Origin of the sequence: Variovorax paradoxus (assembly GCF_022009635.1) — a bacterium.
Taxonomy (GTDB): Bacteria; Pseudomonadota; Gammaproteobacteria; order Burkholderiales; family Burkholderiaceae_C; genus Variovorax.
Genome location: NZ_CP091716.1, coordinates 6,772,403 through 6,826,907 on the forward strand (window position 1 = coordinate 6,772,403; position 54,505 = coordinate 6,826,907).

At 67.3% G+C, this 54,505-nt stretch carries 62 protein-coding genes and 1 tRNA gene (2 of these 63 cut by a window edge); 18 read left to right on the top strand and 45 right to left on the bottom strand.

Features of this window, described 5'->3' with window-relative positions; all coding sequences use genetic code 11:
* Positions 1-479, top strand: partial view of a tripartite tricarboxylate transporter substrate-binding protein gene (locus L3V85_RS31740; RefSeq protein WP_237676570.1) — the end only. It extends 496 nt beyond the left edge of the window; the window shows 479 of its 975 coding nt (coding positions 497-975); the start codon falls outside the window, past its left edge; its stop codon occupies positions 477-479.
* A gap of 82 nt (positions 480-561) precedes the next feature.
* Here L3V85_RS31740 and L3V85_RS31745 read toward each other — a convergent pair whose 3' ends face one another.
* A complete protein-coding gene (locus L3V85_RS31745) occupies positions 562-2,682 on the bottom strand; it encodes a carboxypeptidase regulatory-like domain-containing protein (protein ID WP_237676571.1) in 2,121 nt (706 codons plus the stop codon).
* Between the two features lie 192 nt (positions 2,683-2,874).
* Here L3V85_RS31745 and L3V85_RS31750 point away from each other — a divergent pair, with 192 nt between their 5' ends.
* Positions 2,875-3,855 carry a helix-turn-helix transcriptional regulator gene (locus L3V85_RS31750; RefSeq protein ID WP_237676572.1) on the top strand — a complete coding sequence of 327 codons (981 nt, stop codon included), beginning with the start codon at positions 2,875-2,877 and terminating at the stop codon, positions 3,853-3,855.
* A gap of 9 nt (positions 3,856-3,864) precedes the next feature.
* Here L3V85_RS31750 and L3V85_RS31755 read toward each other — a convergent pair whose 3' ends face one another.
* Positions 3,865-5,979 (bottom strand): PQQ-dependent dehydrogenase, methanol/ethanol family, encoded by a 2,115-nt coding sequence (locus L3V85_RS31755; RefSeq protein WP_237676573.1) that lies wholly within the window; start codon positions 5,977-5,979, stop codon positions 3,865-3,867.
* 136 nt (positions 5,980-6,115) lie between these two features.
* Here L3V85_RS31755 and L3V85_RS31760 point away from each other — a divergent pair, with 136 nt between their 5' ends.
* Positions 6,116-7,396 (top strand): helix-turn-helix domain-containing protein, encoded by a 1,281-nt coding sequence (locus L3V85_RS31760; protein ID WP_237676574.1) that lies wholly within the window; start codon positions 6,116-6,118, stop codon positions 7,394-7,396.
* Positions 7,397-7,400: 4 nt separating this feature from the next.
* On the opposite strand, the gene L3V85_RS31765 is transcribed toward L3V85_RS31760, so the two are convergent.
* The 6 genes from L3V85_RS31765 to L3V85_RS31790 all read right to left on the bottom strand — a co-directional run bounded on the left by L3V85_RS31765 (position 7,401) and on the right by L3V85_RS31790 (position 13,206).
* Entirely contained in the window at positions 7,401-8,564 is a 1,164-nt protein-coding gene (locus tag L3V85_RS31765) for an ROK family transcriptional regulator (protein ID WP_237676575.1), read from the bottom strand.
* A 1-nt stretch (position 8,565) separates the two neighbouring features.
* Positions 8,566-9,363, bottom strand: a complete 798-nt coding sequence (locus L3V85_RS31770) for an ATP-binding cassette domain-containing protein (RefSeq protein WP_237676576.1) — start codon at positions 9,361-9,363, stop codon at positions 8,566-8,568.
* Position 9,364: 1 nt separating this feature from the next.
* Positions 9,365-10,555 carry a sugar ABC transporter permease gene (locus L3V85_RS31775; RefSeq protein WP_237676577.1) on the bottom strand — a complete coding sequence of 397 codons (1,191 nt, stop codon included), beginning with the start codon at positions 10,553-10,555 and terminating at the stop codon, positions 9,365-9,367.
* A 116-nt stretch (positions 10,556-10,671) separates the two neighbouring features.
* Positions 10,672-11,694: a D-xylose ABC transporter substrate-binding protein gene (gene xylF, locus L3V85_RS31780; protein WP_237676578.1), complete on the bottom strand. Its 1,023-nt coding sequence runs from the start codon at positions 11,692-11,694 to the stop codon at positions 10,672-10,674.
* 186 nt (positions 11,695-11,880) lie between these two features.
* A complete protein-coding gene (locus L3V85_RS31785) occupies positions 11,881-12,387 on the bottom strand; it encodes a ferritin-like domain-containing protein (protein ID WP_237676579.1) in 507 nt (168 codons plus the stop codon).
* A gap of 132 nt (positions 12,388-12,519) precedes the next feature.
* The gene (locus L3V85_RS31790) at positions 12,520-13,206 is read right to left on the bottom strand and encodes an alpha/beta family hydrolase (protein WP_237676580.1); all 687 of its coding nucleotides are present in this window, start codon (positions 13,204-13,206) and stop codon (positions 12,520-12,522) included.
* A 146-nt stretch (positions 13,207-13,352) separates the two neighbouring features.
* Between L3V85_RS31790 and L3V85_RS31795 the strand changes: the two genes are divergently transcribed.
* Positions 13,353-13,784, top strand: coding sequence for a surface-adhesin E family protein (locus L3V85_RS31795; RefSeq protein WP_237676581.1), 432 nt, complete (start codon positions 13,353-13,355; stop codon positions 13,782-13,784).
* On the opposite strand, the gene L3V85_RS31800 is transcribed toward L3V85_RS31795, so the two are convergent.
* The 11 genes from L3V85_RS31800 to L3V85_RS31850 form a co-directional block, all read right to left on the bottom strand.
* A complete protein-coding gene (locus tag L3V85_RS31800) occupies positions 13,781-15,061 on the bottom strand; it encodes a phospholipase D-like domain-containing protein (protein ID WP_237676582.1) in 1,281 nt (426 codons plus the stop codon). The two genes, L3V85_RS31795 and L3V85_RS31800, sit on opposite strands and share 4 nt — an antisense overlap.
* Before the next feature lie 33 nt (positions 15,062-15,094).
* Positions 15,095-15,727, bottom strand: a complete 633-nt coding sequence (locus L3V85_RS31805; RefSeq protein WP_237676583.1) for a response regulator — start codon at positions 15,725-15,727, stop codon at positions 15,095-15,097.
* A gap of 166 nt (positions 15,728-15,893) precedes the next feature.
* Complete coding sequence (locus L3V85_RS31810) at positions 15,894-16,727, bottom strand: ABC transporter permease (RefSeq protein ID WP_237676584.1); 834 nt, start codon at positions 16,725-16,727, stop codon at positions 15,894-15,896.
* 3 nt (positions 16,728-16,730) lie between these two features.
* Complete coding sequence (locus tag L3V85_RS31815; protein ID WP_237676585.1) at positions 16,731-17,768, bottom strand: extracellular solute-binding protein; 1,038 nt, start codon at positions 17,766-17,768, stop codon at positions 16,731-16,733.
* A 31-nt stretch (positions 17,769-17,799) separates the two neighbouring features.
* Positions 17,800-18,876 carry an ABC transporter ATP-binding protein gene (locus tag L3V85_RS31820; RefSeq protein WP_237676586.1) on the bottom strand — a complete coding sequence of 359 codons (1,077 nt, stop codon included), beginning with the start codon at positions 18,874-18,876 and terminating at the stop codon, positions 17,800-17,802.
* A complete protein-coding gene (locus L3V85_RS31825) occupies positions 18,873-19,676 on the bottom strand; it encodes an ABC transporter permease (protein WP_237676587.1) in 804 nt (267 codons plus the stop codon). The genes L3V85_RS31820 and L3V85_RS31825 overlap by 4 nt, the downstream gene beginning before the upstream one ends.
* Entirely contained in the window at positions 19,673-20,731 is a 1,059-nt protein-coding gene (locus L3V85_RS31830) for a CobW family GTP-binding protein (protein WP_237676588.1), read from the bottom strand. Before L3V85_RS31830 ends, L3V85_RS31825 begins: the two co-directional genes overlap by 4 nt.
* Positions 20,728-22,350, bottom strand: a complete 1,623-nt coding sequence (locus L3V85_RS31835) for an amidohydrolase family protein (RefSeq protein WP_337250099.1) — start codon at positions 22,348-22,350, stop codon at positions 20,728-20,730. The genes L3V85_RS31830 and L3V85_RS31835 overlap by 4 nt, the downstream gene beginning before the upstream one ends.
* 138 nt (positions 22,351-22,488) lie before the next feature.
* Positions 22,489-23,385 (bottom strand): helix-turn-helix domain-containing protein, encoded by an 897-nt coding sequence (locus L3V85_RS31840; protein WP_237676589.1) that lies wholly within the window; start codon positions 23,383-23,385, stop codon positions 22,489-22,491.
* A 135-nt stretch (positions 23,386-23,520) separates the two neighbouring features.
* Complete coding sequence (gene map, locus L3V85_RS31845; RefSeq protein ID WP_237676590.1) at positions 23,521-24,318, bottom strand: type I methionyl aminopeptidase; 798 nt, start codon at positions 24,316-24,318, stop codon at positions 23,521-23,523.
* Positions 24,315-24,596, bottom strand: a complete 282-nt coding sequence (locus L3V85_RS31850) for a ParD-like family protein (protein ID WP_237676591.1) — start codon at positions 24,594-24,596, stop codon at positions 24,315-24,317. Before L3V85_RS31850 ends, map begins: the two co-directional genes overlap by 4 nt.
* 150 nt (positions 24,597-24,746) lie before the next feature.
* On the opposite strand from L3V85_RS31850, the gene L3V85_RS31855 reads away from it, so the two are divergent.
* From L3V85_RS31855 to L3V85_RS31865, 3 genes are read left to right on the top strand one after another with little or no spacing between them, the layout of a single operon-like run.
* A complete protein-coding gene (locus L3V85_RS31855; protein WP_237676592.1) occupies positions 24,747-25,763 on the top strand; it encodes a thiamine pyrophosphate-dependent dehydrogenase E1 component subunit alpha in 1,017 nt (338 codons plus the stop codon).
* Positions 25,754-26,722, top strand: a complete 969-nt coding sequence (locus L3V85_RS31860) for an alpha-ketoacid dehydrogenase subunit beta (protein WP_237676593.1) — start codon at positions 25,754-25,756, stop codon at positions 26,720-26,722. Before L3V85_RS31855 ends, L3V85_RS31860 begins: the two co-directional genes overlap by 10 nt.
* Positions 26,723-26,745: 23 nt before the next feature.
* On the top strand, positions 26,746-27,168 hold the full coding sequence (locus L3V85_RS31865; protein ID WP_237676594.1) for a MarR family winged helix-turn-helix transcriptional regulator: 423 nt from the start codon (positions 26,746-26,748) through the stop codon (positions 27,166-27,168).
* A 129-nt stretch (positions 27,169-27,297) separates the two neighbouring features.
* Here L3V85_RS31865 and L3V85_RS31870 read toward each other — a convergent pair whose 3' ends face one another.
* Complete coding sequence (locus L3V85_RS31870) at positions 27,298-28,071, bottom strand: SDR family oxidoreductase (RefSeq protein ID WP_237676595.1); 774 nt, start codon at positions 28,069-28,071, stop codon at positions 27,298-27,300.
* Between the two features lie 123 nt (positions 28,072-28,194).
* Here L3V85_RS31870 and L3V85_RS31875 point away from each other — a divergent pair, with 123 nt between their 5' ends.
* Positions 28,195-29,145 (top strand): LysR family transcriptional regulator, encoded by a 951-nt coding sequence (locus L3V85_RS31875; RefSeq protein WP_237676596.1) that lies wholly within the window; start codon positions 28,195-28,197, stop codon positions 29,143-29,145.
* Positions 29,146-29,208: 63 nt separating this feature from the next.
* A complete protein-coding gene (locus tag L3V85_RS31880) occupies positions 29,209-30,237 on the top strand; it encodes a Bug family tripartite tricarboxylate transporter substrate binding protein (RefSeq protein WP_237676597.1) in 1,029 nt (342 codons plus the stop codon).
* A gap of 124 nt (positions 30,238-30,361) precedes the next feature.
* On the opposite strand, the gene L3V85_RS31885 is transcribed toward L3V85_RS31880, so the two are convergent.
* The gene (locus L3V85_RS31885; RefSeq protein WP_237676598.1) at positions 30,362-30,685 is read right to left on the bottom strand and encodes a DUF1840 domain-containing protein; all 324 of its coding nucleotides are present in this window, start codon (positions 30,683-30,685) and stop codon (positions 30,362-30,364) included.
* 11 nt (positions 30,686-30,696) lie between these two features.
* On the bottom strand, positions 30,697-31,968 hold the full coding sequence (locus L3V85_RS31890; RefSeq protein WP_237676599.1) for a class I SAM-dependent methyltransferase: 1,272 nt from the start codon (positions 31,966-31,968) through the stop codon (positions 30,697-30,699).
* A gap of 133 nt (positions 31,969-32,101) precedes the next feature.
* Here L3V85_RS31890 and L3V85_RS31895 point away from each other — a divergent pair, with 133 nt between their 5' ends.
* Genes L3V85_RS31895 through L3V85_RS31920 form a run of 6 tightly spaced genes read left to right on the top strand, consistent with a single transcriptional unit; the run spans position 32,102 to position 39,036 of the window.
* Complete coding sequence (locus L3V85_RS31895) at positions 32,102-34,480, top strand: bifunctional salicylyl-CoA 5-hydroxylase/oxidoreductase (RefSeq protein WP_237676600.1); 2,379 nt, start codon at positions 32,102-32,104, stop codon at positions 34,478-34,480.
* Position 34,481: 1 nt separating this feature from the next.
* Positions 34,482-34,961, top strand: coding sequence for a MarR family winged helix-turn-helix transcriptional regulator (locus L3V85_RS31900; protein WP_237676601.1), 480 nt, complete (start codon positions 34,482-34,484; stop codon positions 34,959-34,961).
* Positions 34,958-35,812, top strand: a complete 855-nt coding sequence (locus L3V85_RS31905; RefSeq protein ID WP_237676602.1) for an enoyl-CoA hydratase family protein — start codon at positions 34,958-34,960, stop codon at positions 35,810-35,812. Before L3V85_RS31900 ends, L3V85_RS31905 begins: the two co-directional genes overlap by 4 nt.
* Positions 35,813-35,816: 4 nt before the next feature.
* Positions 35,817-37,010: an acyl-CoA dehydrogenase family protein gene (locus L3V85_RS31910; protein ID WP_237676603.1), complete on the top strand. Its 1,194-nt coding sequence runs from the start codon at positions 35,817-35,819 to the stop codon at positions 37,008-37,010.
* 5 nt (positions 37,011-37,015) lie between these two features.
* On the top strand, positions 37,016-38,638 hold the full coding sequence (locus L3V85_RS31915; protein ID WP_237676604.1) for an AMP-binding protein: 1,623 nt from the start codon (positions 37,016-37,018) through the stop codon (positions 38,636-38,638).
* A complete protein-coding gene (locus tag L3V85_RS31920; RefSeq protein WP_081267432.1) occupies positions 38,638-39,036 on the top strand; it encodes a RidA family protein in 399 nt (132 codons plus the stop codon). The genes L3V85_RS31915 and L3V85_RS31920 overlap by 1 nt, the downstream gene beginning before the upstream one ends.
* A gap of 30 nt (positions 39,037-39,066) precedes the next feature.
* On the opposite strand, the gene L3V85_RS31925 is transcribed toward L3V85_RS31920, so the two are convergent.
* Complete coding sequence (locus L3V85_RS31925; protein WP_237676605.1) at positions 39,067-40,041, bottom strand: GlxA family transcriptional regulator; 975 nt, start codon at positions 40,039-40,041, stop codon at positions 39,067-39,069.
* Positions 40,042-40,151: 110 nt separating this feature from the next.
* Between L3V85_RS31925 and L3V85_RS31930 the strand changes: the two genes are divergently transcribed.
* Entirely contained in the window at positions 40,152-40,802 is a 651-nt protein-coding gene (locus L3V85_RS31930; protein WP_237676606.1) for an HD domain-containing protein, read from the top strand.
* 123 nt (positions 40,803-40,925) lie between these two features.
* Here L3V85_RS31930 and L3V85_RS31935 read toward each other — a convergent pair.
* The 18 genes from L3V85_RS31935 to rplN form a co-directional block, all read right to left on the bottom strand.
* Positions 40,926-41,002: transfer RNA gene (locus tag L3V85_RS31935), tRNA-Met, on the bottom strand.
* A gap of 18 nt (positions 41,003-41,020) precedes the next feature.
* Positions 41,021-41,419, bottom strand: coding sequence for a 50S ribosomal protein L17 (gene rplQ, locus L3V85_RS31940; protein ID WP_081267431.1), 399 nt, complete (start codon positions 41,417-41,419; stop codon positions 41,021-41,023).
* Between the two features lie 92 nt (positions 41,420-41,511).
* On the bottom strand, positions 41,512-42,501 hold the full coding sequence (locus L3V85_RS31945; protein WP_237676607.1) for a DNA-directed RNA polymerase subunit alpha: 990 nt from the start codon (positions 42,499-42,501) through the stop codon (positions 41,512-41,514).
* A gap of 142 nt (positions 42,502-42,643) precedes the next feature.
* Positions 42,644-43,267 (bottom strand): 30S ribosomal protein S4, encoded by a 624-nt coding sequence (gene rpsD, locus L3V85_RS31950; RefSeq protein WP_009124826.1) that lies wholly within the window; start codon positions 43,265-43,267, stop codon positions 42,644-42,646.
* Between the two features lie 132 nt (positions 43,268-43,399).
* Positions 43,400-43,804, bottom strand: a complete 405-nt coding sequence (gene rpsK, locus L3V85_RS31955) for a 30S ribosomal protein S11 (RefSeq protein WP_009124825.1) — start codon at positions 43,802-43,804, stop codon at positions 43,400-43,402.
* 12 nt (positions 43,805-43,816) lie between these two features.
* Positions 43,817-44,182, bottom strand: a complete 366-nt coding sequence (gene rpsM / locus L3V85_RS31960; protein WP_013544105.1) for a 30S ribosomal protein S13 — start codon at positions 44,180-44,182, stop codon at positions 43,817-43,819.
* Positions 44,183-44,205: 23 nt separating this feature from the next.
* Positions 44,206-44,319 carry a 50S ribosomal protein L36 gene (gene rpmJ, locus L3V85_RS31965; RefSeq protein WP_013544106.1) on the bottom strand — a complete coding sequence of 38 codons (114 nt, stop codon included), beginning with the start codon at positions 44,317-44,319 and terminating at the stop codon, positions 44,206-44,208.
* Between the two features lie 77 nt (positions 44,320-44,396).
* Positions 44,397-45,710, bottom strand: a complete 1,314-nt coding sequence (secY, locus tag L3V85_RS31970) for a preprotein translocase subunit SecY (protein ID WP_009124822.1) — start codon at positions 45,708-45,710, stop codon at positions 44,397-44,399.
* Positions 45,711-45,737: 27 nt separating this feature from the next.
* Positions 45,738-46,169 carry a 50S ribosomal protein L15 gene (gene rplO, locus L3V85_RS31975; protein ID WP_108138726.1) on the bottom strand — a complete coding sequence of 144 codons (432 nt, stop codon included), beginning with the start codon at positions 46,167-46,169 and terminating at the stop codon, positions 45,738-45,740.
* A gap of 11 nt (positions 46,170-46,180) precedes the next feature.
* A complete protein-coding gene (rpmD, locus tag L3V85_RS31980; protein WP_019653974.1) occupies positions 46,181-46,363 on the bottom strand; it encodes a 50S ribosomal protein L30 in 183 nt (60 codons plus the stop codon).
* A 24-nt stretch (positions 46,364-46,387) separates the two neighbouring features.
* A complete protein-coding gene (gene rpsE, locus L3V85_RS31985) occupies positions 46,388-46,906 on the bottom strand; it encodes a 30S ribosomal protein S5 (RefSeq protein WP_081267430.1) in 519 nt (172 codons plus the stop codon).
* 18 nt (positions 46,907-46,924) lie between these two features.
* Entirely contained in the window at positions 46,925-47,290 is a 366-nt protein-coding gene (gene rplR, locus L3V85_RS31990; RefSeq protein WP_081267539.1) for a 50S ribosomal protein L18, read from the bottom strand.
* A gap of 14 nt (positions 47,291-47,304) precedes the next feature.
* Positions 47,305-47,838 (bottom strand): 50S ribosomal protein L6, encoded by a 534-nt coding sequence (rplF, locus tag L3V85_RS31995; RefSeq protein ID WP_237676608.1) that lies wholly within the window; start codon positions 47,836-47,838, stop codon positions 47,305-47,307.
* Positions 47,839-47,862: 24 nt separating this feature from the next.
* Positions 47,863-48,258: a 30S ribosomal protein S8 gene (gene rpsH / locus L3V85_RS32000; protein WP_081267428.1), complete on the bottom strand. Its 396-nt coding sequence runs from the start codon at positions 48,256-48,258 to the stop codon at positions 47,863-47,865.
* A 20-nt stretch (positions 48,259-48,278) separates the two neighbouring features.
* Complete coding sequence (rpsN, locus tag L3V85_RS32005; protein ID WP_237676609.1) at positions 48,279-48,584, bottom strand: 30S ribosomal protein S14; 306 nt, start codon at positions 48,582-48,584, stop codon at positions 48,279-48,281.
* 8 nt (positions 48,585-48,592) lie between these two features.
* Complete coding sequence (gene rplE, locus L3V85_RS32010) at positions 48,593-49,132, bottom strand: 50S ribosomal protein L5 (RefSeq protein ID WP_013544114.1); 540 nt, start codon at positions 49,130-49,132, stop codon at positions 48,593-48,595.
* Between the two features lie 11 nt (positions 49,133-49,143).
* Positions 49,144-49,476: a 50S ribosomal protein L24 gene (rplX, locus tag L3V85_RS32015; RefSeq protein WP_130427180.1), complete on the bottom strand. Its 333-nt coding sequence runs from the start codon at positions 49,474-49,476 to the stop codon at positions 49,144-49,146.
* A gap of 13 nt (positions 49,477-49,489) precedes the next feature.
* The gene (gene rplN, locus L3V85_RS32020) at positions 49,490-49,858 is read right to left on the bottom strand and encodes a 50S ribosomal protein L14 (RefSeq protein WP_009124801.1); all 369 of its coding nucleotides are present in this window, start codon (positions 49,856-49,858) and stop codon (positions 49,490-49,492) included.
* Between the two features lie 251 nt (positions 49,859-50,109).
* Between rplN and L3V85_RS32025 the strand changes: the two genes are divergently transcribed.
* On the top strand, positions 50,110-51,234 hold the full coding sequence (locus L3V85_RS32025; RefSeq protein WP_237676610.1) for an esterase-like activity of phytase family protein: 1,125 nt from the start codon (positions 50,110-50,112) through the stop codon (positions 51,232-51,234).
* Between the two features lie 12 nt (positions 51,235-51,246).
* Positions 51,247-52,104, top strand: a complete 858-nt coding sequence (gene proC, locus L3V85_RS32030; RefSeq protein ID WP_237676611.1) for a pyrroline-5-carboxylate reductase — start codon at positions 51,247-51,249, stop codon at positions 52,102-52,104.
* A gap of 2 nt (positions 52,105-52,106) precedes the next feature.
* On the opposite strand, the gene L3V85_RS32035 is transcribed toward proC, so the two are convergent.
* The 4 genes from L3V85_RS32035 to L3V85_RS32050 all read right to left on the bottom strand — a co-directional run.
* The gene (locus L3V85_RS32035) at positions 52,107-52,592 is read right to left on the bottom strand and encodes a MaoC/PaaZ C-terminal domain-containing protein (RefSeq protein WP_237676612.1); all 486 of its coding nucleotides are present in this window, start codon (positions 52,590-52,592) and stop codon (positions 52,107-52,109) included.
* Positions 52,593-52,594: 2 nt separating this feature from the next.
* Positions 52,595-53,455, bottom strand: a complete 861-nt coding sequence (ubiA, locus tag L3V85_RS32040) for a 4-hydroxybenzoate octaprenyltransferase (RefSeq protein WP_237676613.1) — start codon at positions 53,453-53,455, stop codon at positions 52,595-52,597.
* Positions 53,456-53,529: 74 nt separating this feature from the next.
* The gene (locus L3V85_RS32045; protein WP_272934412.1) at positions 53,530-54,105 is read right to left on the bottom strand and encodes a Dps family protein; all 576 of its coding nucleotides are present in this window, start codon (positions 54,103-54,105) and stop codon (positions 53,530-53,532) included.
* Positions 54,106-54,245: 140 nt separating this feature from the next.
* Positions 54,246-54,505: the 3' end of a LysR substrate-binding domain-containing protein gene (locus L3V85_RS32050; protein WP_237676614.1), read on the bottom strand. The gene runs 706 nt beyond the window's last position; the window shows 260 of its 966 coding nt (coding positions 707-966); its start codon lies beyond the right edge, outside the window — the gene reads right to left on this strand; it ends in the stop codon at positions 54,246-54,248.

The window sequence follows — 54,505 nt, forward strand, 5'->3', positions numbered from 1 at the left end:
TGTTCCAGAGCGCGATCAAGGTCGAGATGACGCCCGTGCCGTACAAAGGCACCGCCCCGGCCATCGCCGACCTGCTGGGCGGCCAGATCGACCTGCTGTGCGACCAGACGACCAACACCACCTCGCAGATCGAGGCCAAGAAGGTCAAGGCCTATGCGGTGACCACGGCCAAGCGCCTGACCACGCCCGCGCTGAAGGACCTGCCGACGCTGGACGAGTCGGGCCTCAAGGGCTTCGAAGTGACGATCTGGCACGGCGTGTACGCCCCCAAGGGCACGCCCGCGCCGGTGCTGAAGAAGCTCAACGACGCCGTCAAGGCGGCCATGAAGGACCCGGGCTTCATCAAGCGTGAAGAAGCGCTGGGCGCGGTGATCACCACCGACAACCGCACCGAGCCGGCCGAGCACAAGAAGTTCGTCTCGGCCGAAATCGCCAAGTGGGGCCCGATCATCAAGGCCGCCGGCGTGTACGCCGACTGATCCTCCTTCGGCTTCCAGAGCCAATGAAAAAGCCGCCGGCCCTTCGGGTCCGGCGGCTTTTTTCATGGCGCGGACCGCGGGATCAGGGCGCGACGCGCCACACCTCGAAGCTCTTGCGCTGGTCGACCTGGCGCGCGGTGCGCGCCGTGAAGATGAAAGTGCTGACCGAGCTGCCCTGCGCGTACTGGTAGGCGTTCGGGCCCACCTGCGTGCAGTGGTTGTCGGACGGCGTGTTCACCGGCTGGCAATAGATGATGGCCTTGCGCGCCGTGGTGCGCAGCGTCACCGAGTCGTTGAAGCGGTTGGTGTTGGGACCGCGGCCGCTGGCGATGAACGTGGTGGGCGCGAGCGCGCCGTTGGGCACGACCCAGCCGTCGAGATTGCCTTCGGCGCTGAAGTCGATGTTGTTGGCATCGGGGTCCGAGGGAATCGGCGCCGGGAAGACGATGCCGCGATCCACGCCCTGCGTTTCCTGGAGCAGCTCGGCGCGCAGCGCGGGCGCCAGTTCCACCAGCGGCACCTGCACGGCTTCCGCCATGCTCGGCGCGCGCGCGAAGGTGCGCACGTACTGCACCACGTTGCTGCCGCCGGCGGCATGGAAGAACTCCAGGCGCCAGACCGTCTGGTCGGGAATCGCGCGCAACTGCGTGTCGGTGAACTGCGGCGAGGCGAACAGGTTGCCCGTCTCGAAGCTGCTCGGGTCGCCCTGCTGCGCCGGGTCGGCAAAGCGCGTGGCCATGCGCCAGGCGGAAGAACTGAGCGGCGAGCCGCCGGCGGTGCCGTCCGAGGTGAGGACCAGCGTGGACAAGCCTGCGCGCGGCACCAGCACCAGCTCGCGGTCGCCCAGCGCGTTGCTGGTCACCACCACCTTCGAGAACTTCGAGTTGCCCTGCTCGAGCACGTTGTCCACGTTCAGCGCGTAGCCGGTCGAACGGTAAATGAGGTTCGGGTGCTTCAGGTAGTCCTTCATCTCCAGCTGCGGCCGCACGGAGACGCGATAGGCGTTGCTGTTGCCGCTGAGCTTGAGCGCGCCGCCCACGATCCTCGCGTTGAAGACGTCGTTGTCGGTGTTGCCCACGACGTCGGTCCAGCGGTAGGTCAGCGCGATGTCGCCGTTGGGATAGAAGTATTCGAAGTTGCCGCGGTCGTGCTTCAGGTTGGTGGGGCCGGCGCGGAACAGGCTCTCGAACGAGCGGCGCGCGCCGCCGCTGTCGCGGCCGATGGGCGCGCCGGACGAGACGAAGTTCTCCGGGCTGTCGTCCACGAACAGGGTGCGGCAGGCCGGCGCGACCACGTTGGCCGCCGTGCCGAAGGCGTTGCCGTCGCCGTTGACGGTGCTGTTCACGCGCTGCGCGAGCGGCAGCGCATAGCAGGCGTTGAGGCGGTCGAGCAGGTCCTGCACCATGGCCGGCGTGGGCGGCTGCACGAGCGCGGCGGCATCGACCGCGGGCAGCGGCGCGATGGTGGCGTCGCCGCTGCGAAACACGATGGACACCGGCGGGCTGTCTTCGCCGGCCGGCTGCGCCTTGACGGTGATCTCGATGCTGGCGGCCGCGCCGTCGGGGCGCACCGACACGTTGATGGTGTCGAGCACGCGGTCCTGGCCGGTGCCGTTGGCCTTGAACTCGCCGCTCATCGGGTCGATGCTCATGTTCAGGGCGTCCAGCAGCGGCTGCAGCGCGGACACGAGCTTCTTCACCTGGTCGGTGATCGCCCCCGCGGTCACGGCGCCGGCGTTGGCCTGGATGGCGGCCGCCAGCTTCGACGGGTCACCGTTGGGCGCGAGTTGCGCCACCACGATGGTGGTCAGCGGCGTCACGTTGGTCGTGCCGGTGGCGGTGCTGGCGGTGGTGCTGTAGAGCGTGAGGTCGTCGCGCACGGCCTGGATCACCAGCGGCGCCTTGGTGCCGGCGGGCAGCGTGCAGTTGTAGGTGCCATCGGCCGAGACCTTCACTTCGCAGACCTTGGCGCCGGTCTGGTCGAACACCGTGAGCGCGGCGTCGGCAAAGGCGGCACCGGTGGCGACCGTGCCGCTCAGCGTGGTGGAACTGGTGGCCGCGGGAGCGGCAGGCTGCTGGCCGCCGCCGAGCGAGATCGGCAAGCCGGCGCCGCCGCCGCCTCCCCCACCACCGCCGCAGGCGCCGAGCAGCGCGAGCGTGACAACGGACAGGGCACCGGGAATTTTCTGGATGAATGCGGGCATATCTGTTTCTTCTTTAAAGGTTGACCCCCCCCAACCGGAGGTGCTGCAAACCATAGCTTTCACTTTCATCGAAAAAAATGATGCAAATGCACCATTCTTGAAACGCCGCGACGGGGTAACTTCCGAGCGGCCCACGGAAATCACCGGAACATGGGATGGCGCATTGCGCACGGGCGAGGGAAAAGGGGCCTGATGAAAAAACCGGTCGCACTGCAGGACTTCAGCACGCTGCTGTTGCAGCTCTATCGGCTATCGCACGAGCTGCCGATCGACGCCTTCCAGGACGCGGCGCTCGACCTCATCAAGCCGGTGCTGCCCTTCGATTCGTCGATGTGGGGCACGGCCACCAGCACCGCCAGCGGCATCGACATCCACACCATCCACCTGCACAACCAGCCGGCGGAAATGATCACGGCCTATGAAGAGGTCAAGCACCTCGACACCGCCGCGGTGGAAGTGGGCAAGCGGCCGACCTCGACGCTCGCTTTCAACGCAGACACCTGGTTCCACCGGCCCGACCAGTCGCAGCTGCGCGACTACGGCCGGCGGTTCGAGCAGGCCAACTTCTTCATCAGCTCCGACGTCAACCGGCAGACCAACTTCGTGCACTGGCTCAGCCTGTTCCGGGCGGACCCGGACGCCCAGGGCACGGAAGACGAACGCCAGCTGCTCGCCAGCCTGATGCCGCACGTGATGCAGGCGCTGGCGCTCAACCGCATCGTGCACCTGGACCGGCTGGAGCCCGGCGGCGCGCCGGCGTGCGGCTCGGCCATCGGCGACCTGCGCGGCGTGCTGTACCACGCCGACGGCCTGTTCGAGAACGCGCTGAGGACGGAGTGGCCCGCGTGGCACGGCCGCACGCTGCCCGGGCCGCTGCTCAAGCACTTCCTGGAAGGGCACGCGCGCTACGGCGGCCACGGGATCGTGGTGACGCACCACGTCCAGCAGCGCCTGCTGTTCCTCAAGAGCCGGCGCCGCTGCCGCGCCGACAGCCTTTCGCCGCGCGAGCGCACCATCGCCGAACTGCTGGCGCGCGGCGACACGCACAAGGACATCGCCACCATCCTGAGCCGCTCGCCGGCCACCGTCCGCAACCACATCCAGTCGATCTACGACAAGCTGCAGGTGAGCAACGTGGCCGGGCTGATCCAGGAGCTGCGGCTCGCGGGCTGAGCCTTGGCGCTACTTGGGCCGGATCGCGTCCGCCGTGCCCTGGATGAAGGCCTTGATGCTCTCGATGTCGTCGCCCGAGAGCTTGCCGGTGAAATCGGGCATGCCGCGCGACATGGCCGGGCCCTTGAGCACGAACTTGTCGAGGTTCTCGATGTAGGCGGCGTCCATGTAGCCGAGGTTGGGAATGTTGCCGCCGCGGTCCACGCCCGGCACGCCGTGGCAGAAGACGCAGTTGCTCACGTAAAGCATGGTGCCGGCCTGGACCTTGGCGGGGTCGTACTTCACGCCCTGCACCAGCTTGTCCATGCGGTACTGCACGAAGTCCGGCATCTTGGCCGTGCCCCCCACCGCGAAGGTGTAGACCGTGCCCGGCCCCTGCCGCTCGGTGGCGCGCTGCGCGAGGCCGTACACGCCGCCCCAGCCCACGGCCACCGAGACGTACTGCTTGCCGTCCACCATGTAGGTCGACGGCGCCGCCACCACGCCGGTGCCGGTGGGCGTTTCCCAGAGCTTCTCGCCGGTCCTGGCGTCGTAGGCCAGCAGGCGGCCGTCGGCCGTGCCCTGGAACACCAGGTTGCCGGCGGTGGTGAGCGTGCCGCCGTTCCAGGGCGACACATAGTCCACGCCCCAGGCTTCCTTCTGCGCCACCGGGTCCCAGGCCACGAGGCGGCCGAAGGGCTTGCTCTTGGGCGGCTCCACGTTGGCGAACTTGGCCAGGTTCCAGCCCAGGCCGGCGTGCGGGCGGCCCGGCACGTCTTCGTTGAACTTCCAGTCCTTGTCGTCCATCAGGTTGATCGGCACATGCTGCGAAGGCAGGTAGGCCAGGCCGGTCTGCGGGTTGAACGACATCGGGTGCCAGTTGTGCGCGCCGAAGGGGCCGGGAATGGCGTCGTTGGGCTTGGTGCCGTCGCGCGCGGAGGCGATGCCGATGGGGCGGCCGTTCTTGTCGTAGCCGGTGGCCCAGTTCACTTCGGTGAAGTTCTTGGCCGAGATGAACTTGCCGTTGGTGCGGTCGATGACGAAGAAGAAGCCGTTCTTGGGCGCATGCAGCAGCACCTTGCGCGGCTTGCCGCCGACCTTCATGTCGGCCAGGATCATCGACTGGGTGGAGGTGTAGTCCCAGTTGTCGCCGGGCGTCTCCTGGTAGTGCCACTTGTACTTGCCGGTGTCGGGGTCCAGCGCCACCACCGAGCCCAGGTAGAGGTTGTCGCCGCCCTTGGGGCTGCGCGCCTTGTGCGACCAGGGCGAGCCGTTGCCGGTGCCCACGTACATCAGGTTGAGCTCGGGGTCGAAGGCGAAGCTGTCCCAGGCGGTGCCCCCGCCGCCGGCTTCCCAGTACTTGCCGCTCGGGTCCCAGGTCTTCGCGGCCTTGGCCATCGAGGCGTCTTCGAAGGGCTTGCTCGGGTCGCCCGGCACCACGAACCAGCGCCATTTCTGCTCGCCCGTCTTCGCGTCGTAGGCGGTGACGAAGCCGCGCACGCCGTATTCGGCGCCGCCGTTGCCGATGATGACCTTGCCCTTGAACACGCGCGGCGCGCCGGTGATGGTGTAGCTGCCCTTCTGGCCTTCGAGCGTGTCTTTCTCCCAGACCTTCTGGCCGGTGGCGGCGTCCAGCGCAATCAGGCGGCCGTCGAAGGCGGCCACGTAGACCTTGCCCTCGTGAATGGCCACGCCGCGGTTCACCACGTCGCAGCAACCCTTGAAGCCCTTTGAGCGGTCGACCTGCGGATCGAAGGTCCACAGCTTCTGCCCCGTGCGCGTGTCGATGGCGTGCACCACGCTCCACGAGGCGGTGACGTACATGATGCCGTCCACCACCAGCGGCGTGGCCTCCACGCCGCGCGTCGACTCCAGGTCGTACGACCAGACCAGCCCCAGGTCTTTCACGTTGCCGGTGTTCACCTGGTCGAGCCTGCTGAAGCGCGACTCCGAGTAGTCCAGGCCGACGCTGGGCCAGTCGGGGGTTTTCTTCTGCGCCGCGTTGGCGCGTATGAAGTTGCCGTCGACGCGGCCTGTGGCGGCCGCGGCGCGGTCCTGTGCGTTCTGGGCCGTGGCCGCCGTCGATGCGCCCAGGCATAGCAATGCGCCGGCGAGCGTCAGCAGCCCGGAGTGTGTTTTTTTCATCGCAGGTCTCCTTCGTGCCGCAAGGATCGTTCGCGGCGGCCTTGCGTTCACCTTCGGGATTTCCCCAATCCGGCGCTGTTCCATTGCGGAACACATTCGCTGCTGGTCCTGAAGAATCCAGGGAGGCGGCGAACCCATGTCCCCAGGCAAGTTCGACAGCAGGCTCGGCACGGCGGATGCGCCGCGCCAGCTCTTTGCCAGCACGCCGGCGCAGCGCGTGGCGCTCGCGCGGCGGCAGTTCTTCGAGGAAGGCGTGCGGCCCTCGGGCCTCGTCGGCGAGGCGGTGATCCAGTCGTGGCTGCGCTGCAGCCGCACGCATGCCGACCGCCAGCGCATCGTGCCCTTCGACGCGGTCACGCCGAGCCGGCTGCACGCCACGCTCGCGCGCAACCGCGAGTTGCTGGAGGTGGCCCGGCAAGAGCTGGCGCAGATGGAGAACATGCTGGCCGGCACCGACTGCCGCGTGATCCTGACCGACCGCGACGGCGTGGTGGTGCACGTCAGCGACCAGCCCGCCGCCGCGCACCAGCCGGTGCTGCGCAAGACCGCGCGGGTGGGCGTGAACATTTCGGAGCGCGTGGTCGGCACCACCGCGCCGGGCATCGTGGCCAGCACCGGGCAGGCCTGCACGGTCGACGGCGCGGAGCATTACTTCGACGTGCTCGGCCACATGCAGTGCGCGGCGGCGCCGATCCGCGACGTGACGGGCCGGCTGGCCGGCGTGCTCGACCTCACGGCGGAGGCGCGGCGCTTCGGCTTCGATGCGGCGTCGATGGTGGCGCTCTACGCCACCGCCATCGAGAACCGGCTGCTGCAGGCGCAGTCGAGCGACCACCTGATATTGCGCTTCCAGGCGAGCCCCACGCTGCTGGGCACGCCGCTGGAGGCGCTGGCCGGCATCGCGCCCGACGGCACCATCGCCTGGCTCAACAACGCCGGCTCACGGCTGCTCGGGCGCCTGCCCGAGGCGGCGGACGAGCGCGATGTCGAATGCCTGCTGGGGCACGACCTCGCGAGCCTGATGCGGCTGGGCCGGCGCGAGGCGGCGCAGCCGCTGCGCCTGGCGAGCGGGCTCGGCGTGTGGGTGCAGGCGCGCCTGCGGGGCCCGGACGGCGCGGACTTCCGGCATGCGGTGGCGATGCCCGGCGAGGCTGCGCCGGTGGCCATCGAACGCGATGCGGTGGCGGCCATTGCCACAGCCGTCGGCACCACCGAAGGCCCGGCGGACACAGATACCGGCGAGGCCGCATCGCCCGCCGGCACGCTGCGCGAGCACAGCCGCAAGCTGATCGAGGACACGCTCGCCGCGCACGGCGGCAATGTGTCGCAGGCGGCGCGGCAGTTGCGCGTGTCGCGCGGCACGCTGTACCGGCGGCTGCGCGGCTGGTGCGACGACGCCGCGCCCACCGACGATTGACAGCTCAGACCGCGGCGCGGGCCAGCGCGCGGGCGCGGCGCGCCTTCGCGTCGGGCTGCAACGGCCGCAGGTATTCGTGCAGCGCCAGCGCGGCGGCGCCGACCGCCGGCGCGAGTGCGTCGTAGCGCGCGGTGCGCAGGTCGGGCGCGGGCATGCCGGCGCGGTCGGCATGCCGGTGCACGCTTTCGAACGCCGCCTGCACGAAGTCGCGATGGTCGGTGCAGACCTTGCCGCCCAGCACGATCGCGCGCGGGTTGAAGGTGACCCACAGGTTCTGCAGCATCACGCCGAAGAAGGCGGCGGCGCGCTGCATGTCGCGGCCTTCGCGCCGCAGCACGCGCGAGCCGAAGAAGGCCTCGGCGCAGCCGCGCCGCCCGCAGGAGCACTCCGGACCGTCTAGCTCGAGGATGGTGTGGCCGATCTCGCCGGCCATGCCCTGCGCGCCGGTGAAGAGCCGGTCGTTCAGCACCACGCCCGCGCCCACGCCCACGTCGCAGTTGACGAAGATCAGCGGGTCTTCGCCCTCCTGGCCCACGCTGGCCGCGAACTCGTATTCGCCGAGCACGGCGGCATCGGCATCGTTCTGCAGCTGCACCGTGACGCGCGGCAGGCCCACCGCGCCGAAGGCTTTCTCCAGCGCGGGCAGCAGGCTCACGTTGCGCCAGCCGAGGTTGGGCGCGAAGCGGACCACGCCGGTGCAGTCGTCCACCGCGCCGGGCACGCACACGCCGATGCTCGACAGGCGAAGGCCGAGCTGCTCGAGCCGCGCTTGCGCCACCGACGCCATGCGCGCGACCTGCGCGCAGGCGCCGGCCGGCGCGCTGTCGGCCAGCGCCTGGGTGTCCGAATACAGCACCTCGCCCTGCAGCGACATGCACACGAGGCGCACCGTCTCCACGGCGATCTCCACGCCCATGAGCGCGCGCACGCCCACGTTGATGCGCAGCGGCGTCGAAGGCCGCCCCAGGCCGTCGGCCACGGCCGCGCCCGATTCGCTGAGCCAGTCTTCGTCGATCAGTTCGCGCACCAGCAGGCTCACGGTCGACTTGGTGAGGCCGCTCTCGCCGGCCAGCCGCGCGCGCGAAAGGCCGGGCTGCGCGCGCAGCAGCCGCAGCAGCACGCTGCGGTTCATGCGCTTGACGAGCTGCTGGTCGCCGATGGTGGTCACGTCAGGCGGCCGCGGTGTCGGCGTGGTGGGCCTGCTCTTTGCCCTCCGGGCGCTTGCCGGCAATGATCATGCCGAGCACTTCGTCCTCGGTGACGTCGGCGGTGCGGTAGGTGCCCACGAGCTTGCCGTTCTTCATCACCGCGACGCGGTCGCTCAGCGAGAACACGTCGGGCATGTCGTGCGTGATGAGGAAGATGCCCACGCCGTCGGCCTTGAGCTGCTTCACGAGGCCGCCGACCATCGCTGTCTCTTCCGGGCCGAGCGCGGCGCAGGGCTCGTCCATGATGAGGATGCGCGCATTGAAGTACAGCGCGCGCGAGATCGCCACCACCTGCCGCTGCCCGCCCGAGAGGCGCCGCACCGGCACGCGGATGTTGGTGAAATTCTTGTTGAGCCGGTGGAACACCTTGCGCGCCTGCACTTCCATGAAGTGGTCGTCGAGCGTGTTCCAGCGCGTCATCTTCTCGCGGCCGAGGAACAGGTTCGACACGGAGTCGAGGTTGTCGGCCAATGCAAGGGTCTGGTAGATGGTCTCGATGCCTTGCGCCTGCGCTTCGGCGGGCGTGCGGATGTTGACCTTCTGGCCGGCGATGAGGGTGTCGCCGGAGTCGATGGGGTAGGCGCCCGCGAGCATCTTCATGAGCGTGGACTTGCCCGCGCCGTTGTGGCCCAGCAGCGCGACCACTTCGCCGGGGTAGAGGTTGACGCTCACGCCGTCCACGGCCTTCACGCCGCCGAAGGCCTTGCGGATCTCGCGCAGTTCGACGAGGGGTCTGGAGGTGTCGATGTTCGTGTCCATCTCAGTTCTCCCCGAACTTGCGCCGGTACAGCACGTCGAACACCACCGCCACGATCAGCACCTGGCCGATGATGACCATGCGCTTGCCGATGGGCACGTCGAGCAGCAGCATGCCGCTGTCGAGCGACTGCATGATGAGCGCGCCCAGCACCGAGCCGAAGATCGAGCCGCTGCCGCCCGCCAGCGCCGTACCGCCGATGACCGCCGCCGCGATCACGTACAGCTCCATGCCCGTGCCCAGTGAATTGGTGCCCGCGTTGAGCCGGGCGATCGACACGATGGCCGCGATGGTCACCAGCACCGCCAGCAGCGCGAACAGCATCAGCGTGACGCGCTTGACCGGAATGCCCACCAGCGCCGCCGCGTCGGGGTTGCCACCCATCGCGAACACATAGCGGCCGAAGCGCGTGCGGTGCACGATGAACGACAGCACGATGGCCACCACCGCCCAGATCAGCACCGGAATCGGAATGCCCTGGGGCGCGTCCTTCGAGTCGATCTTGTAGTGGTTCATGACCGCCGCGAAGCCGATCACCACCGCCGCCGGCACCGCCGTGAGCAGCAGCTCCAGCCACAGCGGCTCGTTGGGCATCTCGTGGCGCGCGCGCGCCGCGCGCTTCTGGAACATGCGCGCGAACAGCACCGCCGCCACCAGCCCCGCGATCACCCAGCTCGCGGTGACGCCGATGCCGCCGTCGTAGCCGCCGCCCAGGCGCTGGAAGAATTCGTCGTTCACCGGCTGCGTCTTGCCCTCGGCCACGAGGAAGGCCGCGCCGCGGAACGACATCAGCCCGCCCAGCGTGACCACGAACGAAGGCACGCCCAGCACCGCCGTGAGCCAGCCCTGGTAGATGGACACCAGCAGCGCCACCGCCAGCCCCGCCAGGCACGCCGTGGGCCACGACCAGCCCGAGGTGTATTGCAGGTACGCGATGAGCACGCCGACGAAGCCCATCACCGAGCCGACCGACAGGTCGATGTGGCGCGCCACGATGATCAGCACCATGACGGTCGACACGATGCCCACCACCGCCGTCTGCTGCGCGACGTTGTAGAGGTTCTCGGGCGACAGGAACACGCCGCCCGACATGACGCTGAACGCCACGGCCATGACGGCCAGCAGCACGCACATCAGGACGAGGCGCAGGTCGATGCCCGTGCGGCGCCACCAGCCCGGTGTTGGATTGCTCATTTTTCAGACCTCTTGGAACGTGGGACAGGAGCGCAGCCGCCCGCCGGCCGGGCCCACGGGTGGGCCGGCCGGTGACCGCGACGCGCGGTTGATCCGTGTGTTGCCTGCTTGCCTGCTTACTTGCAGGCCGCGGGCGCGCTGGCGCCCGTCACGCCCTTGCAGAGCTCGTCCTTCTTGATCCAGCCGGCCTTGACCACGACGTCGAGGTTGTCGCGCGTCACGGGCACCGGCGTCAGCAGGCGCGATTGCAGCGAGACCTTCTTCGGCCCCGAGTTCCAGGTGGCGGCCTTGTCGACCGGCTTGCCCTGCGACAGCGCGATGGCCGCGATGGCGGCTTCGCGGCCAAGCTCGCGCGAGTCCTTGAAGATGGTCGCGGTCTGGGTGCCCAGCGCGATGCGGTTGAGCGCCGCAAAGTCCGCGTCCTGGCCCGACACCGGAATGCCGCGCAGGCCCTTGGCCGTGAGCGCCGCCACCGCGCCGCCCGCCGTGCCGTCGTTGGCCGCCACCACCGCGTCGACCTTGTTGCCGTTCTTGGTGAGGATCTGCTCCATGTTCTTCTGCGCGACTTCGGGCTTCCAGCCTTCGGTGTATTCGTCGCCGACGATCTTGATGTCGCCCTTCTTGATGGAGGCGTCGAGCACTTCCTGCTGGCCCGCGCGCAGGAAGTCGGCGTTCGGGTCGCTCGGCGAGCCCTTGATGATCACGTAGTTGCCCTTGGGCTTGACCTTCAGGACCTCGCGCGCTTCCATGCGGCCGACCTCGACGTTGTCGAAGGTGATGTAGAAGACGCCAGGCGCCTCGATCAGCCGGTCGTAGGCCACCACGGGCACCTTCTGGCGCGTGGCCTTGGTCACGGCCGGCAGGATGGCGTCCTTGTCCATGGCCAGCACGATGAGCGCCTTGGCGCCCTTGGACATCAGGCCCTCGATGTCGCCCAGCTGCTTCTCGGGCGAGCCGCCCGCGTCGGCGCTGATGTACTTGGCGCCGAGCTTCTCGAGTTCGGCCTTGATGGCGGCCTCGTCGGTCTTCCAGCGCTCTTCCTGAAAGTTGGACCAGCTCACGCCGACCACGGTCTGCGCCATCGCGCCCACGGCCGTGAGACCGAAAGCCATGGCGGCCAGGGTGTGTTTGAGTTGCATCGATGTCTCTCCAGAGTTGGTGCGCCCCACAGGGATCAGCCGTGTAAGAAATTAGTTAGTTTGAAGGGCGAACTAACTATCCCATCGCGGCAAGCCGCTGGGCATCCGGGAATTCCCGGAGCGTGCGGCGGCCATGAAAAAGGCCGGGCAAGCCCGGCCTTCATTGGTCACGATGCGTCGTGCCGATCAGTCGCGAGCGCGTGCGGCGTTGCGCAGGTCGCGGATCTGGTCGTGGTTGCGCTGCGCGCCTTCGGCCTGCGCAGCCACCACGCTGCGCACGTCGGCGGGCAGGTTCTGCTTCAGCGCCTTGCGGTAGCGTGCGACGCCGGTGTCTTCGCCGCGCTCGCACGATTCGAGGATCGAGAGTTCGCTGTTGGCGCCCAGCGAGCCCTTCACGTGGACCCAGCCGCGATGCAACGCGCCGCTGGCGGTGCCGCCGTCGGCCGGCTTGCCGCCGTAGGCCGCGATGAGCGCCATCAGCTCGCTGCCGGCCTTGCGGCATTGTTCGGCGCGTGCGGTGAATAGCAGCTTCGCCTCGGGGCTCTTCACTTCGTCGGCGCAGGCGCGGAAGCCGTATTCGCCGTCGCGCGAGTTCTCGAGCAGGTCGTTGAGCACGTCCACCACTTCGTCGTTGGCCAGCACGGGGCCGGTGGCCTGCAGGGTGGTGTCGATGGGTGCGTCGGTGTATGCCATGTCGGGAGTCCTTTCAGTTGATGATCTGTTTGCCGTCTGTCGAACATTCATCGTTGAAAGATCCGCGGCGCCGCGGCGTCGTCCCATCGGGCGACACGGCGTAGGCGAAGGATGACCCGCGCGGCGCCGGCTTCAGCCGATGCGCCAGGCCTGCGTCCACACGGCGATGCCGTCGAGCAGCTCTTCCAGCGCCTGCTCGTCGGTACGGCCGGTGCGCTTGAGCACGCCGAACGAATGGTCGGCGCCGTCAATCTCCAGCACGGTGGCGATCGGACCCAGCGCCTGCACCGTGTCGTCGAAAGGCCCGGGCTCGGCCAGCGTGTCGCGCGGGCCGTGCGCGAAGAGCATGGGCAGGTCCACATCCCGCAGGTGCGCCGCGCGCTCGGCCGCCTTCGCGGGCGCGCCCGAGGGGTGCAGCGGAAAGCCCAGGAAGACCAGCCCCTCGACGCCGGGCAGCGGCTCCAGCGCCTGGGCCTGCGACGTCATGCGGCCGCCGAACGACTTGCCGCCCGCGAAAAGACGCACGCCCGCAAAACGCGTCGACGCGCAGGCCACTGCCGCGCGCACCGTGGCATGCGCCAGCGGTGGTGCGTCGGTGCGCTTGCTGCCCTGTTCCATGTAGGGGAACTGGTAACGCAGCGTGGCGATGCGCCGCTCGGCGAGGCCCTCGGCCACGGCCTGCATGAACGGATGCCTCATGCCCGCGCCGGCACCGTGCGCGAGCACCAGGCATGCCTCGGCCGAGGGAGGCGACATCGCAAGGGCCGACACCGCAATGCCGGGCGTCACGTCGATGGAAAGTTCGTGCAGCGTAGTCATCGCGCGAGTGTGCCTGCCACGCACGACACGCGCCTTCGGCGTCGTCCGACACGGGTAAAGATCGGGGCCAATGTAAATTCATGTTTCATTGGCGGCGCCCATTCCCGCGCTCCTTTCTTCGTCTTCTTTTTCCTGGAGTTTCCGTCGTGAGGCACTGGTTGTTGGCTATCGGCATGGTCGGCTGCGTGGCGCACGCGCAGCCCGGCTGGTTCACGGTGGTGGGAGATCCGCAGGACAAGCTGGCCGACACGGTGCAGGTCGACCCCGACCGGGTGACGCTCCCCGACACGCCGGCCGACGCCTCGAAGACCATGAACCTGCGCGTGAGCCGCGCGACGCCTCGCTTCAACTGGGACGGCATCCCTTACCGTTCGTACGAGTCGCGCGTGGTGTTCGACTGCCAGGCGCGCCGCGCCAGCTACGTGGCCGCGCGCTTCTATGCCCAGCCGCTGTGGCAGGGCGAGCCGCACCACACCGCGGACTACGGCGACGCCCCCAAGCCGGTGCGCTTCCTGGACATGAAACCCAACCCGACGGCGCGCATCGTGCGCGCGGCCTGCCGCCCGCGCAGCAGCTAGAGCTGCGACGACAGCAGCGCCGCCAGGTGTTCCATCGCCTTCTCGTGCAGCGGGCGGTCTTTCCAGGCCTCGTACGTCAGGCGCTTCGACCGGCGCAGGTCGGCCTCGAACTGCGCGGTCTGCCCGGCGGCGAAGGTCTCGTCGTAGATGTTGAGGTTGGCCTCGTCGTTCAGGCGGAACGAGCGGTTGTCGAAGTTGGTGGAGCCAACCGACACCAGCAGGCCGTCGACCGTGAAGACCTTGCAATGGAACATGGTCGGCTGGTATTCGCTGATCTCGGCGCCCGCCTTCAGCAGCGGCCCCCACGCCGCGCGCGAGGCGCCGCGCACCGTCTGTGAATCGATGATCGGGCCCGGCGTGATGATGCGCAGCCGCACGCCGCGCTGCATGGCCGCCACCAGCGCGCCCACGGTCAGGTCGTCGGGCACGAAGTAGGCGCTCGACAGGTCGATGGACCTGGTGGCCGCGGCGATCGACAGCAGGTACATGAGATGCATGCTCTCGCTGCCGCCCGAAGGCGAACTGCTGAACACCTGGGCGCGCCCCTCGCCCATCGAGGGAATCGGTGGAAAGTAGGTTTCGCCGTGCAGCACGTCGCCCGACACCTTCACCCAGTTGTCCATGAACACGGCCTGCATCTGCGCCACCACCGGCCCCTCGACCTTGTAGTGCGAGTCGCGCCAATGCCCCGCGTCCTGTGCGTCGCCGGTCCATTCAGGGGCAATGCCCACGCCGCCGGTGAAGCCGGTGCGACCGTCGACCACCAGCAGCTTGCGGTGGGTGCGATTGTTCATGCGCGCGATGTCGTACCAGCCCGGCTTGTGGAACTTGCGGATCTGCACGCCGGCGCTTTCCATCTCGCGGACGAAGTCGCCGTCGACCTTGGCGCTGCCCACCCAGTCGAGCAGCACGTGCACCTTCACGCCCGCGCGGGCGCGCTCGGAAAGCGCGTCGGCGAACTCGCGCCCGATGTCGCCCGACCAGTAGATGTAGGTCTCGAAAGTGATGCTCTTCCTGGCGCCGCGGATGGCGGCCAGCATCGGCGGAAAGATCCTGTCGCCGTTCTGGAAAGCCTCGAAGCGGTTGCCGCCGGTGATGGGCGGCCCGAGCATCACGCCCAGCGCGCGCTGGTATTGCGCGTCGTCCAGCGCGTACTCGCGCTTGACCTGCTCGTCGAGCTTCTTCTCGCCGCTGGTGAAGTTGAGCACCAGCAGCGTGGCGGCCAGTGTCAGGACGAAAGTCCAGACAACGGCCTTGAGCGTCCCTCGGCGGCGCACGTCAGGACGCGGAGCCCATATCGCTCAAGCGGATCAGTCGATCAGCTGCGTCTTGATCGCGTAGTAGGTCAGGTCGCTGTTGGTGGAGAGGTTCATCTTCTCCATGAGGCGCGTGCGGTAGGTGCTGATGGTCTTCACCGACAGCGACAGCGCCTCGCCGATGCTGCCCACCGACTCACCCTTGGCGAGCTTGAGGAACACCTGGAACTCGCGTTCCGACAGGTGCTTGTGCGGCGGCGCGTTGTCCTTGCGCTCGAGCTGCCCGGCCAGCAGCTCGGCCACCGAGGGCGAGATGTAGCGGCGGCCCAGCGCCACCGTGCGGATCGCCCGCGCGATTTCCTCGGGCTCGCATTCCTTGTTGAGATAGCCCGACGCGCCCTGGCGGATCAGGTTCACCGCGTAGTGCTCCTCGGGGTAGCCGCTCAGAATGAGCACGCCCAGGTCGGGCGCCTTGGCGCGCACCATGGCGAGCGCGTCGATGCCGCTCTGGCCGGGCATCGAGAGGTCCATCACGAGCACGTCGATGTCGGCGGTGCGCACGAGGTCGATGGCCTCTCGGCCCGAGCCGGCCTCGCCGACCACGCGGAAGTCGACGAAGGTGGAGAAGAACGCCTTGAGGCCTGTGCGGACGACGGCGTGGTCGTCGACGATGCCGATCTTGATCATGGTGTTGTTCCTGCTTGAAGCGATGCGCGCCAGGATGCGGCGCGACAGGGGAACGAAGATGCCACAGGCATCGGCCCGCAAAACGCCCGAAATGCAGGACGCGGCGTTGTCCTGCACGGCAATGCAGGATCGGCTGTCGCCCGCGTCGGACGGAAGCGACGCGGCGTCAGGTCCGGGGCGGCCGCCTGCCCTGCAGCAAGGCGCCGATGCCCAGCACGACCGCGAGCGTCACCGCCAGCAGCATGAAGGCCAGCGCGGCGCCGAATGGCCAGTTGTTCAGGCCGACGAACTGCTGGTAGATCTCCGGCGTCATCATCCTGAAGCGCGGGCCGCCGATCAGCACCGGCGTCGCATAGGCGTTCATGCACAGGATGAAGACCAACGACATGCCCGCGATCACGCCCGGCATGGCCTGCGGCAGCACCACGCGGCGAAACACGGTGAAGGGCCGCGCGCCCAGGTTGGCGGCCGCTTCTTCCACGTTGCGCGGAATGCCCTCGATGACGCTGGCCAGCGTCATCACCATCAGCGGCAGCACGATGGTGACCATCACGCCCACCACGGCCGGCCGGTTGAACATGAGCTGCATGGGCTCGCGCACGAGCCCGCTCCACTGCGCCACCGCGTTGAACAGGCCGCTGTTGCCCAGCAGCGCCAGCCAGCCGGCCGAGCGCACCACGTTGCCCACCATCAGCGGCAGGATGGTGGCGAGCGTGAGCCACATCTTCCAGCGCCGCGGCATGCGCGCCAGCGTGTAGCCGGCGGGCAGCCCCACCAGCAGCGCGATCAGCGTGGTCACGGCGGCGACCTGCAGGGTCGTCGACAGTACCTCGCGGAAGTACGGGTCGGCGAACACCTGCACGTAGTTGCGCGGCGTGAACGCCTCGACCATCAGTTCGGTGGGCGTGTAGATGTTGAGCGAGTAGCGCAGCAGCATCGCCATGGGGGCCACCATCAGCGCCAGCACGATGGCAATGGCCGGAAGGGTCAGCAGGCGCATCGCTCAGGCCTTGAAGTCGCGCGACCAGTACTGCTGCAGCGCCGGCATGGCCTGGGCGAAGTAGCCGAAGTCGGGCACCTTGAAGCGCGACTGCTCCTCGGGCGTGAACGCGATCTGCGCGGCCAGCTCGGCCGGCAGGCGGGCATTGGTGACGGTGGGCACGTAGCCCATGCGCTCGGCGAACGCGGCCTGCGCGCGCGCGTCGAGCATGGCGTCCAGGTAGGCGAAGGCGTTGTCCTTCTGCTGGCTGTTCTTGGGCACCACGGCGCTGAAGGTGGTGGGCATGATGCCCTCGGCCGGCACCGCCGCGGCCACGCTCACGCCGGCGCGGCGCCACTGGTACACGCGGGCGCGCCAGGCCAGCGTGATCCAGATGTCCTCCGACTTGAGCGCCTGCGCCACCGCCTCGTTGGTGGCGAAGATCTTGGGCGACAGCGCCTTCATCTCGCCGAGCTTCTTCATGCCCGGCGCCAGGTCCGACAGCGTGCCGCCGGCCGCCAGCGAGGCAGCGGCGATGTTGTACGGGAACAGGATCTCGGCCAGGCCGACGCGGCCCTTGTACTTCGGGTCCCAGAGGTCGTTGAACGACTTCGGCGGCGTCCTGATCTTGTCGGGGTTGTAGGCGATGACCAGGCCCGAGTAGACGTGCGGCACCGCCTGCGGCTGGCGCAGCGCGGCGATGGCGTTCCTGGCGTTCGGCACGTTGGCGTCGGTCAGCGTCTCGAACAGGCCCATCTGCGCGAGGCCGCTGGCCTCGAAGTCGACCAGCGACACCACGTCGAGGCTGCCGCGCCGGCTGTTGCGCTCGGCCAGCAGCTTGGCCTTGCGCGGCGGGCCGTCGTCGGTGCTCTGCACCGCCTCGATGCCGCGCGGCTTGAGCAGCGGCTGCTCGACGTTCTTGCCGAGCAGGTCGCCGTAGTCGCCGCCCCAGGTGGCGATGACGACGCGCCCGCCGACGGCGGCGAACGCGGGCGCGGAAGCGGCCAGCGGCAGCGAGGCGGCGGCCAGCAGCAGGGAACGGCGTGTGGAGTGTGAGGACATGGCGGTTGTTGGAGAGAGTGGAAAGGAAGGTTCAGGCGCTGGTGGCGTCCGCCGGCAGCGCCAGCGCATGCTCCGGCGACCACTGCAGCGACACCCGTTCGCCCTCGGCCGGCCCGCGCGCGCCGGTGCCGTGCGCGAGCGTGCTGGGCTGGGCGACGGCGATCGGGCCGACGTCGGTCTCGAAGTTCCATTCGGTGGTGCCGCCCAGGTAGGTGCTCAGGCGCACCCGCGCGGGCAGGCCCTGCTCGCCCGCGTTGGCAATGCGGATGCGGTCGGGCCGCACCATCAGCGCCAGGTCGTTCTTCGTGCTCTGGAGGCCTTCGAACGGCGCGCACGGCAGCGCATGCGCGCCGGCGCGGAACACGCCCGGCGCATCGAGCCGCCCCGGCACCAGGTTGCAGCGCCCGATGAAGTTGGCGACGAACTGGTCGACCGGCTGCTCGTACACCTGGCGCGGCGTGCCGACCTGCCGCACGCGGCCGTGGTCCATCACGGCCAGGCGGTCGGCGGTGGTCAGGGCCTCTTCCTGGTCGTGCGTGACCAGCAGCGTGGTCAGGCCCAGCCGCTGCTGCAGCGCGCGGATCTCCAGCCGCACTTCGGTGCGCAGGCGCGCGTCGAGGTTGGACATGGGCTCGTCGAGCAGGAACACCGCTGGCTGCACCACCAGCGCGCGCGCCAGCGCCACGCGCTGCTGCTGGCCGCCCGACAGCGCCGCGGGCCGGCGGTCGGCCAGGTGGTCGAGCCGCACCAGACGCAGCGCCTCTTTCACGCGCGCGGCCTGCTCGGCGCGCGGCACCTTGCGCATCTGCAGCCCGAAGGCCACGTTCTCGGCCACGCTCATGTGCATGAAGAGCGCATAGCCCTGGAACACCATGCCGGTGTCGCGCGCATGGGGCGGCGCATGCGTCACCTCGCGTTCGCCGAAGAAGATGCGGCCCGCGCTCGGCTGCACGAAGCCGGCCACCATGCGCAGCGTGGTGCTCTTGCCGCAGCCGGAGGGCCCGAGCAGCGCGAGCAGCTCGCCCTGCGCCACGTCGAGGTTCAGGTTGCGCACCGCGACCGTGCGGTCGTAGGTGCACTGGAGGTTGTCGAGACGCAGATAGCTCACGTGGTCACCCGGGACAGACTGACGAAACGATCCGCCACCAGCAGGAGCACGGCGATGAGCACGGTCTGCACCGTGCCGACCGCGGCCAGTGTCGGGTCCATGTTGAAGTTGAGGTAGCTCAGCATTTCGACCGGCAAGGTCGCGTACCCGGGGCCGGTGAGCATCATGGTCATCTCCAGGTTCTCGAAGCTCGCGATGAAGCTGAAGACGGCCGCGGCCACGATGCCGGCCCGCATGGAAGGCAGCGTGACGCGCAGGAACACCGTGGCCGGCCGCGCGCCCAGGTTGGCGGCGGCTTCCTCCGGCGCGCGGCCCAGCCCCTGCAGGCTGGCCGACACGAGCCGCACCGTCCACGGAATGGCCAGCAGCGCATGCGCGGCGATCAGGCCCGGCAGCGTGGCGACGATCCGCAGGTCGACGGCGTTGTCGATCTGCACGAAGAACACGTAGATGCCGGTGCCCAGCACCACGCCCGGAAAGGCCAGCGGCGACAGCAGCAGCGCGGCCAGCGCGCGCCGCCCGCGAAAGCTGCCGCGCTCGATGGCGTAGGCCGCCACGGTGCCGGTGCTCACGCCGAGCAGCGCGGAGACGGCCGCCAGCTGCAGCGACAGCATGAAGCTGCCCGCGAACTGCGGCTTGCTCCATGCATTGGCGTACCAGTGCAGCGAGTAGCCCTCGGGCGGAAAGCTCATGATCGGCTGCCTGAAGAAGCTGAGCCAGGCCACGGTGACGAGCGGCAGCAGCATGACCGCGTATGCGGCGGCCACGGCCAGCCGGCGGGCGGCGGTGGCGGGCCTCATGCGCGGGCCTCCTCGAGCACGGCCGCGAGCGGGCGGCCCATGACCGGTCTCGCGGACAGCGCGGCCGCCTTCAGCACGAAGGGCAAGGGCGGCTGCACGCCGCGCAGTTCATCGACATGCATGCCGCGCACGATGACGACGAGGAACGAATCCGGCGCCTCCACCGCGAGCGGCACGACGGGGCTGAAGAGCGTGCCCACGCACTGCACCAGCAGCGGCCATCGCTCGCCGCGCACGCTGACCAGTCCCTTGACGCGCAGCAGGCGTTCGCCGCACAGGCCCGCGAGGTTGTCCAGCCATTCGCCGAGTTCGTCGCGCAAAACCGGCGCGGTGAAGCGGCACAGCGCCGTGCGGATGTCGCTGTGCGGCGGTTGCGCGTCGTCGTCCACCGGCGCGAGCGAAAGGCAAGAGAGCGAAGAGCGCGCCGGCGGCGGCGCCAGCGCGGCCCGCGCGCGCGGCCCCGCTTCGGCATCGGCCACCAGCTCGGCGAGCGGATTGACGCGCGCCAGCAGCGTGCGCGCCGCATCCACCGCGCCGACTGGCGCGATGTCCTGCCGGGCCAGCACGATGCGCTGCGCGCCGGCGATCTGCGCGGCGGCTTCGGGCAGCGCCAGCGTGGCGGCGCCGCGCTCGCAGTCGAAGGTGCTCACGACATGCGCGCGCAGGTGCCCGGCCAGCGGCCCGAGGCTGCGCAGCACCGGCCCGGGGCGCGCGAGGCCGGTGGTCTCCAGCACGATGCGCGCGAGCGGCGGCAAGCCCTGTTCGGCGCGCGCCTCGATCAGCGCGGCGATGGTGCCCGGCAGGTCGCCACCCATCGCGCAGCAGACGCAGCCGTTGCTCAGCAGCGCCATCGGCACCTTGGCGGCGGTGGCGGAAATGACGGCGCCGTCGAGGTCGACCTCGCCGACTTCGTTGACGATCACTGCGGTGTCTGCAGCCTCCGGCTGGCGCAGGTAGGCCGACAGCAGCGTGGTCTTGCCGCTGCCGAGGAAGCCGGTGAGCACGACCAGCTCGACCGGCGCCGGCATCGCGGGCGAAGCGCTGTCCGGGCTCATGCGGCGGGCGCCTGCGCCGCGGCGGCTTCGGCATGGCTGGCCGCCACCATCGCGCGCACGTCGGCCAGCAGCTCGGCGGTGTCGTAGCAGATGCCTGCGGCAATGGTGCGGCTCAGGCCGCGCTGCCATTCGACGCGCCGGGTGTCGTCGTTCAGCCGCATGGCGCCGGTGCCGTAGAGCAGCTTGAAGTCTTCCAGCGGGTTCTGGTCGTGCACCAGCAGGTCGGCGCGCTTGCCTACTTCCAGGCTGCCGCAGTCGGCCTCGACGCCCAGCAGATGCGCGCCCTCGATGGTGGCGGCGCGCAGCACTTCCAGCGGATGGAAGCCGGCCTCCTGCAGCATTTCGAGCTCGCGCACGAAGCCGAAGCCGAACACCTGGAAGATGAAGCCGGAGTCGCTGCCCGCGCAGACGCGCCCGCCGCGGTTCTTGTATTCGTTGATGAAACGCATCCAGAGCCGGTAGTTCTCCTTCCACTCGATCTCGTTCTTCGTCGACCAGCGGTACCAGTAGGAGCCGTGGCCGCCGCGGTAGGGCTGGAAGTTGTCCCAGTAGCTCTTCCAGGTGTATTCGTCGTGCCAGTCGGCGCGGCGGGTGCGCATGAGGTCGCGGTTGGCGTCGTAGATGCCGAAGGTCGGCACGAAGGTGAAGCCGAGTTCGAGAAAGCGGTCCATCGCGTTGCGCCAGGTGGCGCTGCCGGGCTGCGCGGCCTGGCCGAAGCCCTGGCCGGCGACGGAGAAGCGGAAGTACTCGTCGCCGTAGTTGTAGTCGGCCGGGTAGTCCTGCACCACGCGATGCTCGAACAGGGCCTCGGGCAGGCCGTAGTAGTGCTCGGCACTGGTCAGGCCCCATTGCGCGGTGGTGAGCGCGTTCATGCGGGTCACCGCTGTCTGCGCATGGTGGCAGCCGCTGCGCAGGCCGAGGCTGGCGCATTCGGCCAGCGCGGCCTGCATGATGGCCGGCGAGGCGCCGAAGAACTTCACGCCGTCGGCGCCGCGCGCCTTCAGCCGGCCCAGCCAGTCGCGCGCCTGCTCTGGCGTGTGGATGATCTTCAGGATGTCGTTGACCGCCGGAAAGTAGGCATGCGCCAGGATGCGCGGCGCGGCGATGGTGCCGGCCGCCGCGCGCTCGCGCTGGTCCAGCGTCCAGCCCAGGCCGTTGAAGCAGCCCATCTCGCGCACGGTGGTCACGCCGTGGGCCAGCCAGAGCTTGTAGACGTAGTCGGCCGGCGGCGCGTTGCCGGCCACGAAGGGCGAGCCGATGTGCGCATGCGCGTCGACGAAGCCCGGCGTGACGAACTTGCCGTGGCAGTCGATCTCGTGCTCGCCGGCGGCCGGGCGCGCGGCCGGGTCGATGGCCGTGCGCGGCGCGCCGACGCCGCGCATCTCGGCGATGCGGTCGCCCTCGATCACGATGTCGACCGGCCCCCAGGGCGGCGCGCCCGTGCCGTCGATGACGGTGGCGCCGCGCAGCACCAGCCGCGCGAACGGCCCCTCGCCGCGGTCGCGGCCGGTGGCGCGGCGTTTTTCCTGCGCGCCGCGCAGCCTGCGCCCGGCCGCGATCTCGTCGCCGGCCTCGACGGCCGGCATGCTGTTGCCCTGCATCTCGGATGCTGTTGTCACGCGAATCTCCTCGAAAACATCCGGACTGCCGGATGGCGAGGTCGATTCTTTCGAGCGAGGGGGTATGCCGTCTCGGTCAATCCTGCTCGGCGCACAGCATGTTCTTGCTGTGCAGCCGGCCGGCCGGCAAGGGCGGCGCTACTGCTGCCGCGCCTGCCGGTAGCCCTGCGGCGTCACGCCCTCGGCCTTGCGGAACAGGCGCGCGAGGTGGCTGGAGTCGGAGAAGCCGCAGTCCATGGCGATCTGCAGGATGTTCTTGTCGGAGAACGCCAGGTCGGCCTTGGCCAGCCGCAGCCGGGCCGCCACCAGGTGCGCATGCGGCGTGAGGCCGTAGCGCTGCTTGAAGCGGCGCGCGAAGTGGAATTCGCTCATGCCGGCCAGCCGCGCGAGCCGGGCCACGCTGAGCGCCTCGTGCGGATGGCGCTCCACGTGCTCGAACGCCGCCTGCAGGCCCTCATGCGCGGCGGGCTGCGCGGCGCCGCTGGTCACGCGGCCGTAGTTGCCCAGCAGGTGCGCCACCAGCGACTGCGCGATGCCGTCGGCATACATGCGGCCCGCCGGACCGTCCGCGTCGAGCGCTGCGACGAACTGCGCGCCCAGCTGCCGGCCGACATGGTCGTCGCGGTACAGCGGGCCGTCGTTCGGCTCGAAGTCCTCGAAGTCCAGGCCGAAGCGGCGCGCGGCCAGGCGCAGGTCATCGAGCGAGAAATGGATGTGCAGCAGGTCGAACGGACTCGGCGACTCGAAGCCGGTGTGCTCGATGCTGCGCGAATCGATGAGCCGCACGCTGCCGCCGCGGATGGGGCCGTCCCAGATCACCGCGTCGTCCACGCGCGAGCAGGCGTCCATGGGCTGCAGCACCATCGAAAAGAGCATGAAGTCGGGCGAGGTGGCGACGTTGAACTCGAAGGGACCGCCGGTGGTGCGCGTCCAGCGCAGCACCGAGATGCCGGTGGACGGCAGGTCGATGAGGGCGCCCGCGCTGCGCATGCCCCACAGGTCTTCCATGTCGTTCAGGTGGCGCAGCGGTCGCATGAGTTTCGTGCCTGGGAGGGGTTGCGCGAGGGGGATGTCCCTCGAAGGTGCACAAATTCTCAAGCATTTTCCAGGCCACCGGCGGCGGGAATTCCCTGTCCGCGGCGTCGCGCGGGCGACCCCGATGCGCCTCTCTCAGGCGATCGCCGGATAGCGCCCCGTGCCTTCGGGCCAGGGCGTGAGCACCTCGAAGCCGTCCTCGGTGACCGCCACCATGTGCTCCCACTGCGCCGACAGCGAGTGGTCGCGCGTGACCACGGTCCAGCCGTCGGGCAGCTCGCGGGTCTCGCGCCGGCCGGCGTTGATCATCGGCTCGATGGTGAAGACCATGCCCGCCTCCAGCCGCAGGCCCTGGCCGGGCTGGCCGTAGTGCAGCACCTGCGGGTCGTCGTGGTAGATCTGTCCGATGCCGTGGCCGCAGTACTCGCGCACGACGCTGAAGCGCTCGCGGTGCGCGACGCTCTGGATGGCATGGCCCACGTCGCCCAGCGTGGCGCCGGGACGCACCTGCAGGATGCCGGCGCGCATCGCCTCGTAGGTGGTGTCCACCAGGCGCCGCGCCAGCGGGCTGGGTTCGCCGACGAAGTACATGCGGCTGCAGTCGCCGAACCAGCCGTCCTTGTTGACGGCCACGTCGATGTTGATGATGTCGCCCTTCTTCAGCGTCTTCTGCGCCGACGGCACGCCGTGGCAGACCACGTGGTTGACCGAGGTGCACACCGTCTTGGTGTAGCCCTGGTAGCCGACGTTGGCGGGCACTACGCCCTGCACGTCGACGATGTGGTCGTGGCAGATGCGGTCGAGCTCCTCGGTGGTGACGCCGGGCTTCACGTGCTCGCCGATCATGGCCAGCACCTCGGCGGCAAGCCGGCCGGCGGCGCGCGACATCGCGATTTCCTCCGGCGACTTGAGCGGGGCGGCGGCGATCCTCATGCGCGCGCTCCGGCCAGCTTGCGCGCGGCGGGGGCTTCGGCGGGCGCGGGTGGCGGCGGTTCGATGAGGCCGGAGACAGTGGCCAGGTCGAAGCCGCCGGCCTGCTCGGCGCGGATCAGCAGCTGGCAGATCTCGCGGTGATCGAGCTCCGGATGCAGCTCGGCCAGCATGCCGATGCGCATCCAGTGCTCGGCCTGCGCGTTGATGGAACGGCTCAGCGCATTGCCCGCGACGCGCAGGTTCTCATGCATGAGGTCTGAAATCTTGACGATGCCCATGGCTCTTTGAATATATAAAACGTATACGAATCATATCAAAACGGCGGGCGCGCTTCAAGGCCGCGGCGGCGGGTAAGCCCGGTGCTGCGATCCGCTCTCGCTTGATACGATTTTTTGTGAAGCGCCCACCTCGAGCGCGTTGGAGACAAGATGGACCCGAGCACATCCGATGCGCAGGCGCTGTACCGCGTGATGGTGCGCATCCGCGCTTTCGAAAACGCCGCCGAGGCGGCCAGCCAGGGCGGCGTGAGCGCCTATGGCCAGCAGGCCGCCGGCGCCGCCAAGGTGCGCGGCCCGCTGCACCTGTCCACCGGCCAGGAGGCGGTGCCGGCCGGCGTCTGCGCCCATCTGCGCGCCAGCGACTACCTCACCTCCACCCACCGCGGCCACGGCCACACGCTGGCCAAGGGCGCGGACCTCGCGCGGATGATGTGCGAGCTGTTCGGCAAGGCCACCGGCTTCAACGGCGGCAAGGGCGGCTCGATGCACATCGCGGACTTCTCGGTCGGCATGCTGGGCGCCAACGGCGTGGTGGCGGCCGGGCTGCCGATCGCCGTGGGCGCGGCACATGCGCAGAAGCTGCTGCAAACGCGCGACGACATCACCGTCTGCTTCTTCGGCGACGGCGCGATCAACCGGGGCCCCTTTCTCGAAGCGCTGAACTGGGCGCGCGTGTACGAGTTGCCGGTGCTCTTCGTCTGCGAGGACAACCGCTGGAGCGCGACCACCGCGAGCGGCCCGATGACGGCGGGCGAAGGCGCTTCGGCGCGTGCCGAATCGCTCGGCATCGCGGCCACGCAGGTCGACGGCAACGACGTGTTCGCGGTGCACGAGACCGCCGCCCGCCTGGTGACCGAGGTGCGCGCCGGCGGCGGCCCGCGCCTCCTTCATGCGCTGACCTACCGCGTGAAAGGCCACGTGTCGGTCGACCTCGCGGCCTACCGCGACCCGGCCGAGCTGGCCGCCGCGCTGGAGACCGACCCGATCGCGCGGGCGCGCGGGCATCTGCTGTCGATGGGCGTGGCGGCAGCGGCACTCGACGCCATCGAGAACGCCGCGCGCGACGAGGTCGACACCGCGCTGGCCATCGCCGACGCCGCGCCCTGGCCCGACGCCGGCGCCGCCTTCACCGACGTGCAGACCACCGGAGCCGGCCAATGGCACTGACCAAGCAGGAGCTGAGCTATTCCGAAGCCGCCCTCCTCGCGCTGCAGCGCGAGATGGAGGCCGACCCGCGCGTGGTGGTGCTCGGCGAGGACGTGGGTCGCGGCGGCATCTTCGGACAGTACAAGGGGCTGCAGCTGCGCTTCGGCGCCGAGCGCGTGATCGACACGCCGATCAGCGAGGCCGCGATCATGGGCGCCGGCGTGGGCATGGCGCTCGCGGGGCTGCGCCCGGTGGTCGAGATGCGCGTGGTCGACTTCGCGCTGTGCGGCATGGACGAGTTGGTGAACCAGGCCGCCAAGAACCGCTTCATGTTCGGCGGCCAGGGCCGCGTGCCGCTGGTGGCACGCATGCCGGGCGGCATCTGGGACGCATCGGCGGCGCAGCATTCGCAGTCGCTCGAAGCCTGGTTCGCGCATCTGCCGGGCGTGGTGGTGGTAAGCCCCTCGACCCCGCAGGACAACCACGGCCTGCTGCGCGCGGCGCTGCAGTGCGGCGACCCGGTGGTCTACATCGAGCACAAGACGCTGTGGGGCGTGCGCGGCGAGGTCGACGAAAACCTCGAGGTGCCCCTGGGCAAGGCCGCGCGGGTGCGCGAGGGCCATGCGCTCACGCTGGTGAGCTGGAGCCGGCAGATGCAGGCCTGCGTCGCGGCCTGCGATGCGCTGGCCGCCGAAGGCATCGCCGTCGACCTGATCGATCTGCGCACGCTGTGGCCGTGGGACCGCGAGACGGTGCTGTCGTCCTGCGCGCGCACCGGACGGCTGCTGGTGGTGCACGAGGCAGTGCAGGCCGCGGGCTTCGGCGCGGAAATCGCGGCCAGCGCGGCGGAGGCCACGGGCTGCCGCGTGGCGCGGCTGGGCGCGCCGCGCATTCCGGTGGGCTATGCGCCGGTGCTGGAGGCGCAGTCGCGCGTGGGCGTGCCGGCCATCGTGGCGGCCGCGAAGAAGCTGGCCGGCTGAGGTTCCGCCGCGGCGCAGGCGCGATGGACCCGCTCTTCTTCAAGCTGGTGCGCGTGGTCAACCTCACGGCCCGGCCTTTTCATGAGCGCGTGGGCCGCGAGCACCAGCTCACGCTGAACGAGTGGCGCACGATGGCCGTTCTAGGCGCTCAGCCGGGCCTCAACGCCACCCAGGTCGCCGACCAGACCGGCCTGGACAAGATGGCGGTGAGCCGCGCGCTGGCCGGACTCAAACGCCACAAGCGCGTGCAGCGCCACGAAGACCCGACCGACCAGCGCAGCAGCCGGCTCTACCTGACCACCGCCGGCAAGGCGCTGCACGAAAAGGTCGCCGCCCTGGGCCGCGAACGCGAGGCAGCGCTGTTCGCAGGAGTCGACGGCAACGAACTGGCCCAGTTGGACGCAACGCTAGACAAACTCATCGCAGCCGTCCAGCGCAGCAGTTGACGAAGGCACGCCAACCCCTGCCCCCTTCCAGAACACCGAGGAACCGGCTCCGCCGGGCCTCAGGTGTTGCCCCCGGTGGGGGGAAGGCGAAGCGACACGAAGTGCGCGCAGCCTGGGGGCGAGCCAAATTCAAGCGGCGAAGCCGCCGTCGATGTTCAGGCCGGCACCGGTCACGAACGCAGCCTCGGGGCCGGCCAGGTAAGCCACCATGCCGGCGATCTCGTCGGCATGGCCGTGGCGGTCGATGGCCATGAAGCCGTGCATGGTGGCGGCCATGGGGCCGCTGGCGGGGTTCATGTCGGTGTCGACCGGGCCGGGCTGCACGTTGTTGACCGTGATGCCGCGCGGCCCGAGGTCGCGCGCCAGGCCCTGCACCAGGCCGGTCAGCGCCGACTTGCTCATTGCATACACGCTGCCGCCGGCAAAAGGCATGCGCTCGGCGTTGGTGCTGCCGATGTTGACGATGCGCCCGCCCGTGCCCATGTGCGCCAGCGCCGCCTGGATCGCAACGAACACGGCGCGCACGTTGACGGCGATGGTGCGGTCGAAATCGGCCAGCGGGAACTGCTCGACCGGGCCGAGGTGCAGCACCCCCGCGTTGTTGACCAGGATGTCGATGCGCCCGCCGAAGTGCTTTGCGGCCTGGTCGATGCCGGCCTTGAGCGCGTCGGCATCGGCACTGTCGATCTTCAGCGCGAAGGCGCGGCCGCCCTCGGCCTGGACGGCGCGCACCAGCTCGTCGGCCGGCGCCGCGGAACTGGCATAGCTGAAGGCCACGGCCGCGCCGTCGCGCGCCAGCCGGCGCACGATGGCCGCGCCGATTCCGCGCGAACCGCCGGTGACGAAGGCAACCTTGCCGGCCAGGACGGGGGCAGATGAAGAAGAAGCGTTGCTGGAAGCCATGATTTTTCCGATCCGTTGGGTGTTGAAGGCCTCCAGTCTCGGCATTTCATTCCGTTCGCGGTAGCCGTCAATCGGGTCAATCAAATTCAACTGAAAGTTGAATATCGGCATGAGAATGCGCGCATGGAACCGCTCAATCACCTCGAATCCTTCGTGCAGAGCGCGGAGGGCGGCAGCTTCTCGGCCGCGGCCCGGCGCCTGGGGCTCACGCCGGCGGCGGTCAGCAAGAACGTGGCGCGGCTGGAGGCGCGGCTCGGGCTGCGGCTGTTCCAGCGCAGCACGCGCAGCCTCACGCTGACCGAGGGCGGCGAACGTTTTCTCGCGCAGATCGGCGGCGCGCTCTCCACGCTGCGCGAAGCCGTGGCCGGCATCGACACCGACGACGGCCAGCCCGCCGGCACGCTCAAGGTGAGCATGGGCCAGGCTTTCGGGCGCGCGCATGTGCTGCCGATGCTGGGTGACTTCCTCGCGCGCTATCCAGCCATCGTGCCGGACTGGCATTTCGACAACCATCAGGTCGATCTGGTCGGCGAGGGCTTCGACGCGGCCATCGGCGGCGGCATCGAGCTGTCGGCGGGGCTGGTGGCGCGCGAGCTGGCGCGCGTCCATCTGGTGGCGGTGGCGTCGCCGCGCTACATGGAGGGGCGCAGGATGCCCCGGCATCCGTCGGACCTGGTGGCGCTAGACGCGCTGCTGCGCCGCTCGTCGCCCACGGGCCGGGTGCGCGGCTGGACGCTGCGGCGCGCGCGTGCCGCCGCTGCCGGCGCTGCCGGCGAGCCGGAAATCGCGGTCGAGCTTGCCCGGCCGCGCGCCACCTTCAACGACCCCGAGGCCCTGGCGCAGGCCGCGCTCATGGGCCTGGGCGTGGCGATGCTGCCGATGCCCTTCGTCGAGCGCGACCTGCGCGGCGGCGGGCTGGTGCGGCTGCTGCCCGACTGGTACCAGGACACCGGCGCGGTGTGGCTGTACTACCCGAGCAAGAAGCTGCTGCCGCCCAAGACACGGGTGTTCGTCGACTTCGTGCTCGAGCGCTTTCGCGGCGAAGGCTTCGCGCAGCGGATGCAGGTGGCCTGAGCCCGCTGGCTCACGGGGTTTTCACTCGCGACGCGGGCAGCGCCCCCCTGTACAAACGCGCGCATGACCTCTTTCTCCTTTTTCTCCTCGCGCTCGAATCGCCGCACCGCGCTCGCGGTTTCAGTCGCCTCCGCACTCGTGCTGATGGCCGCCCCCTCATGGGCCCAGAGCAACTGGCCGACCAAGCCGGTGCGCATCGTCGTGCCGTTCGCGGCCGGCGGCACCACCGACATCCTGGCGCGCGCGATCGCGCCGGAGCTTTCCAGGGCCTTCGGCCAGCAGTTCATCGTCGACAACCGCGCCGGCGCGGGCGGCAACCTGGGCGCCGAGATCGTGGCGCGCGCGCCCAACGACGGCTACACGCTGCTGATGGGCACGGTGGGCACGCACGGCATCAACCGCGCGCTCTACCCCAAGCTGCCCTTCGACCCGATCAAGGACTTCGCGCCGATTACGCTGGTGGCCGCCGTGCCCAACGTGATGGAAATGAACGCCGACAAGGCGAAGGCGCTGAACATCCACAACGTGCAGGACTTCATCAAGTACGCCAAGGCCAACCCCGGCAAGCTGAACATGGCCTCCAGCGGCAGCGGCACGTCGATCCACCTGGCGGGCGAGCTGTTCAAGAGCATGACGGGCACCTTCATGGCACACATCCCGTACAAGGGCTCGGGCCCGGCGCTGCTGGACATGGTGGGCGGCAACGCCGACGTGATGTTCGACAACCTGCCCTCGTCGATGGCGCAGATCAAGGCCGGCAAGCTCACGGCGCTGGCCGTGACCAGCGCGCAACGTTCGCCAGCGCTGCCGGACATTCCGACGGTGGAAGAGGTGGGCGGCCCGTCGCTCAAGGGCTTCGAGGCGAGCTCGTGGTTCGGGCTGCTGGCGCCGGCCGGCACCCCGCCCGAGATCGTGAACCGCATTCAGCAGGAAGTGGCCAAGTCGCTGGGCACGCCGGCCATCAAGGAAAAGATGCTCGCGCAGGGCGCGCTGCCGAGCGGCAATTCACCCGCCGACTTCACGAAGCTCATTGCGAGCGAACATGTGAAGTGGGCGAAGGTGGTGAAAGACTCCGGCGCTAAAGTGGACTAACCCCCAGGCTGCGCGCACTCCGTGTCGCTGCGCCTTCCCCCTTGCAGGGGGCAACGCCTGCGGCCCAGCGAAGCCGGTTCCGCGGCGTTTCACGATGAAGACTGGGCGCGCGGCTGGGCTGGGATCAGGTCTTCCAGGTCACGTCCTTCTTGTCGGCCAGCGAATCCTTGAGCATGTGAAGCAGGGGGGCTGCACGCTGGTGCAGTCCTACATGCTGCTTCTCCGCGTCGTTGGCGTGGCCTTCGACCGCGTAGTCGTCGTGGTTGTGGGCGTTGCCGCCCTCGCGGGCCAATGCGGCCTCGAGCGCGGAGATGGCGCCGGGAATCTGCTCGACCGTGATGATGCCTTGCGGCGCAACCGACTTGCCGACGATGTCGAGCAATTGGCGCGCGTGCACTTCGAGCATCACGAAATCTGCGGAAGCCCGGGACTGGAATCGATAGAGCATGGTGTTCTCACTTACTTGTAGATGTAATCACGGGCAAAAGGGTACACCGATTGCGCACCGCGCAAGACGCCATGTTCGACCTTGCCGTCGGGCCGGGTCGACAGCATCTGGTGCAGCGAAATCCAGCCCTGTTCGAAGCTCATGGCCGAGCCCGCGAGGTACAGGCGGTAGGCCCGCAGCACGCGCTCGGCGTTCTCGCCGCCCTGGCGGCCGCCGCTGCGCCGCAGCACGTCTCGCGCGGTGTCGAGCTGCGCTTCGAGCGCGTCCGACCAGGCCCACAGCGTGCGCGCATAGTGCGGGCGCAGGCTTTCGGTGTCGACCATTTCCAGGCCGGCCGCGGCCGTCTCGCGCAGCACGTGCGTCACGTGCAGCAGTTCGCCGCCGGGGAAGATGTATTTCTCGATGAAGTCGCCCATGCCGGCGCCCAGCTGGCGGTAGTTGAGCTCGCCCGAGGTGATGCCGTGGTTCATGACCAGTCCGCCGGGCTTGAGCAGCGAATGGATCTTGCGGAAGTAGGTCGGCATGTTGGCCGCGCCCACGTGCTCGAACATGCCGACCGAGGAGATCTTGTCGAAGGGCTGATCGACCGACAGCTCGCGATAGTCGCGCAGTTCCACGCGCACGCGGCCCTGCAGGCCCTTTTCCTCGATCAGCCGCTGAACGTGCGCATGCTGGTTCTTCGACAGCGTGATGCCGGTGGCGTCCACGCCGTAGTGCTCGGCCGCCCACAGCAGCAGCGCGCCCCAGCCGGAGCCGATGTCGAGGTAGCGCTCGCCCGGCTGCAGCATCAGCTTGCGGCAGATGTGGTCGAGCTTGGCTTCCTGGGCCTGCGCCAGCGTGAGGTCGGGCGTGCGGAAGTAAGCGCATGAATAGACCCGGCGCGGGTCCAGCCATAGCGCGTAGAAGTCGTCGGAAACGTCGTAGTGGAACTCGATCTGCGCCGCGTCCTTGCGCAGCGAGTGCGAGCCGTGCGACTTGGCCATGTGCTGCAGGCGGCTCCACCAGCCGGTGTCGGTCTCGGCCGGGTTGCCCGGCAGCATGCCGACGGTGGCGTCGATCAGGTCGCGCATGGCGCCTTCTATCTGCACCTTGCCCTCAACGTATGCCTCGCCGATGGCCCCCACCTGCCGGGCGGCCAGCTTGGCCAGCACCGCCCACTCCTTGAAGGCCAGCGTGACGCGGGCCCCCGCCTGGGCAACGCGCCGGCCATCGGGCAACTCCAGCGCGATTGGGACAGGCAGCGAAGCCAGCTGCGACTCGATCTTGGGTATCAAGTTTTGCATGGGGCCCATGGTATTGATTTTTCAAAGTTTTTGCATGACTACCCGTGTCGGCGGAAGCCTCGAAACGGTGCACCGGGCCGGTAGATGCCAACCCGCATTGACAGCAGATTGTTTATGTCTAAACTATTCAACCATGAACAGCCTTAACCCGGTTCAATCCATCCGTCCCGCTCCCGCCTCGGACCTCCAACGCATCCTGTGCATCGGCGGCGGGCCGGCCGGGTTGTACTTCGCCCTGCTGATGAAGGCACGCAACCCGGCGCTGCAGATCACGGTGGTGGAACGCAATCGCCCCTTCGACACCTTCGGCTGGGGCGTGGTGCTGAGCGACCAGACGCTGGGCAACCTGCGCGCGGCCGACGCAGAGACCGCGGCGCTCATCGGCAACGAGTTCCATCACTGGGACGACATCCAGGTGTTCTTCAAGGGCCGCCAGGTGCGCTCGGGCGGCCACGGCTTCTGCGGCATCGGCCGCAAGCGCCTGCTGAACATCCTGCAGGAGCGCTGCCTCGCGCTCGGCGTCGAGCTGGTGTTCGAGACCGACGCCACCGACGACCAGGCCATCGCCGCGCAGTACAAGGCCGACCTCGTCATTGCCAGCGACGGCCTGAACAGCCGCATCCGCCAGCGCTATGCCGACGTGTTCAAGCCCGACGTCGATCTGCGCAACTGCCGCTTCGTGTGGCTGGGCACGCACCAGACCTTCGACGCCTTCACCTTCGCCTTCGAACAGACCGAGCACGGCTGGTTCCAGGCCCACGCCTACCAGTTCGACGACAAGACCTCGACCTTCATCGTCGAGACGCCCGAGGCCGTCTGGAAGGCCCACGGCCTCGACCAGATGGAGCAGCCGGAGGCCATCGCCTTCTGCGAGAAGCTGTTCGCCAAGTACCTCGGTGGCCACTCGCTCATCAGCAACGCCACGCACCTGCGCGGCTCGGCCAACTGGATCCGCTTTCCGCGCGTGGTGTGCGAACGCTGGACGCACCGCATCGACGTGGAAGGCCGCTCGGTGCCCGTGGTGCTGATGGGCGACGCTGCGCACACGGCGCACTTCTCCATCGGCTCGGGCACCAAGCTCGCGCTCGAAGACGCCATCGACCTGGCGAATGAATTCGCGCAAGGCGGCACCGTCGACCATGTGCTCGAAGGCTACGAGGCGCGCCGCAGCGTCGAGGTGCTGAAGATCCAGAATGCCGCGCGCAACTCGACCGAGTGGTTCGAGAACGTGCCGCGCTACACCGGCATGGAGATCGAGCAGTTCGCCTACTCGCTGCTCACGCGCTCGCAGCGCATCAGCCACGAGAACCTGCGCGTGCGCGACACGAAATGGCTCGGCGGCTACGAGCAGTGGCTCGCTGGCGGCAAGGCCGTGCCGCCGATGCTCATGCCTTACAAGGTGCGCGGGCTCACGCTGAAGAACCGCATCCTGGTGTCGCCGATGGCCACCTACAGCGCGGTCGATGGCGTGCCTCAAGACTTCCTGCTGGTGCACCTGGGCGCGCGCGCGCTCGGCGGCGCCGCGATGGTGTTCGTCGAAATGACGAGCCCGACGCCCGAAGGCCGCATCACGCCGGCCTGCACGGGCATCTACAACGACACGCAGCAGGCCGCCTTCAAGCGAATCGTCGATTTCGTGCACACGCAGTCGAGCGCGAAGATCGCCATGCAACTGGGCCACAGCGGCCCCAAGGGCTCGACCCGCGTGGGCTGGGAAGGCACCGACGAGCCGCTCGAAAGCGGCAACTGGCCGCTGCTGGGCGCCAGCGCCGTGCCGTACGGCGAACAGAACCAGCTGCCCGCCGCCATCACGCGCGCCGAAATGGACACGCTGCGCGACCAGTTCGTCGCCTCCACGCGCCGCACGCTCGAATGTGGCTTCGACTGGCTCGAGCTGCACTGCGCGCACGGCTACCTGCTGTCGGCCTTCATCAGCCCGCTCACCAACCTGCGCACCGACGAATACGGCGGCGACATCGAGGCGCGCTGCCGCTATCCGCTCGAAGTGTTCCGCGCCATGCGCGCCGTGTGGCCGGCCGACAAGCCCATGAGCGTGCGCATCTCCGCGCACGACTGGACACCCGGCGGCAACACCGACGCTGACGCGGTCGTCGTCGCGCGCCTCTTCAAGGAAGCCGGCGCGGACTTCATCGACGTCTCGTCGGGCCAGACCACCCGCGACGCCAAGCCGGTGTACGGTCGCATGTACCAGACGCCCTTCTCCGACCGCATCCGCAACGAAGTGGGCATCTCGACCATTGCCGTGGGCGCGATCACCGACGCGGACCAGGCCAACAGCATCATCGCGGCCGGCCGCGCCGACCTGTGCGCCATCGCCCGCCCGCACCTGGCCGATCCGGCCTGGACGCTGCATGAGGCCGCCAAGCTGCAGAGTCGCGAGGTCGACTGGCCCAAGCAATACCTGAGCGGCCGCGACCAGATGTACCGCGAGATCGCCAAGCAGCAGCAGATGGCAGCAGCCGCCGCGGCGAACCCTGAGGAGACACACTGACATGGACCTCGAAGCGCGCGCGCACAGCGAACACCCTGAAGCCCTGCGGCTCTGGCTACGGCTTCTCACCTGCACCCAGCTGATCGAGAAGCAGGTGCGCAACGAACTGCGCTCGCAATTCGCGACCACGCTGCCGCGCTTCGACCTGATGTCGCAACTCGAGCGCTCGCCCGACGGCCTGAAGATGAACGAGCTTTCGCGCCGCATGATGGTGACGGGCGGCAACGTCACCGGCATCACCGACCAGCTGGTGACCGAAGGGCTGGTGGAGCGCATCAATGTCGAGGGCGACCGCCGCGCATGGCGCGTGCGCCTCACCCCGCGCGGGCGCAAGCTCTTCAACGAGATGGCGCAGCAGCACGAAGACTGGATCGTCGAGGCCTTCGCGGGCCTCAGCGGAAAAGAGATCGCGCAGCTTCACAAGCTGCTCGGCAAGGTCAAACAACACTCACACAACCAATTGATGGCGGAGACGGAATGAAGCACTACATCGGCGCTGGCAACCCCATGCGCGCGCAATTCGAGGCCAAGGCGGCCTACAAGGCCGAGCACTTCGCATGGCACTACGAAGCCGGCGTCGGCACCATCACGCTGAACCGGCCCGAGCGCAAGAACCCGCTCACCTTCGACTCGTACGCGGAGCTGCGCGACCTGTTCCGCGCGCTGACCTACGCGACCGACGTGAAGGTGATCGTGGTCACCGGCGCGGGCGGCAACTTCTGCTCGGGCGGCGACGTGCACGAGATCATCGGCCCGCTGACCGGCATGCGCATGCCGGAGCTGCTGGAGTTCACGCGCATGACGGGCGACCTGGTGAAGGCCATCCGCTCGTGCCCGCAGCCGATCGTCGGCGCGATCGACGGCGTGTGCGCCGGCGCGGGCGCGATGATCGCGCTGGCCTGCGACCTGCGCTACGGCTCGCCCGCCACGCGCACCGCATTCCTCTTCACGCGCGTGGGCCTTGCCGGCGCCGACATGGGCGCCTGCGCGCTGCTGCCGCGCGTGATCGGCCAGGGCCGGGCGTCGGAGCTGCTGTTCACCGGCCGCGCGATGACGGCGCAGGAAGGCCACGCCTGGGGCTTCTTCAACGCACTGCACGAAAGCGATGCATTGCTCGAGGCGGCCACCAAGGTGGCGCGCGACCTGGCCGAAGGCCCCACCTTCGCGCACGGCATGACCAAGACCATGCTCGCGCAGGAATGGTCGATGACCATCGATCAGGCCATCGAAGCCGAAGCGCAGGCACAGGCCATCTGCATGCAGACCGAAGACTTCAAGCGCGCCTACGAAGCCTTCGCCGCCAAGCGCAAGCCGGTGTTCGGCGGGGACTGAAGCCATGATGACCAAGGCACCCGCTCCACCGTCGACAGCGCACCTGGCGCTGCCGTTCTTCGACGATGCGCATCGCGCACTGGCCGACGGGCTCCTGCCCTGGGCGGCCGCGCAGGAAGTGGACGAGCGCGACGACCGCGCGGCCTGCCGCGAATGGGTACGCCGCCTGGGCGATGGCGGCTGGCTCCGCTATGCCGTGCCCGGCAGCGCGGGCGGTGCGCTGGAGCGTCTGGATTCGCGCGCGCTCGTGCTGTTGCGCGAAACGCTGGGCTACCACTCGCCGCTGGCCGACTTCGCCTTTGCGATGCAGGGGCTGGGCAGTGGCGCTATCACGCTCGCGGGCACACCGGAGCAGCAGTCTCGATACCTGACGGCCGTTGGCAAGGGCGACAAGATCGCGGCCTTCGCGCTCAGCGAGCCCGACGCCGGCTCCGACGTGGCGGCCATGGCCATGCGCGCCGAAGCCACCAGCGATGGCTGGCGCCTGAACGGCGAGAAGACCTGGATCAGCAATGGCGGCATCGCCGACTTCTATTGCGTGTTCGCCAAGACCGATCCGACGGGCGGCACGCGCGGCATCACCGTGTTCATCGTCGACGCGACGACGCCCGGCCTCGACACCTCCGCGCACATCGACGTGATGGCGCCGCACCCGCTCGCCACGCTGCGCTTCGACAACTGCGTGGTGCCGCGCACCTCGCAGCTCGGCGAGCTCAACGGCGGCTTCAAGCTGGCGATGCGCACGCTCGACATCTTTCGCGCGTCGGTGGCGGCCGCGGCGCTCGGCATGGGTCGCCGCGCACTGGCGGAAGCCGTCGCGCATTCGAAGAAGCGCCGCATGTTCGGCCAGACGCTCGCCGACTTCCAGCTCACGCAGGCCAAGCTCGGCGAGATGGCCGCGTTGATCGACAGCGCCGCATTGCTTACCTATCGCGCGGCATGGATGCGCGACGACGCCGAACGGCGCGGCGCACCCGCGGTGGGCGATGTGTCGGCCGCGGCCGCGATGGCGAAGATGTGCGCCACCGAGAACGCAAGCCGCGTGATCGACATGGCCCTGCAGATGCATGGCGGCCTCGGCGTGAAGGTTGGCACGAAGATTGAGAGCCTCTACCGCGACATCCGCTCGCTGCGCATCTACGAAGGCGCGACGGAGGTTCAACAACTGATCATTGGCAAATCCGTTCTGCGGGGATAAATACCGTGTCTGCCCAAGTCGACCGCTTCGTTCACGACCGCCTGCCGCCTGCCGCGCAGCTGCCCGTCTTTCGCTATGACCTGCCCGAGTTGCAACTGCCCGACCAGTTGAACCTGGTGGAGGAATTGCTCGACAAGGCAACCGCCAAGGGCTTCGGCGACAACCCGATGCTGCGTTCGCCGCAGGGCACGCTGACGTACTCGCAAGCGGCCGTGGAGGTCAACCGCATAGCGCAAGTGCTGACGGAAGACCTGGGGCTGGTACCGGGCAACCGCGTGCTGCTGCGCGGCGGCAACTCGGTGGCGATGGCCCTGGCTTGGCTCGCGGTGGTGAAGGCGGGGCTGATCGCGGTCGCGACCATGCCGCTGCTGCGTTCGAAGGAACTGGGCGAGATCATCGAGAAGGCGCAGCCCGTGGCCGCGCTGTGCGATGGCCGGTTGCTCGACGAACTCGCGACCGCGCAACGGGAGCATCCGGTGCTCGCCACCGTGATCGCGTTCAACCAGCCCGATGCACCGGACTCGCTCTCGTCGCGCGCCGCGAAGAAGAGCGGCGTGTTCACCGCCTGCCCCACGGCGGCGGACGACATCGCGCTGCTCGCGTTCACGTCCGGCACCACGGGCAAGCCGAAGGCACCGGTGACAACGCACCGCGATGTGCTCGCGATGTGCGAGACATGGCCGCGCCACGTGCTCAAGGCGCGCAGCGACGACATCGTGGTGGGCTCGCCGCCGCTGGCCTTCACCTTCGGTCTCGGCGGACTGCTGGTGTTCCCGATGTGGGCCGGTGCCTCGATGTACTTTCCCGATGCGCCGTTCTCGCCCGAAGGCCTCGTGAAGCTCATCAACCAGGTCGGCGCGACCATCAGCTACACGGCGCCCACGTTCTATCGCCAGATGGCGCCGTTCGTGAAACAGCACGGCATGCCGAGCCTTCGCATCAGCGTGAGCGCCGGCGAGGCGCTGCCCGATGCCACGCGGCAGCTGTGGAAAGAGGCCACGGGCATCGAGATGCTCGACGGCATCGGCGGCACCGAGGTGTTCCACATCTATATTTCCGCTGCCGGCAACGAGGTACGCCGCGGCGCTGTCGGCAAGGCGGTGCCAGGCTTCACCGCGAAAGTGGTGGACAACGAGGGCAACGAGGTGCCGCATGGCACCGTCGGCAAGCTTGCGCTGCAGGGCCCCGTGGGCTGCCGCTACCTCGACGATCCGCGCCAGGCCGACTACGTGAAGAACGGCTGGAACTACCCCGGCGATTCGTTCGTGCAGGACGACGACGGATACTTTTTCTACCAGGCTCGTGCGGATGACATGATCATCACGGCCGGCTACAACGTCGGCGGCCCGGAGGTGGAAGACGCGCTGCTGAAGCACCCCGCCGTGGCGGAGTGCGGCGTGATCGGCAAGCCCGACGCCGACCGCGGCATGATCGTCAAGGCCTTCTGCGTGCTCAAGCCCGGCCAAGAAGGCGACGCAGCAATGGTGAAGACGCTGCAGGACCATGTGAAGGCGACGATCGCGCCTTTCAAATATCCGCGGGAGATCGAGTTCGTCACGGCGCTTCCGCGCACCGAGACCGGCAAGCTCCAGCGATTCAAACTGAGACAACTCAACACGACATCATGATGATCAACAAACTCCTGCAGCCCGAAGGCTGGCTGCCTCCCAAGGGCTATGCGAACGGCGTGGCCGCTCGCGGAACGATGCTGTTCGTCGGCGGCCAGATCGGCTGGAATGCGCAGCAACAGTTCGAATCGGACGACTTCATCGACCAGTGCGGCCAAGCGCTGCGCAACATCGCCGAGGTGCTGCGCGCCGGCGGCGCGGGCCCCGAGCACATGGTGCGCATGACCTGGTACGTGACGGACCGCGACGAGTACAGCCGCCGGCTGTCCGAGCTGGGCCCGGTCTATCGCGACGCGATGGGGCGCAACTTCCCGGCCATGACCTGCGTGCAGGTGGCGGCGCTGGTCGAGCACCGCGCGAAGGTCGAGATCGAGGTGACGGCGGTCATTCCGGACTGATGATGCCGTCCCTGCGCATGCTGTCGTCCGTCAGCCGATGGCATGCGCGAAACGCTTGCGGTACTCCGCTGGCGTGATGCCGACATGCCGCTGGAACGCGCGGCGCAGCGTGTCGGCATCGGCGAATCCGCATTGGAAGGCCACCTGCTTGGGTGCCGCGTCTCCCGCCTCCAGCAGGCGACGCGCGGCGGTCACGCGAACATCTTCCACCCATGCCGCGGGTGTGACCCCGACCTCCTGCCTGAAGAGCCGCGCGAAGTGACGTTCGCTGAGGCCCATGCGCGCCGCGAGATTGGCGACGCCATGGTCTTGTGCGGGGTTGGCCGCGATCCAGCGCTGGACCTCCTGCAAGGCTGAACGGCCTGTGGGCGCGGCTTCGCCCTTGCGGCTGAACTGCATCTGGCCACCGGGGCGCTTGAAGAACATCACGAGCTGTGCGGCGACCTTCATGGCAATGTCGCGACCGAGGTCTTCCTCGACCAGCGCGAGCGACAGATCCAGGCCCGCGGTGACACCCGCGGCAGTGCGCAGACGGCCGTCGCGCACGTGGATGGCGTCGGCATCGACGGTGACCGAGGGATAGTCTCGCGCAAGCTGCTCGGCCACCGCCCAATGCGTGGTGACGCGCCGGCCGTTCAGCAGCCCCGCCTGTGCCAGCACGAAAGCGCCGCTGCAGACGGAGCCGAACCGGCGCAACTTGGGCGTCTGCTGCTTCAGCCATGCGCTGACATTCGCATCGGATGCTGCGTCGGCCGCATGTGGCGAGCCGGCGACGAGCAGGGTGTGGATGGGCTCGTGCATTGCATCGCCGATGGTTGCATCAGGCATCAGCCTCACGCCCGAGGAGCTGCGAACAGGGCCTCGTTTGCTCGCGACCACCAGCAGCCTGTAGGCCTGTGCCTTGGCTTGCAGGTTGGCTTCGGCAAACACGTCGAGCGGACCGGACACGTCGAGCAACTGCACGCCAGGCATGGCGAGGATCGCGATGGTCTTTGTTGCTTTCATGGATCTGGGGCGCTTTCGCGAGGCTAATGTCTGGATTCGCCGTTTCATGGCGATTGAAGCCACGTTAGCCCACTTCTAAAGTTGGCTTCGACTTCACAGGAGAAACCCACATGGCTTTGACGACAACGGATATCGAAGGGGTACGCATACCCGACAGCAAGCTCGCACGCGAGATCACGGAACTGGTTCGGGACACGGCGACGCCGCTGCTCTTTCACCATTCAAGCCGAGTGTTTTACTTCGGCGCCCTCGCCGGCAAGCGCCGCGGACTGACATTCGACCCCGAGTTGCTGTACGCCGGAGCCATGTTCCACGACATGGGGCTACTGAAGCAGCACAGCAGCGCGCATGAACGGTTCGAAGTGGACGGCGCGAACGTGGCGCGCGACTTTCTGCGCGGGCACGGGATCTCTCAGCAAGACATCGACCTGGTGTGGACTGCGATCGCGCTGCACACGACGCCTGGTATTCCGCAGCATATGCACCCGGTGGTGGCACTGGTCACGGCCGGCGTCGAGATGGACGTTCTGGGCCTGACCTACAAGGAATACAGCGAAGCCGAACGGACACAGGTCGTGCAAGCACATCCGCGTACCGAACACTTCAAGGAAGACATCATCCAGGCCTTCTACGACGGCATCAGGCACAAGCCCGAGACGACCTTCGGCAACGTCAAGGCAGATGTCATCGGCGACAAGGAGCCGCACTTTCACCGGGGCAACTTTTGCAGCGTGATCCGCTGTTCAGGGTGGCACGGCTGAGGTGCTGGTAAATAGATAGAGCGCGCAAATTTCGGAAACAAAAAAGCCCTCTTTGCGAGGGCTTTTTCAATTCATTTACCGACCAAGAAAAAGGCCCTTTGAAATTCAAAGGGCCTTTTAAATTGGTTGCGCGAGCAAGATTTGAACTTGCGACCTTTGGGTTATGAGCCCAACGAGCTACCAGGCTGCTCCATCGCGCGGCAAGAATAAATTATAGCTTATTCAGCAGCGTTTTGCTCGGCTGCGTCTTCTTTAATTTCAGGACGGTCGACGAGTTCGACCAGCGCCATCGGCGCGTTGTCGCCCACGCGGAAACCCATCTTCAGGATGCGCGTGTAGCCGCCCGGACGGGCTGCGAAACGCGGGCCGAGTTCGCCGAAGAGCTTCACGACGCTGTCGCGGTCGCGCAGGCGGTCGAAAGCCAGGCGCTTGTTGGCCAGCGTGGGCTTCTTGGCGAGCGTGATCATCGGTTCGATGACGCGGCGCAGTTCCTTGGCCTTGGGGACCGTGGTCTTGATGACTTCGTGCTCGATGAGCGAGTTCATCATGTTCTGCAGCATCGCAAGGCGGTGCGAGCTGGTGCGGTTGAGTTTGCGAAGTCCGTGTCCGTGACGCATGGTGCTTTTCCTTTACTTTATAAAAACAGGCAGCCGTATCAGGTACTGCCCGGTGCACTGGCTCTTTAAGGAGCCAAATTCAAAAATTCAATTCAACGCTTGTCGAGACCGGCCGGCGGCCAGCTTTCGAGCTTCATACCCAAGGTCAGGCCGCGGGAGGCGAGCACTTCCTTGATTTCGTTGAGCGACTTGCGACCCAGATTCGGGGTCTTGAGCAGCTCGTTTTCGGTGCGCTGGATCAGATCACCGATGTAGTAGATGTTTTCGGCCTTCAGGCAGTTCGCCGAACGCACGGTGAGCTCGAGCTCGTCGACAGGGCGCAGCAGGATCGGATCGAACTGCTGTGCGCTGCGCGGTGTCGGTGCATCGAATGCCGCGAGTTCGCCGCCTTCGAGCTGCGCGAACACTGCGAGCTGTTCGACCAGGATTTTAGCCGAAGCGCGCACTGCGTCTTCCGCGGTGATCGCACCGTTGGTTTCGATCTCGACCAGCAGCTTGTCCAGGTCGGTACGCTGTTCGACACGAGCGCTTTCGACCGTGTAGCTCACGCGCTTGACGGGCGAGAACGACGCGTCGAGAACGATGCGGCCGATCGACTTCGTCGGTTCGTCCGCGTAGCGGCGCATCGTGCCGGGCACGTAGCCGCGACCCTTTTCGACCTTGATCTGCATGTCGAGCTTGCCGCCTTGCGACAGGTGCGCGATCACGTGATCGGGGTTGATGATCTCGACGTCGTGCGGGGTCTGGATGTCCGATGCCAGGACCGGGCCTTCGCCGTCCTTGCGCAGGCTCAGCGTGACTTCGTCGCGGTTGTGGAGCTTGAACACCACGCCCTTGAGGTTCAGAAGGATGTTGACGACATCTTCCTGCACGCCGTCGATCGACGAGTACTCATGCAGAACGCCAGCGATCGTGACTTCGGTGGCCGAGTAGCCAACCATGGACGACAGCAGAACGCGACGCAGCGCGTTGCCGAGCGTGTGGCCGTAGCCGCGCTCGAAAGGCTCGAGCGTGACCTTGGCCTTGTTGGCGGCAAGTTGCTCGACCTGAATGGTCTTGGGTTTCAGCAGGGTGGTTTGCATGCAGACTTCCTCTCAATACCCCCGGCTCGTTACACCGGTAAGGCTGGTGAAGCACCTGATCCGCGACGAAGCGCGGAGCAGGAACGTGAACAACAATAACAATCTCCCGCACGCGCCGAAGGGCGGGTGCGGGTAGAAAAAATCAACGCGAATACAGTTCGACGATCAGCGATTCGTTGATGTCGGCTGCGAATTCGTCGCGATCGGGCACCTTCTTGAACGTGCCTTCGGCCTTGTCGGCATTCACGTCGACCCAAGCCGGGATACCGACTTGCTGGGCGAGTTGCAGCGCTTCGACGATGCGGTTCTGCTTCTTCGACTTGTCGCGCACGGCGATCACGTCGCCGGTCTTGACCAAGTACGACGGGATGTTGACCGACTGACCGTTCACCGTGATCGCCTTGTGCGACACGAGCTGGCGCGCTTCGGCGCGGGTCGAGCCGAAGCCCATGCGGTAGACGACGTTGTCCAGGCGCGATTCGAGGATGAACAGCAGGTTCGCGCCAGTGTTGCCACGGCGGCGATCGGCCTCTTCGAAGTAACGGCGGAATTGCTTCTCGAGCACGCCGTACATGCGCTTGACCTTCTGCTTTTCACGCAGCTGCAGACCGTAGTCGGAGGTACGCTGACCCGAGGTACGACCATGCTGGCCGGGCTTGGAGTCGAACTTGGCCTTGTCCTGGATGGAGCGGCGGGCGCTCTTCAGGAACAGGTCGGTGCCTTCACGGCGGGAAAGTTTGGCCTTGGGGCCGAGGTAACGTGCCACGATTTTTCCTTTGTGTCATCTGCCGCAGTTACCTGCGGGAGCCATCTGCGGAGCGCGGATGGCGGTGGGCTTAGATAAAAAAACAAATGCGCAGCCGCTTGAAAAAGCCGGCTGCGCCTTGCGGACTGACGATCAGATGCGGCGACGCTTCTGGGGACGGCAGCCGTTGTGCGGAACGGGCGTCACGTCGGCAATGGAATTGATCCGGATGCCGAGCGCAGCCAGTGCGCGCACCGACGACTCGCGACCAGGACCGGGGCCCTTGATCTCGACGTCGAGGTTCTTGATACCTTGTTCGACAGCAGCACGGCCGGCAACTTCGGAAGCGACCTGCGCTGCGAACGGGGTCGACTTGCGCGAGCCCTTGAAGCCTTGGCCACCCGACGAAGCCCACGACAGGGCGTTGCCCTGGCGATCGGTGATCGTGATGATGGTGTTGTTGAACGAGGCATGCACGTGGGCGATACCGTCCGCGACGTTCTTGCGAACCTTCTTGCGAACGCGCTGTGCGGCGTTGTTTGCAGGTGCTTTAGCCATGCTGGTCTATCCTTATTTCTTCAGGGACTGCGCAGCCTTGCGCGGACCCTTGCGGGTGCGGGCGTTGGTGCGCGTGCGCTGGCCGCGCATCGGCAGGCCGCGACGGTGACGGAAGCCGCGATAGCAACCGATGTCCATCAAACGCTTGATGTTCATCGTCGTTTCGCGACGCAGATCGCCTTCGATCGTGAACAGAGCGATCTGGTCGCGGATCTTCTCGAGATCGGCGTCGGTCAGATCCTTGATCTTCTTCGAATATTCGATGCCGCTCGCTTCGCAGATTTGACGGGCGCGGGTGCGACCGATGCCGAAGATGGCGGTCAGGCCGATTTCAGCGTGCTTGTGCGGCGGGATGTTGATGCCAGCAATACGTGCCATGTGCGTCCTCTAATACTCTTCAATCAACCCTGGCGCTGCTTGTGGCGCGGGTCGGTGCAAATCACACGCACCACACCTTTACGGCGGATGACCTTGCAATTACGGCAGATGGTTTTGACCGAAGCCGAAACTCTCATTTCATTCTCCTAAAACTGTTTAACGTGGCGGTACACCGCCCACTCACCCAATATTCTCAATACTGAAACTCACAGCCCTACGATGTCTTGAAGTTAGCCTTCTTCAGCAGCGATTCGTACTGCTGGGACATCATGTAGTTTTGCACCTGGGCCATGAAGTCCATCGTGACGACCACGATGATCAGCAGGGAGGTACCACCGAAGTAGAACGGCACGTTGTACTTCAGGATCAGGAACTCGGGCAGCAGGCAGACGAAGGTGATGTACACCGCGCCGGCCAACGTCAGGCGAACCAGAATCTTGTCGATATAGCGAGCGGTCTGGTCACCCGGGCGAATGCCAGGAATGAATGCACCACTCTTCTTCAGGTTGTCGGCCGTTTCCTTGCTGTTGAACACGAGTGCCGTGTAGAAGAAGCAGAAGAAAACGATCGCAGCGGCATACAGCAGCACGTAGATCGGCTCGCCCGGACGCAATGCGCCGGCAACGTCCTTGATCCAGCGGAAACCGCCTTCACCGGTACTGAACCAGCCGACCACCGTTGCGGGCAGCAGGATGATCGACGAAGCGAAGATCGGCGGGATCACACCGGCCATGTTCAGCTTCAAGGGCAGGTGCGACGATTGGCCGCCGTAGACCTTGTTGCCGACCTGGCGTCGCGCATAGTTCACGAGGATCTTGCGCTGGCCGCGTTCGACGAACACCACGAAGTAGGTGACCAGCACCACGACGGCGATGATGAAGAGCGCGATGATCGGATTCATCGCACCGGTCGTCACCAGCGAAGCCAGGCCGCCGATTGCGTTGGGCAGGCCCGCCGCGATACCTGCAAAGATCAGGATCGAGATGCCGTTGCCCAGGCCGCGTTCGGTGATCTGCTCGCCGAGCCACATCAGGAACATCGAACCTGCCGTCAGGCTCACCATTGCCGTGAGGCGGAAGCCGAAGCCGGGTGCGATGACCAGGCCAGCCGACGACTCGAGCGCCACTGCGATGCTGAACGATTGGAACAGTGCCAGACCCAGCGCGCCGTAGCGCGTGTACTGCGTGATCTTGCGGCGGCCGGCCTCGCCTTCCTTCTTCAATTGCTCGAAGGTCGGAAGCACGTAGGTCATCAGCTGCATGATGATCGACGCCGAGATGTACGGCATGATCCCCAACGCGAACACGGTGAAGCGCGACAGCGCCCCGCCCGAGAACATGTTGAACAGGCTCAGAATGCCGCCCTGTTGGCCCTGGAACAACGCTGCCAGCTGGTCCGGGTTGATACCCGGCACAGGAATGTGCGCGCCAATCCGGTAGACCACGAGCGCGAGCAGCAAAAAGACGAGCCGACGACGAAGGTCGCCGAACTTGCCTGTTTTTGCGATCGTTGCCGCGTTAGTTGCCACGAAGAACTTCTTTCAGTCCGATGGTGATCAGGCGATGCTGCCGCCGGCTGCTTCGATCGCAGCCTTGGCACCAGCGGTAGCGCCCACGCCCGTCAGCTTGACGGCTTTGGTCAGTTCGCCGGTCTTGACGACCTTGACGACCTTGGCGAGCTGGCCGACGAGGCCGGCTTGCTTCAGCGCCAGGATGTCCACTTCGGCCAGGCCGAGCTGCTCGAGGGCAGTCAGCGTGACTTCGGCGTTGAACTTCAGCAGGTGCGACTTGAAGCCACGCTTCGGCAGGCGACGCTGCAGCGGCATTTGACCGCCTTCGAAGCCGACCTTGTGGAAACCGCCTGCGCGCGACTTCTGACCCTTGTGACCGCGACCCGCGGTCTTGCCGATGCCAGAGCCGATGCCACGGCCAACGCGACGCTTGGCGTGCTTGGCGCCATCCGCCGGCTTGATGCCATTGAGTTCCATATCAGTCTCTCTTACAGAACTTTGACCAGATAACTGATCTTGTTGATCATGCCGCGCACCGCCGGGGTGTCTTGCAGCTCGCTCACGCTGTTGAGCTTGCGCAGGCCGAGGCCACGCACGGTCGCGCGATGCGATTCCTTGGTACCGATCGGGCTCTTGACCAATTGGACCTTGAGGGTTTGTTGTTGCGTCATTTGAATGCTTCTTTCGGCTTGCGCTTAAGCGAAGATTTCTTCGACGGTGAGGCCGCGCTTGGCAGCCACTTGACCCGCGGTCGTCGAGTTCTTCAACCCGTCGAGCGTGGCGCGAACCATGTTGTAGGGGTTCGACGAACCATGGCTCTTGGCCACGATGTCGGTGATACCCATCACTTCGAACACGGCGCGCATCGGGCCGCCGGCGATGATGCCGGTACCCTTGGGAGCCGGGTACATCACGACCGTCGAAGCACCATGGTGGCCCTGCACCTGGTGGTGCAGCGTGCCGTTCTTGATCGAAACCTTCAGCAGGTTGCGACGCGCTTCTTCCATGGCCTTCTGCACTGCAGCGGGCACTTCCTTCGACTTGCCCTTGCCCATGCCGACGCGACCATCGCCATCACCGACCACGGTGAGTGCTGCGAAACCGAGGATACGACCACCTTTCACCACCTTGGTGACGCGGTTGATCGCGATCATCTTCTCGCGCAAACCGTCCTCGGGGCCTTCGTTCTGCGTTCTTGCCTGAATCTTTGCCATTTTGAATCTCGTGTCCGGTTAGAACTGCAGGCCGGCTTCGCGGGCGGCCTCGGCCAGCGCCTTGACGCGGCCGTGGTATGCGAAACCTGCGCGGTCGAAAGCGACCTTCTCGACGCCGGCTGCCTTCGCCTTTTCAGCGATGCGCTTGCCGACGGCGGTGGCTGCGGCGGCATTGCCGCCCTTGCCCGAACCGCCGAGCGAGGTACGCACTTCGGCTTCTGCCGTCGATGCGGTTGCAATCACCTTGGAGCCGTCGTCGGAGATGACGGTTGCATAGATGTGCAGGTTGGTGCGGTTCACCGTCAGACGGGCCACGCCCTGCGTCGCGATGCGAATGCGGGTCTGGCGCGAGCGGCGAAGACGCTGTGCTTTTTTGGTCAACATCATTTTGCTGCCCCTTACTTCTTCTTGGTCTCTTTGATCACGATCTTCTCGTCCGAATAACGGATACCCTTGCCCTTGTAAGGCTCGGGCGGACGAACAGCGCGGATCTCAGCGGCGATTTGACCAACGCGCTGACGGTCAGCACCCTTGATCACGATTTCGGTCGGGGTCGCGGTGGCCACCGTGATGCCTTGCGGCATGTCGATGTTGACCGGGTGCGAATAACCGACTTGCAGGTTCAGCTTGTTGTTGGAAGCTGCGGCCTTGTAGCCGACGCCGACCAGGTTGAGCTTCTTCTCGAAGCCCTTGGTCACGCCAACCACCATGTTGTTCACCAGCTGACGGATCGTGCCGCTCATTGCGTTCGCTTCACGCGAATCGTTGGCGGGCTCGAAGTTCAGCTTGCCGTCATTGCTGACGATCTTCACCAGCGAATTGCGGGCCAGGCTGAGCGAACCGCCCGTGCCCTTGACGCTGATCTGGTCTTCCTTGATCGACACATCCACGCCTGCGGGGATGGTGATCGGCATTTTTCCTACTCGGGACATTTCAGTAACTCCTCGATGTCTCGGTTAGGCGACGTAGCACAGAACTTCGCCGCCGACACCGGAGGCGCGAGCCTTGCGGTCGGTCATCACGCCCTTGGGGGTCGTGACGATCGCAACGCCGAGGCCGTTCTGGACTTGCGGAATGGAAGCACTGGCCTTGTAGACACGCAGGCCGGGGCGGCTCACGCGCTCGATGCGCTCGATGACCGGACGGCCAGCGTAGTACTTCAGCGAGATTTCAAGTTCGCTCTTGCCGGCTTCGGTCTTGACCTGGAAGCCGTCGATGTAGCCCTCGTCCTTCAGGACTTGTGCGATTGCGATCTTCACCTTGGAAGACGGAACCGACACGGTGGGCTTCGCCACCATCTGCGCGTTACGGATACGCGTCAGCAGGTCGGCAATGGGATCACTCATGCTCATGTTGTTTGCTCCTGCCTGGCTTACCAGCTGGCCTTGGTGACACCGGGGATGTCGCCGTTGAAAGCCAGTTCGCGGATCTTGGCGCGGGCCAGACCGAATTGACGGAAGGTGCCACGGGGGCGACCGGTGATTTCGCAACGGTTGCGCTGACGCGTGGGGTTCGCGTTGCGCGGGAGCTTTTGCAGCGCCAGACGGGCAGCTGCACGCTCTTCGTCGGTCTTCTTCACGTCGTTGGAAGTCGCCTTCAGTTCCGCGTGCTTCGCAGCGAACTTGGCAACCAGCTTGTCGCGCTTCAGTTCGCGCTGGATCAAAGATGCTTTAGCCACGGATCACCTCAGTTCTTGAACGGGAAACGGAAGCCGGCGAGAAGCGCCTTGGCTTCTTCATCGGTCTTGGCCGTCGTCGTGATGCTGATATTCAGACCGCGCAGGGCATCGACCTTGTCGTACTCGATCTCGGGGAAGATGATCTGTTCCTTGACGCCGATGTTGTAGTTGCCACGGCCGTCGAACGCACGGCCGGAGATGCCGCGGAAGTCGCGAACACGCGGCAGCGCGATGGTCACGAAACGGTCCAGGAACTCATACATCTGCACGCCACGCAGCGTGACCATGCAGCCGATGGGCTGGTTTTCGCGGATCTTGAAACCGGCGATAGCCTTCTTCGACTTGGTAACCACGGGCTTCTGGCCAGCGATCTTGGTCAGGTCGGCGACAGCGTTGTCGAGAACCTTCTTGTCGGCGACTGCTTCACCCACACCCATGTTCAGGGTGATCTTGGTGAGGCGCGGAACCTGCATCGGCGACTTGTAGCCGAACTTTTCCGTCAGGTCTTTCGCGATCTTTTCGCGATAGTGTTGTTGGAGACGTGCCATGTGAGTACCTCTTAGGCGAACTTGATTTCGTCGCCGCTGGACTTGAAGACGCGAACAGCCACGCGCTTGCCGTCAGCACCCTGGGAGATCTTGATGCCCACGCGATCGGCCTTGCCGGTCGCGGCATTGAAGATCGCCACGTTGGATTGGTGGATGGGCATGGACTTCTCGACGATGCCACCGGTCGTACCCTTGAGGGGGTTTGGCTTGGTGTGCTTCTTGACGAGGTTCAGGCCTTCGATGACGACGTGCGAGTCATCCTTGCGCAGCGAGACGGTGCCCCGCTTGCCCTTGTCACGGCCGGCCAACACGATGACCTGGTCGCCTTTGCGAATCTTGTTCATGGCGTTGTTGTCCTTAGAGAACTTCGGGTGCCAGCGACACGATCTTCATGAACTTCTCGGTGCGCAGTTCGCGCGTGACCGGTCCGAAGATGCGGGTGCCGATGGGCTCCAGCTTGGCATTGAGCAGCACGGCGGCATTGCCGTCGAACTTGACGAGCGAACCGTCGGCGCGACGGATGCCCTTGGCGGTGCGAACCACCACTGCGCTGTAGATCTCGCCCTTCTTGACGCGACCACGCGGAGCGGCTTCCTTGATGCTGACCTTGATGACGTCGCCCACGCTGGCGTAACGCCGCTTGGAGCCACCGAGCACCTTGATACACAGGACGGATTTCGCGCCTGTGTTGTCGGCCACTTCGAGCCGGGATTCAGTTTGGATCATTTCTTGATATTCCCAACTTGTACCGATGTGCCTCCAGGAGGGAGACACCGCGGTCAGTCTTGGGCCCGTCGTCTGCACCTCGAACCACTCGAGGCACTTCCGCTTTGGGCTGAAAGCTTCGCCTTTTGGAAGCGAAGCCTGCGATTGTTGCACGCACTTATGCCGATGTCAACAGCCCTATTACACCACCAAGCGCTGGCACTAGACTCCGGAAGGTGCGCACTCCCGGGAAATCCACCTTTTCACCCCTGTTGCAGAACCGCCGCAGGCTGCTGGCGGGCGCGGCCGGCCTGGCTGCGCTGGGCCTGGGCGCCTGCAGGAGCGCCGCGCCGCAGCAAGACCCCGGCCGGCTGCGGCTCATGGCCGAGGCGCGCTGGGCGCACCGCCTTCATATAGAAGGCACCACGGTGGGCGGGCTCTCGGGCATCGACTACGATCCGTCGCGAGGTGAGTACCTGCTCATCAGCGATGACCGATCAGACTTCGATCCGGTGCGCTACTACACGGCGCGTTGGCCCCAACAGCAGGCCGCCCCGCCCGAGCCCACGGGCGTGATACAGCTGCAACGCCCCGGCGGCGGCCCCTGGCCCGGCCGGCGCCAGGCCATGGCCGGCCTCCCGGTTCCGGACCCCGAGGCACTGCGCCTGCGCCCCTCGACCGACACCATCCTGTGGACCAGCGAAGGCGACATCGCCCGGGGCTTCGGCCCCGCGCTGTACGAATCCACCCGCGACGGGCGCTTTCTACGCGAATTCGCCATGCCGCCGATGTTCCTGCCCGACCCGGCCAAGCGCCGCGGCCCGCGCGACAATCTGACCTTCGAGGGCGTGGCCCTCACGCCGGACGGCCGCTTCGCCTGGCTGGGCATGGAAAACGCGCTGATCCAGGACGGCCCTGAGCCCACCGCCGGCGCGCCCGGCGGCCCCTGCCGCTTCACCCAGGTCGACCTGGAAACCGGCCGCGCCGTGCGCCAGATCGCCTACGTGCCCGACGCCATTCCGCTGCGCCCGCTGGTGCCTGGCACCTATGCCGACAACGGCGTGAGCGAGATCCTGATGATCGACGCCCACCGCATGCTGGTGCTGGAGCGCGCCTATGCCACCGGCACGGGCAACTCGCTGCGCCTGTATGAAATCGACACCCGCGCCGCCAGCGACGTGCTCTCCACCGACACGCTCGCCCCCGGCAATCACCGCCCGGCCGCCAAGACCCTGGTGGCCGACTTCGCCGCCCTCGGCCTGTCCCGCCTCGACAACACCGAGGGCATGTGCTGGGGTCCACCCCTGCCCGACGGCAAGCGCATGCTGGTGGTCGTGAGCGACGACAATTTCAATCCGCTGCAGATCACCCAGTTCGCAGCATTCGCCTTCGAATAAACCCGACCGACCATGACCATCGCCGTCACTTTCCTGCCCCGCACCGCCCCTTCGCCGCTGCCGCCCGTCGCCTTCATCGGTGGCGGCAACATGGCGAGCGCCATCATCGGCGGATTGATCCAGCAAGGCAGCCCGGCCGAGTCGTTCGAGGTGGTCGAGCCCTTCGAGGAGGCCCGCGCGAAGCTGGCGCAGTCGTTCGGCATCATCGCGAAGGCCGAGGCCGGCGAAGCGCTGTCGCGCTGCGAGGTTGTGGTCTGGGCTGTCAAGCCCCAGACCTTTGCCGAGGCCACCCGCCCGGTGCGCGAATTCGCCGATGGCGCGCTGCAACTCAGCGTGGCCGCGGGCATTCCGTCGGACAGCATCGCCCGCTGGCTGGGCACCGAGCGCGTGGTGCGCGCCATGCCCAACACGCCCGCGCTGGTGGGCAAGGGCATGACCGGCCTGTTCGCGCGCGCCGGCGTCACCGGCGCCGACCGCTCGCTGGTCGGCCAGCTGCTGGCGCCCACCGGCGAGCTGATCTGGGTCGACGCCGAACCCGCGCTCGACGCCGTGACCGCCATGTCGGGCTCAGGGCCGGCCTACGTGTTCTATTTCATCGAGGCCATGACCGAGGCCGGCGTCGAAATGGGCCTGACGCCCGACCAGGCCCAGCGCCTGGCCATCGGCACCTTCACGGGCGCCTCGGCGCTGGCGCACAGCGCGACGGAACCTCCGTCGGTGCTGCGTGCGCGCGTCACCTCCAAGGGCGGCACCACCTACGCCGCGATCACTTCGCTGGAAGCAGCGGACGTGAAGGCGCAGTTCAAGACCGCCATCCGCGCCGCGCAGAAGCGCGCCGCCGAGCTGGGCGAGGAATTCGGGCGCGGCTGATCTCAGGCCTCGGGCAACGCACGCGGCCCGAGCAGGAAGAGCCATTCGGCCGCCAGCGTGACGGTGCCGTCTTCCAGCTCGAGCCGGACCTCTTCCTTCAGCAAGAAGCTGTCGCCGGCCCTGGGTGTCACTTCCGCGATGCGCACCCGCGCCCGGAAGCGCACGCCCACCGGCATCGGCCGCACGAAGCGCAGGCGGTCGAAGCCGTAGTTGAGCGCGTGATTCGAGTCGAACGGCAGCAGCGTGCGCATGGCTTCGCCGGTCAGACGGATCAGGTGCGACACCTGGAAGAAGCCCTGCACGATGGTGCCGCCGTAGTCCGCCTCGCGCGCCGCGCGCTCGGGGTCGAGGTGGATCCATTCGCCCTCGCCGTCGCCCGACAGTTCCGAATAGCGGTCGACCATCTCCTGCGTGATGCAGTGCCATTCGGAGAAGCCCTCCTGGCCGATCTTCTGCTTCAGCTGCTGCAGCGGTGCGTCGGACATCATGTTCAGCGAAGCGCGTAGCCCGCGACGATGCCGGCGAACACCGCGAAGCCCAGCCAGTGGTTCAGCCGGAAGGCCTTGAAGCAGCCCTCGCGCGTGCGGTCGTGAATGAGCCGCCAGTGCCACAGCGCCTGCGCCGCGGCCACGGCGATGCCGGCATAGAAAAGCACGCCCAGCGAACGGCTCGCGCCGGCCCAGATCCACACCGCGAGAAAGATCGCGTAGCTCGCCATCACCGCCGCCACGTCGAAGCGGCCGAAGGTGATGGCCGAGGTCTTCATGCCGATCTTGAGGTCGTCGTCGCGGTCGACCATCGCGTATTCGGTGTCGTAGGCCAGCACCCAGAACAGGTTGCCCGCCAGCAGCCACGCGGCGAACACGGGCACGTGCGACTGCACCGCCGCGAAGGCCATCGGAATGCCGAAGCTGAAGGCAATGCCCAGCACCGCCTGCGGGATCGACACGAAGCGCTTGGCGAAGGGATAGATCAGCGTGATGGCCAGCGCCGCGAACGACCACAGCACCGTCGTGCGGTTGGTGGTGAGCACCAGGCCGAAGGACACCAGCGCCAGCACCACGCCGAGCCCCAGCGCCTCCTTGACCGACATCGCGCCGCTGGTCACGGGCCGCTGCGCCGTGCGCTTGACGTGGCGGTCGAAGTCGCGGTCGGCCACGTCGTTGACGCAGCAGCCGGCGCTGCGCATGAGGAAGGTGCCCAGCGTGAACACCACCACCAGGTGCCAGCCCGGCCAGCCGTCGGCGGCGAACCACAGCGCGCCCAGCGTGGGCCACAGCAGCAGCAGCCAGCCAGCGGGGCGATTCCAGCGGATCAGGTCGAGGTAGAGCGCGAAACGACGGGCGAGCATGCGAAAGAAAGAAGACGGGCAAAAAAAGAGCGGCCATTGTGCCGCTCTTGTGCCGGTGCGAGGAAAGCGCGTGCTCAGTCTTCGAGCAGGGAACGCAGCATCCACGCGGTCTGGTCGTGCACCGTGCAGCGCGCGGTCAGCATGTCGGCCGTCGGGTCGTCGCCGGCTTCCTCGGCCACGGGGATGAATTCGCGCGCGATGCGCGAGACGGTCTCGTGGCCCTTCACCAGGATGCGCACCATCTCCATCGCCTTGGGCGGGGTCTGGGGCACGTCGGGCACGGTGGCGATCTTGCTGAACTCGGCGTAGGAGCCCGGTGCGTAGTGGCCCAGCGCGCGGATGCGCTCGGCCAGCACGTCGGTGGCGCCCCACAGTTCGGTGTACTGGCCCATGAACATCGCATGCAGCGAGTTGAAGTGCGGGCCCGTCACGTTCCAGTGAAAGTTGTGCGTGGTGAGGTACAGCGTGTAGGTGTCTGCCAGCACGCGGCTCAGGCCTTCGGCGATGGCTGCGCGGTCCTGGCGCTCGATGCCGATGTTGATGATCGGCGCATTGCGGCTGCCCGACTCCTGCGCGACCACCGCGCCGCCCTTCTTGGGCACCTTGCCGGCGGAGGAAGCAGGCGACGATTTCTTCGAGGCTTTGGCCATGAGGAGAACTCTTTCTTCAAGTTGGGTGGAACGCTTCGATTCTGAAAGCCGCAGTGCGGCTTCGCAACAGCGTCACTCTATCTCAGCGATCAACGATTCAAAACAGCCGCCGCGTAGGCCGATTCCCCGAATTGCCGCCTTCAGGACAGGCGCTTGACGCCCGGCAGCTCGCACGCATAGATCGCATTGCGCAGCGCCGCGATGGCCTCGTAGCGCGTGAAGGTGCGCCGCCATGCGAGCACCACGCGGCGCGTGGGCGGGTCGCGGTCGTGCGCGTCGCGCACCGGCAGGTAGCGCACCATCTGCTCGACTTCCTTGCGGCCCTTGACCTTGGGCTTGAGCGCCTCGGCCGGCACCGACAGCCGCGGCACCAGCGTCACGCCCATGCCCGAGGCCACCA

Bases quoted from the DNA above. Each gene is read 5' to 3' on its own strand.
- L3V85_RS31750 (WP_237676572.1), top strand. From the start codon at position 2,875: ATGAAAAAACCGGTCGCACTGCAGGACTTCAGCACGCTGCTGTTGCAG.
- rplQ (WP_081267431.1), bottom strand. From the start codon at position 41,419: ATGCGTCACGGACACGGACTTCGCAAACTCAACCGCACCAGCTCGCAC.
- ubiA (WP_237676613.1), bottom strand. From the start codon at position 53,455: ATGCTCGCCCGTCGTTTCGCGCTCTACCTCGACCTGATCCGCTGGAAT.
- L3V85_RS31895 (WP_237676600.1), top strand. From the start codon at position 32,102: ATGAACAGCCTTAACCCGGTTCAATCCATCCGTCCCGCTCCCGCCTCG.
- rplF (WP_237676608.1), bottom strand. From the start codon at position 47,838: ATGTCCCGAGTAGGAAAAATGCCGATCACCATCCCCGCAGGCGTGGAT.
- rpmJ (WP_013544106.1), bottom strand. From the start codon at position 44,319: ATGAGAGTTTCGGCTTCGGTCAAAACCATCTGCCGTAATTGCAAGGTC.
- rpmD (WP_019653974.1), bottom strand. From the start codon at position 46,363: ATGACGCAACAACAAACCCTCAAGGTCCAATTGGTCAAGAGCCCGATC.
- L3V85_RS31755 (WP_237676573.1), bottom strand. From the start codon at position 5,979: ATGAAAAAAACACACTCCGGGCTGCTGACGCTCGCCGGCGCATTGCTA.
- rplN (WP_009124801.1), bottom strand. From the start codon at position 49,858: ATGATCCAAACTGAATCCCGGCTCGAAGTGGCCGACAACACAGGCGCG.
- L3V85_RS31865 (WP_237676594.1), top strand. From the start codon at position 26,746: ATGGACCCGCTCTTCTTCAAGCTGGTGCGCGTGGTCAACCTCACGGCC.
- L3V85_RS31850 (WP_237676591.1), bottom strand. From the start codon at position 24,596: ATGGGCATCGTCAAGATTTCAGACCTCATGCATGAGAACCTGCGCGTC.
- L3V85_RS31815 (WP_237676585.1), bottom strand. From the start codon at position 17,768: ATGTCCTCACACTCCACACGCCGTTCCCTGCTGCTGGCCGCCGCCTCG.
- L3V85_RS31890 (WP_237676599.1), bottom strand. From the start codon at position 31,968: ATGCAAAACTTGATACCCAAGATCGAGTCGCAGCTGGCTTCGCTGCCT.
- L3V85_RS31860 (WP_237676593.1), top strand. From the start codon at position 25,754: ATGGCACTGACCAAGCAGGAGCTGAGCTATTCCGAAGCCGCCCTCCTC.
- L3V85_RS31830 (WP_237676588.1), bottom strand. From the start codon at position 20,731: ATGAGCCCGGACAGCGCTTCGCCCGCGATGCCGGCGCCGGTCGAGCTG.
- L3V85_RS31920 (WP_081267432.1), top strand. From the start codon at position 38,638: ATGATCAACAAACTCCTGCAGCCCGAAGGCTGGCTGCCTCCCAAGGGC.
- L3V85_RS31905 (WP_237676602.1), top strand. From the start codon at position 34,958: ATGAAGCACTACATCGGCGCTGGCAACCCCATGCGCGCGCAATTCGAG.
- L3V85_RS32045 (WP_272934412.1), bottom strand. From the start codon at position 54,105: ATGGCCAAAGCCTCGAAGAAATCGTCGCCTGCTTCCTCCGCCGGCAAG.
- L3V85_RS31760 (WP_237676574.1), top strand. From the start codon at position 6,116: ATGTCCCCAGGCAAGTTCGACAGCAGGCTCGGCACGGCGGATGCGCCG.
- L3V85_RS32035 (WP_237676612.1), bottom strand. From the start codon at position 52,592: ATGATGTCCGACGCACCGCTGCAGCAGCTGAAGCAGAAGATCGGCCAG.
- L3V85_RS31875 (WP_237676596.1), top strand. From the start codon at position 28,195: ATGGAACCGCTCAATCACCTCGAATCCTTCGTGCAGAGCGCGGAGGGC.
- L3V85_RS31775 (WP_237676577.1), bottom strand. From the start codon at position 10,555: ATGAGCAATCCAACACCGGGCTGGTGGCGCCGCACGGGCATCGACCTG.
- xylF (WP_237676578.1), bottom strand. From the start codon at position 11,694: ATGCAACTCAAACACACCCTGGCCGCCATGGCTTTCGGTCTCACGGCC.
- rplR (WP_081267539.1), bottom strand. From the start codon at position 47,290: ATGTTGACCAAAAAAGCACAGCGTCTTCGCCGCTCGCGCCAGACCCGC.
- L3V85_RS31810 (WP_237676584.1), bottom strand. From the start codon at position 16,727: ATGCGCCTGCTGACCCTTCCGGCCATTGCCATCGTGCTGGCGCTGATG.
- rpsM (WP_013544105.1), bottom strand. From the start codon at position 44,182: ATGGCACGTATTGCTGGCATCAACATCCCGCCGCACAAGCACGCTGAA.
- rpsK (WP_009124825.1), bottom strand. From the start codon at position 43,804: ATGGCTAAAGCACCTGCAAACAACGCCGCACAGCGCGTTCGCAAGAAG.
- L3V85_RS31930 (WP_237676606.1), top strand. From the start codon at position 40,152: ATGGCTTTGACGACAACGGATATCGAAGGGGTACGCATACCCGACAGC.
- L3V85_RS31745 (WP_237676571.1), bottom strand. From the start codon at position 2,682: ATGCCCGCATTCATCCAGAAAATTCCCGGTGCCCTGTCCGTTGTCACG.
- L3V85_RS31900 (WP_237676601.1), top strand. From the start codon at position 34,482: ATGGACCTCGAAGCGCGCGCGCACAGCGAACACCCTGAAGCCCTGCGG.
- L3V85_RS31770 (WP_237676576.1), bottom strand. From the start codon at position 9,363: ATGGACACGAACATCGACACCTCCAGACCCCTCGTCGAACTGCGCGAG.
- L3V85_RS31840 (WP_237676589.1), bottom strand. From the start codon at position 23,385: ATGCGACCGCTGCGCCACCTGAACGACATGGAAGACCTGTGGGGCATG.
- L3V85_RS31790 (WP_237676580.1), bottom strand. From the start codon at position 13,206: ATGACTACGCTGCACGAACTTTCCATCGACGTGACGCCCGGCATTGCG.
- rpsE (WP_081267430.1), bottom strand. From the start codon at position 46,906: ATGGCAAAGATTCAGGCAAGAACGCAGAACGAAGGCCCCGAGGACGGT.
- L3V85_RS31870 (WP_237676595.1), bottom strand. From the start codon at position 28,071: ATGGCTTCCAGCAACGCTTCTTCTTCATCTGCCCCCGTCCTGGCCGGC.
- L3V85_RS31855 (WP_237676592.1), top strand. From the start codon at position 24,747: ATGGACCCGAGCACATCCGATGCGCAGGCGCTGTACCGCGTGATGGTG.
- rpsH (WP_081267428.1), bottom strand. From the start codon at position 48,258: ATGAGCATGAGTGATCCCATTGCCGACCTGCTGACGCGTATCCGTAAC.
- L3V85_RS31910 (WP_237676603.1), top strand. From the start codon at position 35,817: ATGATGACCAAGGCACCCGCTCCACCGTCGACAGCGCACCTGGCGCTG.
- L3V85_RS31945 (WP_237676607.1), bottom strand. From the start codon at position 42,501: ATGCAAACCACCCTGCTGAAACCCAAGACCATTCAGGTCGAGCAACTT.
- L3V85_RS31885 (WP_237676598.1), bottom strand. From the start codon at position 30,685: ATGCTCTATCGATTCCAGTCCCGGGCTTCCGCAGATTTCGTGATGCTC.
- proC (WP_237676611.1), top strand. From the start codon at position 51,247: ATGACCATCGCCGTCACTTTCCTGCCCCGCACCGCCCCTTCGCCGCTG.
- L3V85_RS31785 (WP_237676579.1), bottom strand. From the start codon at position 12,387: ATGGCATACACCGACGCACCCATCGACACCACCCTGCAGGCCACCGGC.
- rplO (WP_108138726.1), bottom strand. From the start codon at position 46,169: ATGGAACTCAATGGCATCAAGCCGGCGGATGGCGCCAAGCACGCCAAG.
- rplX (WP_130427180.1), bottom strand. From the start codon at position 49,476: ATGAACAAGATTCGCAAAGGCGACCAGGTCATCGTGTTGGCCGGCCGT.
- rplE (WP_013544114.1), bottom strand. From the start codon at position 49,132: ATGGCACGTCTCCAACAACACTATCGCGAAAAGATCGCGAAAGACCTG.
- map (WP_237676590.1), bottom strand. From the start codon at position 24,318: ATGAGGATCGCCGCCGCCCCGCTCAAGTCGCCGGAGGAAATCGCGATG.
- L3V85_RS31805 (WP_237676583.1), bottom strand. From the start codon at position 15,727: ATGATCAAGATCGGCATCGTCGACGACCACGCCGTCGTCCGCACAGGC.
- L3V85_RS31925 (WP_237676605.1), bottom strand. From the start codon at position 40,041: ATGAAAGCAACAAAGACCATCGCGATCCTCGCCATGCCTGGCGTGCAG.
- L3V85_RS31825 (WP_237676587.1), bottom strand. From the start codon at position 19,676: ATGAGGCCCGCCACCGCCGCCCGCCGGCTGGCCGTGGCCGCCGCATAC.
- L3V85_RS31880 (WP_237676597.1), top strand. From the start codon at position 29,209: ATGACCTCTTTCTCCTTTTTCTCCTCGCGCTCGAATCGCCGCACCGCG.